Origin of the sequence: Pseudoalteromonas lipolytica, assembly GCF_003515105.1 — a bacterium.
Classification (GTDB): Bacteria; Pseudomonadota; Gammaproteobacteria; order Enterobacterales; family Alteromonadaceae; genus Pseudoalteromonas; species Pseudoalteromonas lipolytica.
On sequence record NZ_CP032090.1, the window covers coordinates 2,861,615 to 2,919,285 of the forward strand.

Sequence of the window (57,671 nt, forward strand, 5' to 3'; positions counted from 1 at the left end):
TAAACGTACTAACGGTCAACTTGTATTGCAATACGCGCCAACAGACCGTATTACAGCAACACTCGATTACACCTACTCAAAACTTGAATTTGAAAAAGACGGTCGTAGTTTCGGTGTGTGGTTCAATAATGGTGGTAACGTAAGTTCAGCGAACATCAACGAAAATGGCACTTACACAAAAGTTACTGAAATTGGTGGTGATTATTCGACAAACCTTAACCGTGGTGCCACAGAAAACGAAAACAAATCACTGGGTTTAAACATTGATTGGCAAGTAACTGATAACTTAAACATCGAGTTTGATGCTCACAACTCATCAGCAGAAAGTGCTGGGGTTGGTCTTGGCCATGATGCATTTATGATCATTGGTAATACATCGTGTTCATGGTGTGAAAACCCAACAGTGAATATTGATGAGAAAATGGCTGACTTCAGCCAAGGCGAAATCCCACTGATCGATATGACATTGACCAACGGTCAAGCAGAGCTATTACCAAGCGATATGGGAACCTTATTCGCCGGTGTTAATAAAGACACGAACACTAACGATCTAGACCAGTACCAGTTAAAAGGTACTTGGTACAATGAAAACACAGGCGCGCTTTCAAGCATTAACTTTGGTGTATCACATACAAAAGTTGATTTCCGTACTACCACGGCTTATTCAGGTCAGTTAGCGGCTGGTTGGTGGCTAAATTCTGCTGATTGGTATGATGACAGCATGTTTACGCGCGTTGACAGCTCTGGTTTACTTGACGGCTTCTCTGGTGGCGGTAGCGACAAGCTATTAAACTACTACTACGATGCTGACTTTGATGAAATCGTTGCAATCGCCGAAAGCATTGACTGTGACCACCCAGATGGCGGCATTGGTGCATGTAGTTGGCCAGCGGATGTAAACGGCAAGGTGCAAGCGGGTCCAATTGATGATGACCACCGTGTTAGCGAAGAAACGACGGCATTTTATGCACAAGCTAACTTCGAAACAGAATTCAACGGCATGCCAATTAACATTACCGCAGGCTTACGTTACGAATCAACAGATGTTACAGCAAACAGCCTAGAGCGCCCTGCTGTTGCAATGGAATGGGTAAACGGCAACGAATGGTCATACATTTATGCTGATGAGCGTACCTTCTCAAACGGTGAAGGCAGCACGAAAGAATTTTTACCAAATATCGATATGAACATCGAAGTGGTTGAAGATGTGATTGCTCGTTTCTCATATAGTCGTACCCTAGCTCGCCCACCTGTTGGCGCACTGCGCTCAACAACGTCTTTCTTGGGTAACCCCAAAGTGGGTCAACGTAAAGTTGCGGTAGGTAACCCGAACTTAAAACCTTATACAGCCGATAACATCGACTTATCACTTGAGTACTACTACGGTGAAGGCAGCTATGTTTCTGCTGGTTACTACCGTAAGCAAGTTGATAACTTCTTAGTGAACATCACCACAGAAGAAACAATTGATGGCATCACAGACCCATTCATTGGCGACCGTGCTGAGCAAGCGCGTGAAGACCTAGCTGCGGCAGGTGAGCAACCGTCTGACCAAGCAATTCACGATAAAATCAACGAAAACCAAGGCACTGAAGAAGGCACACCGATTGTGGGCAATAGCACTGACCCACTGGCAAACTTCTTTGTATCTCGCGATAACAACGTTGAGACCGCTAACCTTTGGGGTTGGGAGCTTGCTGCACAGCACATGTTTGGTGAAACTGGATTTGGTATCGCAGCCAACGCAACGTTTGTATTTGGTGATGTTGAAGCAGACAGAGATGCTATCGGTTATCAATTTGCCTTACCGGGCTTAAGTGATTCAGCAAACTTATCAGCTATTTATGATTTAAACGGCTTATCGGCGCGTATTTCATATAACTGGCGCGATGAATTCTTAACAGGCTTTGATCAACACTCATCACCTGTTTTTACTGAGTCTTATGGCCAGTGGGATATCAACGTGAACTACGCCGTGAACGAAAAGCTAACGGTGTTTGTTGAAGGTCTAAACCTGACAGATGAAACGCAACGTACCTACGTTCGTTACTCTGAGCAGCTGTTACGTGCAAACCAGTACGGTGCGCGCTACAACATCGGCTTCCGCTACTCGTTCTAGCATTTTGTTGTCAAAAAAGCCGCTCAACAGCGGCTTTTTTTTTCACAAATATGCTAGTTTGTCTTTATAGCGTTTAAGGTAGCTTTGAACATGCAACAGAATAATGTAAAAAAAGTGGTCATTTTAGGAGGGGGAACTGCCGGTTGGTTAACCGCGGGTTTAATTGCCGCACAGCCACATTTAACCCATAACGCACAGATCACCCTCATTGAATCCCCTGATATTGCCACCATTGGTGTTGGTGAAGGTACCTGGCCGACAATGCGCCAAACACTGAAAACCATCGGCATTAGTGAAAGTGACTTTATTCAAACCTGCGATGCTTCATTTAAACAAGGTTCACGCTTTGATGGCTGGTGCGAAGATGATGGCAGCACCCATTATTACCACCCGTTTAGTTTGCCTGTTGCCTATCAGCAGCTAAACATTGCTCCCTATTGGTTCGCCAATAAAGAGGCCGTAAGTTTTAGCCATGCCGTCGCAAGTCAAACCTACTTATGCGATCACCACAAAGCCCCAAAAAACCACCTACACAGCGCCTACCAAGGCGAAGCAAACTATGGTTATCATTTAGATGCTGGAAAGTTTGCGATGTTATTGCAAACTCACTGCACCACTCAACTTAATGTCGAGCATATTGTAAGCCATGTTGAAAGCATTAATAACGATGATGAAGGCTACATCAGCTCATTAGAAACACGCGATCATGGAATAATTACCGGCGACTTGTTTATTGACTGCTCGGGGACACACGCAAAGCTCTTACATCAACATTACGGCGTTGAATTAATCGAGCAACAAGATGTGCTATTTAACGACCGCGCAGTGGCAGTGCAAGTACCTTATGCAAGCCCACAACAAGACATTTTGTCTTATACCAAAGCCACCGCTCAAGATGCGGGCTGGATTTGGGATATTGGCCTACAAAGTCGTCGTGGGCTTGGTATGGTTTACTCAAGTCGTTTTGCCAACAGTGATGATGCCAAACAAGCGCTTGGCCGCTACATTGAAAGCACCCAGCCAGGCACAGACCAAAGCCAATTAACATTTCGCGAGATTCGTTTTACACCCGGCTACAGGCGCACTTTTTGGCATAAAAACTGTTTAGCAATCGGAATGTCAGCTGGCTTTATTGAACCGCTAGAAGCCTCTGCACTCGTGATGGTGGAGCTTGGTCTTAATAATTTACTGGCTAATTTCCCCACACACCGTGCAGCGATGCCTACGCTTGCCAAACGCTTTGATGACCAATGCCATTATCGCTGGCAGCGCATAATCGAATTTTTAAAACTGCATTACGTGTTATCAAAACGGACCAGTCTATACTGGCAAGCACATAAAGAAGCCGCAAGTGTACCGGCGCAACTGCAAGAGAATTTAGCGCTGTGGCAGTATCAAAGTCCATGGCTCAACGATTTTGATCGTGCCCAAGAGGTATTCTCTGCGGCCAGTTATCAGTATGTGCTCTATGGCATGAAACAGCTGCCTAAATTTCCAAGCATGGCAATGCCTGCTGCAATTGTTGAGCACTTTACTGCTAATCAACAACATGCCAAACATGCTTTACAGCAGCTACCAACAAATCGTGAGCTGCTAAACCATATTCAGCAATTTGGTATTCAACCTATTTAATATCAGCATTAGGAGGCCCAATGGCCAATCACGTTTTACTTGATAATATTAGCCATAAAGACCTGAAAGTGATCACCGCACGCGGTGCCGACTGGGGCGATAAAATTAGCTGCGCCACTATTTTCCCAAGCGAGTTTGCAAAAATACAAGCAAACCAACCTATCGTATTTCGTAAGCAACCACAAACAGGTCAGTTTGAAGCATTGGCATTATTTGGTTTTGAAAATGGTGAAAACCTACTGCTTGATGAAAAAGGCGAATTAAAACTAAGTTACTTACCGCTTAGCATGCTGCGCCAACCGTTTTTAATAGGCCAACAGACGCAATATAACAATGGAATTCCTGAGCAATCATTAGTGGTGCATATTGATTTAGACAGCCCTCGTGTTAGTACAAGTCAGGGGGAAGCCATTTTCCTTGAGCATGGCGGTAACAGTGATTACTTAAATCACATTGCTCAAGTACTGAATACCCTACATCAAGAGCATCAAACAATTAATGGTTTTTTTGAGCGCCTACTTGCCGCCAACCTACTGGAAGCATTCAGTATCGAATATGCCCAAAAGAATGGCGAAAAAGTCACAGTGACAGGTTTTTATACCATTAATCAACACGCACTAAATGATTTAACACCGCAACAGTTAAAGCAGTTGCAACAGCAAGGCGACTTACAAGCCATTTATATGGTACTTGCATCAATGGAACAGATCCCACACTTACTGAATAAGAAGTGGGCGCAGCAGTAATGTTTAGCGCAGCGCCAATTAATGAGTGCAATGCCTCAGAGATTACCAACCTCAAAGCGTTTTTAGCCGACTTAACTGAGCCTTTGGTGATAAGAGAGCTGTGTGCTCACTGGCCTCAGGTTGCAGCAGCCAAAAAAGGCGAAAAACAGGCATTGAGCTACCTTTTAGAGCTGGCCAATAATGCGCCTGTTCGCAGTTTTAGTGCCGATGCTATGCATCAAGGCCGCTATTTTTATAATGCTGATTTATCGGGACTTAATTTTTCACAACACGCCGACTCACTTAAAAGCGTGCTAGACAAGTTAGTCGATAAATTAGCGCACACACAGGCTGACTCGTTGTATATGGGGTCAACCGCTGTGGAATACTGCGCGCCGGGCTTTAGCCTCGACAACCCATTAGAGGTGACCGATTATAACTGCCTAACAAGTCTCTGGGTCGGAAATCACAGTCATATTGCGGCTCATTACGACAATGCCGATAACTTGGCGTGTGTTGCTGCGGGTAAGCGCACCTTTACCTTACTACCCACTGAGCAGGTAAATAATTTATATGTTGGGCCTCTTGAGTTTACACCCGCGGGTCAGGCTATTAGCTTAGTTGATTTTAATAACCCTGATTTCACGCGTTTTCCACGTTTCAAAGAAGCAGCAGAAAAGTCGCAAACAGCGACATTAACACCTGGGGATGCTATTTATATTCCTGCACTTTGGTGGCACCAAGTCAGTGCAACACAGCCATTTAATGTGTTAGTTAATTATTGGTGGCGACAAGCTCCGGAGTATTTGGCCAACCCCTTTGATGCTATGTTGCATAGCATGTTGGCGATAAAGGACTTACCAAAAGAGCATAAACAAAAATGGCAGCAATTGTTTAATCACTATGTATTTGCTGATGAGCTCGATTTAACCAGCCATATTGCACAGCCTGCACACGGTATTTTGGCTGATATTGATGAATTAACCGCAAGAAAAATAAGACAATTATTACTACAAAAGCTCAACCGATAGAATGAGCCAAAAGCCAGCAGATGCAACGAGTTCGGCGAAACACCTGCAGGCTCTTGGCTCATAATTCACTGACGTTTGCCTTTTATGTGCACTGCTGATGGCTGCACAGAAGCGCACCCCTTGCCCGTTTCACTGTTTTGACTACACTGAAAAACACGCACATAATCCACTAGCATTTGCTTTGGATAACCACTCATATCAACCCCTTTATCATTCACATTGGCGGGCCAATTACCCCCAACTGCAAAGTTGAGTAATAAATGAAAACGCTGATCAAAAGGGGCAAAACCGCTATTTTCTACAAATGAGCCATCGGCTTGCTGTGATGTTGAATACCACTGGTCATGGCGAAACGTTGCATAGTGCACATTATCAACATACCAACGAATTTCATCTTGCTGCCATTCAAGCGCATAAACATGAAAATTATCAGCGGGGTTATCTGCATCACTAAAACGATAAGGCGTGCCACTGTAAACATTTTCAGGAGCAGGTCCACCGTAATGCAAGGTGCCATGCACGCGTGTTTCTAAGCTACCAGCTGGGGCTGTTTTATCATCAGTTTGAGTGTTTAAATTAACCGCTTCCATAATGTCAATTTCGCCTGATGACGCCCAGCGACCATAGTGCCAATCCGTAGGCAGCATCCAAATAGCAGGCCACGCCCCTTGTCCTGCTGGCAATTTAGCGCGAACTTCAAAGCGTCCATAACGCCAATCACCTAAGTGCTTAGTACGAAGCCGTGCCGACGTAAAAGGCTGAGTAGCCACCAACGCCCTTTCAGCATCGCGAGTAACTTCATCTGCGTTATGTAAAGGCCCAGTGTATTGCTCTTTACGCGCAACAATATGCAACAAGCCAGATTCAACAAAGCTGTTTTCGCTTCTGGCGGTATAGCATTGCTGCTCATCATTACCACCACCACGGCAATTAACTTCGTGCTGCCACTTAGTTGGGTCAATGGTGTTTTGTTCAAACTCATCGTGCCAAACAAGCTGCCAGCCTTCACCTAGGCTGGCTTTAATGGGTTCTGCTGTTTGCTGACAGGCACTCAATGCGCCTGTTAGCAAAATAACAGCATAGGTTTTTACTGACATGAAATTGTTGAGTCCTGTGCGTGTGAACTGCTCACACTAAGTTTAGCAACAGATACATGCCACGCACCGTCAGTTGCAAGCTGCCACGGTGAGAATATTTGTCCAAGGTTAACGCCTTGCTCAACAAAACAGTTCAAATCAACCGTGAGTGTTTGCCACTCAGACGTGCGTGTTAGCTGTTTGCTAATATCAAATTGACCGTCACAATTTTCACCACACTGCATCCCTAACATCAATGGTGCATCTGCTGCTTGGTCTATCTTAATTAGCATTTCAAGCTGACCCGCTTTTTCAACATATGAACGCAAATCTGACGGGAACGCAGCCATTAAACGTACCGCAGCAGGCTCTTTACCATTAAAGGTAATCGCACGCGCGTCTTCTTGTACGTCTTTATCAAAGGTTTTTACGCTTACCGCATTGAGTGATGCACGGCTACTTGTCATTGTTTGTTGCTCATTACCACTTTGCAGTTGCAATGACCAAGGGGCTTTTACTGCGCGTTCAAATAACACTAAATCTTCTAATTTAGTGGCCACGTCAGATACCTCGTTTAGTTCATCAGTTAAGGTATTGGCATCTTGGTAGGTTAAGCCAAAGCCATACGGCAGCAGAGGTGCGTAGTTTTTATCGCCACGATTATAATTTTCTACCGGATTATTTGGCCAAGAGAACGATAATTTCCCTTTAAAATCATGATTAATTGAACCGTCAGCCTGTTTAAAGATGACATCGCTAATGGCATCACCTTCACTGCCTACAAGCCAAGTTGCTACAAACGCATCACTGGCATTAAGCTCAGCATTCACCCACATTGGGCGACCACTAATAAACAGAGATACCACTGGAATTCCGGCTTGTTTCAACTTTTTAAGTAAGGCTAAATCTGATTTATTACCACGCTGATATTCAAGGTTATCTAGGTCACCATTGCCTTCTGCATATGGTTGTTCACCAAACACTACAATGGCCACATCAGGTTTTGTTGTATATTCACCGTTTAAATCGTATTGAACCTGTCCACCGGCTTGCTCAACCGTGTGTTTAATACCATCGTAAATTGATGATCCACCCGGAAAATCACTGTTTTCATTACCAGTACCTTGCCACGTAATTGTCCAGCCACCCGACTGCATACCAATGTTGTCAGCACCCAGACCCGCGACAAGCACATTTGCTTTAGGCGATAATGGCAACAGCTGTTGCTTATTCTTTAATAACACTAACGATTCACGCACCGCTTGCTTGGCAATTGCACGATGCTCTGCACTGCCAATGATGTCTGTTTTGCCTGAAAGCGGACGGTTTGCCGGGCTTGGTTTATCGAATAAACCAGCACGCATTTTAACGCGCAGAATACGCGTTACTGCATCATCAATTCGGCTTTGGGCAATGTCGCCACTGTTAACTTGTTTGATTAAATTTTCATACAATGGCTTCCACGCATCTGTTGGTACCATGTAAACATCAAGACCCGCATTCGCAGCTTGCGCACAATTTCCATTTGTACAACCCGGAATTTGGCCGTGACCATTCCAGTCTCCAACAACAAAGCCATCAAAGCCCATTTTACCTTTTAACACATCGGTAAGTAGGTACTTACTGCCATGAATTTTCTCTCCATGCCAGCTATTAAACGACGCCATCACCGTTTGTGCGCCGGCACCTAGCCCACCGACATAGCCTTGGGCATGAATATCAAATAACTCTTGCTCAGATGCCGTGTTATTACCTTGATCGTCACCCCCTTCAGTCCCTCCATCACCTAAAAAGTGCTTAACGGTACTGATCACGCGCTTATCCGATAAAAAGTCTTCATCAACTGCGCCTTGTAATCCTTTTACAATTGCTGCTGAGTAAGCTTTAACGATTTCAGGGTCTTCAGAATAGCCTTCATATGTACGTCCCCAGCGATCATCACGAACCACTGCAACGGTCGGTGCAAACACCCAGTCGATACCCGTTACCATCACTTCTTGTGCGGTTGCCGCTGCAATTTTCTCAATTAAGGCGGGGTTGTTTGTCGCCCCTAAGCCAATGTTGTGTGGGAATAAGGTCGCCCCAATTACGTTATTGTGACCATGCACAGCATCGGTGCCCCACATAGTAGGGATTTTGCTGCCATCAAGTGAATCGTCAATTGATGCTTGATACATTTTTTCAGCCAAGTCTATCCAATCAGCGGCGCTGGCGTGTTTATCATTATTAGGGAATGCGCCTCCACCATTTAGGTAAGAACCAAACCCGTATTTACGCATATCTTCAACCGTAATATCTCGAATTTCAGGTTGAATCATCTGCGCCACTTTTTGCTCAAGCGTCATGTCTGCCAAAAGAGCAGCTATTTGCGCTTCCATTTCTGGGTCTGCGTTAATGCCCGTTTCGATACGAGGCCAGATTTCATTCTCAGCGTTCATTTTTGCCACCTTATCTTGCCCTGAACAGCCAAGAATGCTGATGCTGGCAATCATTATCGAACACAGCGTTAATGGTTTTTTTATTGTCATAGTCTGCACCTTTAAGAATGACGGTTCTGAGACACTACTTTTGAGCCAGAAAGCGCAAAGTAAGTAATATATAAATAACAAGTGATTGGCAGTAGTAACGCGAGCTGTACACCGATTGAATCAGCCAGCATACCTTGCATAAGCGGTATAATGGCGCCGCCAACAATCGCTAAACATAAAATACCTGACCCCTTTGAGGTGTATTTACCCAGACCATGTAGTGCCAAGCTAAAAATGGTTGGAAACATAATTGAATTACATAACCCAACCAGTAAAATCGCCCACATTGCAAGGCTGCCCTCGCCGGTCATTGCAACAATAATCAATACAACAGCCAGTAATCCATGACACGCAAGCACTTTACCTGCATTGAACTTTTGCATTACCAGCGCGCCGATAAAGCGGCCGATCATGGCGCCAGCAAAATAGTAGCTAATGTAATGAGCGGCTTCTTTATCAGTTAAGCCTGCAATGTTATCAAGAGTTAAAAAGCCAACTAAAAAGCTGCCAATGGCGACTTCAGCACCGACATAAACAAAAATACCCACAGCACCAAGAATCAAATGGCGATACTGCCAAACGCTGCCTAAATCAACAAAGTCTTCAAGGTCTTGATGCTCCGCTTCGTTATCAGCTTCTCTGCCTAACTTAGGTAATTTTAAGAATGCAAAAATGAGGGCAAGAACCAGCAAACTGGCAGATAACATTAAATAAGGAAACTTCACTTGTTCCGCAGTCGCATGACTCACTTCCGTTAAAATTAACCACCCACCAAAAATAGGTGCAACCGTGGTGCCTAGCGAGTTAAATGCCTGGGTCATTGTTAAACGTGAAGACGCGGTTTTTTGTGGTCCAAGTACACTGACATACGGATTAGCAGAGACTTGTAAAATAGTGATGCCTGATGCAAGCACAAACAAGGCAAGTAAAAACAACTCATACACATGTGCGACAGCCGCAGGGTAAAACAGTGCGCATCCAATTGCCGCTACAACCAGCCCTACAACAATACCAAACTGATAACCAATACGACTTACAAGCTTACCGGCGGGAATAGACATCACAAAGTACGCGCCAAAAAAGCAAAACTGAATCAGCATCGCTTGCGTGTAGTTAAGTGAAAACATGCCTTTTAGATACGGGATCAAAATGTCGTTTAAACACGTGATGAATCCCCACATAAAAAACAAAGTGGTTAATGATGCCAGTGCAAAAGTTTGCTTGGGCATCGCCACTTGACTTGATGTTGCCGCAACAGGCGTTGAAACATGAGCCATAATTTTATTCTCTAGTTATTTATATTTATCAGTTTGTTACAGCAAATATAGTGCTTTTTCATGGTTAAAGAAAAAACAAAAAAGTGTTGCAACATAAAATGTAAGCGCTTACATTTATAACATATAAATCATATTAAGCAATTTATTTGCAGAAAAACTGTAAGCGCTTACAACTGACTACTATGCTGTATGCCAGCCGCCTTACACAATCAATGCGAAGGAAGACTATCCACTGTGTTTAAAACTATTTCTCTTTTGCCCGACTCGTATTTACTCAAGCCCGAGTTTACCTTTGGTGTTGCTACTGCCTCATTTCAAATTGAAGGCGCACGGGATACACGCTTAGCGTGTATTTGGGACACTTTTTGCGAAAAACCTTCCGCCATTGCCGATAACAGTAACGGTGATATAGCGTGCGATCATGTTACACATTGGCGACACGATATTGAGATGATTGCTGATTTAGCCGTTGATGCCTATCGTTTATCTATTTCATGGCCTCGGGTAATCAACGAGGATGGCTCTGTAAACTCACAAGGCATGGCATTTTATACTGAGTTACTCAGCGCACTTAAAGCACGCAATATCAAAACATATGTCACCTTATACCACTGGGATTTACCCCAGCACCTTGAAGACAAAGGGGGCTGGCTGAATCGCGAAACAGCCTACAAGTTCCAAGACTATGCCGACAAAGTCAGTCGTCACTTAGGTGACTTGGTTGACTCTTTTGCCACGTTGAACGAACCGTTTTGTAGTGCGTATTTAGGCTACGAAATTGGTGTTCATGCTCCGGGCATAAAAAGCCAGCAAGCAGGTCGTCAAGCGGCTCATCATCTATTACTGGCTCATGGTTTGGCTATGCAAGTATTACGCAAAAACTGCCCTAATACCGAGGCAGGTATCGTATTAAACTTCAGTCCAACCTACCCACTGACAGAGAATGATTGCAACGCAGCAAAGCTTGCTGACCAATACCATAATCAGTGGTACATTAAAGCGGTTTTAGAGGGATGCTATCCCCCGCTTTTTGATGACTTAGCGGCGGATGTAAAACCCATTATCGAAGCCGATGATATGGCAATTATTAGTCAATCTGTCGACTTTATTGGCGTTAATTACTATACCCGCATACACTACAAAAACACGCCTGATGGCTGGTTTGAAGAAGCCCCGCTGACCGATGTGCGTGTCACCGATATGGGCTGGGAAGTATACCCAGAAGGCCTGACTGAGCTGCTTGTTTCATTACATCAGCACTATAATTTACCCAAAATGTATATCACCGAAAATGGTGCAGCTATGGCTGATAGTTTAGTAGATGGTGAAGTATACGATATTGAACGCGTTGATTATTATCACACTCATTTAAATGCTGTGTGTAATGCAATTCGCCAAGGCGTTAATATTCAAGGCTATTTTGCATGGAGCTTAATGGATAACTTTGAATGGGCGTATGGTTATGAAAAACGTTTTGGGTTAGTTTATATCGACTATCAAAGCCAACAACGCATTTTAAAAGAAAGTGCAAAGCAGTATCGCGCACTGTTAAAGCAGCGAAAAAAATAATAACAAACGAGAACACACATGCTGACAACAAAAGAAAAGATAGCTTATGGCTTAGGAGATACAGCGAGTAACATTATCTTTCAAACGGTAATGTTATTTTTAACTTTTTTCTATACCGATATTTTTGGTATCTCGCCAGCAGTTGTCGGCACCCTGTTCTTAGTGGTAAGAGTCGTTGATGCGATTACCGATCCACTTATGGGCGCATTAACCGACTCGACACGCACTAAATATGGCAGTTACCGGCCTTATTTGCTGTGGCTGGCTGTGCCATTTGGGGTGATTAGTATGATCACCTTCACAACCCCCGATTTACCCGAGTCGGGCAAGGTCATTTACGCCTTTATCACCTACACACTCCTTATGCTTGTGTATACCGCTATCAATATCCCTTACTCTGCTTTAGGGGGCGTATTAAGCCCAGACCCTAAGCAACGCGTATCTATACAGTCTTATCGCTTTGTATTCGGTATGTTAGGAGGATTGATTGTCAGTGCCTGTACTTTACCGCTGGTAAATTGGTTAGGTAAAGGTGATAACGCCCTAGGTTATCAGCTTACTATGGCACTGATGAGTGGCTTGGGTGTGGTGTTATTTTTAATCTGTTTTCGCTTTACCAAAGAGCGTGTTATAGCCGAGCATAACAGCTCTCTGAGCTGGAAAAGCCGCATGAGCACCTTATTGCAAAACGGCCCGTTTAAGGTACTTTGTTTTGCCGCCGTTATGCTTTTAACCAGTATGGTACTTCGCACCACCTTGGCAATTTATTACGTCAAGTATGTTCTTGGCGAAGCTGAACTGGTCACTTACTTTATTACAATAGGCATGATAGGTAATATTTTAGGCTGTGCCTGTGCGCAACCACTCAGTAAACGTGTCGATAAAAAAACGGCCTATATTCGCTTACAATACATCTCGGCCATCATTAGTTGCGTGGCATTTTGGTTACCGAGCGAACAGTTAGCACTTGCCTTTATTATTTACTTTTTATGGTGCTTTTTCACCCAAATGGCCACCCCGTTACTGTGGGCCAAAATGGCCGACACGATTGACTATGGTCAATGGAAAACCGGTGAGCGATTAACCGGCCTAGTGTATGCCAGTGTGGTGTTTTTCATTAAGCTTGGCCTTGCTTTGGGTGGGGCTATTGCTGGCTGGTTACTCGCATTTTACGGTTACGAAGCAAACACAACGCTGAGTAATCAAACACTGTCGGGAATTTTGATTTCATTTACGCTATACCCTGCAATTGGCAGCGTGCTTGTCGCCTTAATCATGAAAAGGTATATTCTCGATAATAAAACAGTTGAGCAGATCAGTGCTGACTTGTCACTGAAAAATCATCCATAATTTGGATTTTAAAAAGGAATAACATGGCCACCATTTACGAGGTGTCGAAACTAGCGGGTGTATCACTTGCGACTGTTTCAAGAGTAATGAATAACAACGCTAATGTTAGTGATGCCACTCGCAAAAAAGTTACCGCAGCGATGGATGAACTTGGTTATAGACCTAACTCAATCGCTCAATCATTAGCGTCGAATTGCTCAAACAGTGTTGGCCTTTTGGTATCTGAATTACATGGTCCCTTTTATGGACCGATGATGAGCGGTATAGAAAATACATTTCGCAATCAAAAAAAGCACTTAATTATCGCCGCAGGCCACAGTAATGAAGAGCGTGAAAAACAAGGCATTGAATTCCTTATTAGTCGTAATTGTGACGGGCTTATTTTACATGTTGAAGCCGTAAGTGATGACTACCTTATAAAACTCAGTAAAAGCCAAGTACCCTTTGTGCTAATCAATCGCTTTATTAGTGAATTAAGCGATCGGTGCATTATTTTAAACAATATTAAAGGTGGCTACCTTGCAACGAAACATGTGCTTGAACAAGGCCATAAACAGATTGCATATATTAGTGGTCCACTTTGGAAAAAAGACGCGCAAGACCGTCTTGAAGGCCATAAAAAAGCACTCGCAGAGTATGGGTTACCCTTTGATGAACAATTACTTTATCAAGGTGACTTTATGGAAGCCAGCGGGTTTACAGGCCTAAAAACGCTTTATCAACACGCTAAGCCGTTTAGTGCGGTTATTTGTGCCAACGACGAGATGGCAACCGGTGCTATGGCGAGCGCCAGAGAGCTCGGACTCACACTCCCTGATCAACTTTCTATAATGGGTTACGATAATGTGTTTTTTACACGCCATGTTTACCCCCCTCTCAGTACCATAAACTACCCTATTAACGAAATGGGCAAAATGGCGGCAGATTGGGTGTTGAGCCACGTTTATCAAAAGCAAACGGCTCCTTTGCAAACCGTATTTGAACCTGAGCTGGTTGTAAGGCAGTCGATAACCACTAACCCTCAATAAGCTGGGTTAACAAGCCTAAGTTAATCGGCTTTAACAGCACTTGATCAATATCTAACTGTTCAATTTTTTCTGGTTCTGGCTCAGCCCCACTGACAATAACTAACGTTAAGTTGGGGTAAAGCTGTTTAACTTCGCGTGCTAAATCAAGTCCTTCACCATCAGGCAGGTGCATATCAAGTAACACTTTATCGAAGTGTTGGTCCGTGTGTAAGGTTTGTAGGCACGCCTTATAACTGGCTGCAATCACCGTTTCGACACCCAAGCTTTCTAACAATAGCTGCGTAATTTGCGCGGCATCACTATCATCTTCCACCAGCAAGTAGCGTGTACTTTGTTGTGTTATGGCAGGGCAATCATCACGTGCCACGACGGGGTCGGTTTTTCCTTGGCAAATATAATGGTTAAGCACATGGTAAAGTAGACCTGAATCAAGGGGTTTCGCTATCATGTCATTAAAGCCAAGCGCGGTAAGTTCGCTTTTAACGCCTTTCATTGTGGCGGCCGTTAACGCAATAATAGGACCTTGGTAACCCATTTTCCTGAGCTCTATAGTTGCTTCTTTGCCGCCCATAACAGGCATGTGTAAATCGATAAAAACAATATCAAACGTCTTACCATTTTTTTCTGCAGCGGCCACTTTTTCAATCGCTTGTTTGCCGTTTTCAGCGTATTCAACATCAGCCCCTGTGCTGGCGATCATATGGCCCACTAAAATACGCAAATCTTTTAAATCATCTACAACTAACACACGGCCATGGGTGGTCAAGGTCGTTAACTTTTGTTGGTAATCTGGATTCGAATCAAAGCGAAGTCGTTGGCGTTCAACATCGCGAATATTGCCAGGGTAAATCGACAAGGTGAACTCAGACCCGACTCCCTGAGTTGACTCCAAACTGATTGACCCCTGCATACGCGTTAACAGCTCAGAACAAATAGCAAGGCCTAGGCCTGCTCCGCCCACATCGCGTGATTCAACATCGGCAATTTGTTCAAACGGTTTAAAGATAATAGCTTGCTTTTCTGGTGCAATACCCAGCCCTGTATCTTTAATACTAAAAAACAGCATTTCGCGCTCATTAACCCACGCAGTCCATGCGCGCACGACAATTTCACCGTGGTTCGTAAACTTAATCGCGTTATTAATAATATTAATTAAAATCTGTCGTAAGCGCGTGGCGTCTGAATTAATGATCAAAGGCAGGGCTTGCTGCGATTCAAATCGCAATGATAACCCCTTATCAATCGCAGATACCCGCATCAGCGTGTACACATCAGCCATCAAGCTATCAAGGTTTACATCACTGCAGTTCAACTCAAGTTTATCTGCAGCAATTTTAGACAAATCAAGTACATCGTTTAACAAACTCAAAAGATGCTTACCGTTTCTGTAAATCACCCCGAGCTCATTCTGCGCATGCTGGTTTTTTTCACTTTGCATTAATAGCTCAGTGTAGCCAAGAATTGACGACAAAGGGGTGCGTAACTCATGACTTAAGTGCGCTAAAAAACGGTCTTTCGAGCGGTTTTCAGCTTCGGCTTTTAAACGCTCAACACGCTCATCTTCGACTTCTCGTCGCGCTAGTGCGTAACGTATCGCGCGCGCAAAACGCCCTGAGCTCATTTCGCTTTTGACTAAGTAGTCAACAGCTCCCGCATCGAGCGCTGCGGAATCAAGCATTTCGTCAGACTGCCCCGTAAGCATAATTATCGGGCCGCGAAAACCATTCGCAACAGCCCGTTTTAGCACTTCTAATCCGTCCGATGCCCCTAAGCGATAATCTAACAAACAAATATCATGTTTGTTCTCACTCAGTACACCAATCGCCTGCTCAGGGCAGCTTAACCATTCAACATCAAATGTATGGGAACCCAGTTGCTCTAAGTAATCACAGGTCAGAATATAATCATCTTCATCGTCTTCTACTAACAGTAATCGGGTTACCTTATCTAACATTGCTTATCCTTTAATCATTATTTGATGGCGGTAGTTCAACAAACTCGACCCAGTATTTTCCTAAGGTTTTCATGAGCTCGACTAATCCATCAAAAGTAACCGGTTTGGTGATATAAGAGGCTGCACCTAAGTCGTAGCCTTTGATCATATCTTCCTCTTGCTTTGATGTAGTAAGAATAACAACCGGAATCCCTTTTAAATTAGGGTTAGACTTAATCGCTTGTAACGCTTCACGTCCATCCATGCGAGGCATATTTAAATCAAGCAATATTAGCCCTGGACGCGGCGAGTTTTCTTTCTCACTGAACTTGCCTTTTCGTTCAAGGTATTCAAGTAGCTCAACACCATCTTCAACAAAAAACAGCTCATTGAGTACGCGACTTTCAGCTAAAGCGTCTTGGGTTAATAAACGATCGTCTTCATCGTCATCTGCCATTAAAATGGTTATGGGTTTTACTTTATTAAGTGGCATCTAAGCCTCTCCTTGCAATGTGAAAAGTGATGTTTCCACAGGTAGTTTAATAGTGAAGCTTGCACCCTCACCCACTTGACTGGTTGCTGTAATTTCACCACCGTGGCGTTCTACGATTCGTCGGCATACAGACAAGCCAATTCCAGTGCCTTTGTATTGCGAACGACCATGAAGGCGCTGAAATGGAACAAATATTTTTTCTAAGTACTCTTCAGAGAAGCCAATACCGTTATCTGAAATAGTAATAATTTCCCACGCAACATCGCTGTTGTGTGCAGGGCTAAACTCTTCAGTCCGTTGATAGGAAATGGTAATGATAGGTGGCACATTTTCACGTCTAAATTTAACGGCATTAGAAAGAATATTTAAAAACAGTTGCAGCATCTGACTCGGATCAGCTTGAATATGCGGTAACGTATCTAAGTTTACCGTTGCCTCTGACTCTTTAATGGCAATCTCAAGGTCATCTAACACTTCATGAACGACCTCGTTAAGGTCTGTATCAATAAAGTCTTTGCCACGGGTTGTAACTCGCGAAAACTCTAATAAGTCATTAATCAAATTAGACATGCGCTGCGCCGCATTTTTCATACGATTAATATAATCGAGGCCTTTTTCACCCAAATCGTCTTTGAACATACTTTCGAGCCGATCACTAAACGCCTGAATTTTCCTCAGAGGCTCTTGTAAATCATGGCTGGCGACAAACGCAAACTCTTCTAGCTCTCGGTTCGAGCGACTTAATTCGTCTGAATAAATGGTTAACTCTTGGGTACGTTCTGACACTTTAGCGGCCAATGTTTCATTTTGCACTTCTAAATCTGCACGGTATTTTGCTGCATTAAGTGAGTTGATCCGCGTCAAAATAAACATGCCAATGATCAATAGCGTACTGGTCACCGCAGTGATCACAAAAGTCAGTTTTGCGTCGTTTTTGATTTGCGATAATTTAGCAAACTGTTCGACTTTAAAATTAAGTTCGCGCATATGAATTTCATCAACAGCAGCGCGAATGTCTTTGTAAAGTTCGCGCCCTTTATCTGTTAAAAGCAAACGCCGAGCTTTCACGTTTTTATCGGCCAAAGCAAGATCCGTAATTTGGCTCATTATTGCGATTTTGTCATTCACTAAAAAAATAAACCGCGCAATACGCTCAGCCTGACCGGGTATCTCTGAATGTAAACTTTTAACCAGCATAATTTGCGCTTGCATAGACGCAATCGCATCATTGTATGGCAGCAAATAATCTTCACGGTCTGTCAGTAAATAACCTCGTTGACCCGACTCAGCTTGCACCACCGATAAATGTAATCGTTCAATGGCAGTATTTAGCGAATTGGTGTTATCAAGACTATTTTGTGTCTCTGTCAGTGAGCGAATCGTGTTTACTGCCAAAATGGCATTGGCTATCACAATACACAGAACAATCGCTATAAAGCCTGCCCAATTTAATGTGATTTTTCCCTTTTGTTTATGCATTTTCTTCCCAATGGCTTATTCGTTAATCGCTGGTATGCGTGTCACTAATTTGCTGAAGTTGCTCACTACATTGCTGGCAATTGGCGATAATCTTATCAAGCGCGGCCAATGCTTTTTCTTTAGGCATATCGTTTTCTAATACGAGCTTAACTAACTCTGCATTCATTGAAATACGGTTAAGTGGTGCGCGAGCATCGTGTACCAACTGACGTAAAGACTCGTGATTATTCATTTTTTATCCTTTTTTTATTTGTATTCTCCGATGCCGCCATAAGCATTTAAACGGTTATAGAGTGTTTTAGTACTGATCCCCAGCATTTGTGCTGCGATGGTTTTATTACCTTGTACTTTATCCAAGGTTGCGTGGATCAGCTCTTTTTCGACTTCTTCTATGGTTTGTCCAGCCATAACCTGGCTGGTCTGTGTTTCTTTATTGACGCGAGAAAATGGTGATTCGAGCGATTCAGGTAAAGTAATAGCACTGCCTTTAGGGTCGCTCATTATAAAAGCACGGTGAATAGCATGGCGAAGCTCTCGCACATTACCGGGCCAATCATGACTTTCAAGTTCTTTTAGCTGACTTGCTTGCCATTTAAAGTCTGTGCCATTTTCTTCGTTTAGTTGCTCTAAAAATGCGTTCGCAAGTAGCGGGATATCTTCTTTACGCTCACGTAGCGCAGGAATATCAATCGGAAAAACAGCTAAGCGAAAATAGATATCTTCACGGATCACGTTGTTCTGCGCAAGGTCATCCAACGTTCTGTTGGTTGCTGAAATAACACGGCAGTTCACCGCTTGCTCTTTTGTCCCCCCGACACGGGTCACTCGTTTATTTTCGAGGACACGCAATAAATTTGGTTGCATATCAATGGGCATTTCGGTGACTTCGTCTAAAAATAACGTACCACCAGCAGCTTGCTCAAACACCCCTTCTTTGCGTGCAACAGCCCCTGTGAAAGCGCCTTTTTCGTGGCCAAATAATTCGCTGCCAATCAACTCTTTAGAAAATGCACCGCAGTTTGTGGCAACAAGTGGGCCATCGCAGGCTGTCGCATTGTGAATCGCTTGTGCGACGACTTCTTTACCGGCACCACTTTCCCCCATGAGCATGACATTGGCAGAGGTTGCTGCGACACGTTCAATCATGGTGTAAAGCTTATGCATAACATCAGATTCACCAATGAGCGTGCCAAAATGACGTTTAATACTCGGTGCTGACTTTTTCTTTGTATTTGCTTTTTTAGGGTTGAGAACCCTTTCGATGTCTTCGCGCTGAAGGGGTTTAACTAAGTGCCCTACATTCGCCTCACACATTTCTGCTAATTTCCCCTTCACCGAAGGGTGGCCAGAAATGAGTGTCACTCGCGGGGATTGACCAATTTTTTTAAGGTGTTCAAGTAGGTGCAGACCACTGCCATCTGGTAACATAAAATCTAAAAAGACGTGGTCGAATGTATTGTTTTCGAACCATTGCTCTGCTTCTGCAAGGTTTGCAGCTGTATTTATATTATGCCCGAGGAATTCTACAATGTGACACACGACATCACTAAACTCACTGTCATCATCAACTAAAAGCACATTTAACATATTCTTTCCCTAAGCCTTTTTTTACCATTCTACGCACAGTTTTTCCGAAAATAAAACAACGAGCGTTAGGTAGCTAAGTTGTTATTAATTACAACTATATTATCGCATTAAGTTTCAATTTGGGGTAATTATAATGAATTAAATATTCATAACACGTTATCATAACTCACCAAATATTAAGCTAAGCTGTACTTTAGCGAAGTTGCTACGTTGTAATTAAATGAAATTATTAAGAAAAGTTATTCATCCAAGCCTAAGTAATGATTATGGTTCGGTATTTATTCGCAACACCGCGCGTGCAATCGTGCTAAAAGGTGAACACATACTGCTTTTATACACCGCACGTTATGATGACTATAGTCTACCGGGTGGTGGAGTCGATAACGGTGAAAGTATTGAACAAGGCCTGTACAGAGAGCTTTCAGAAGAAACCGGTGCACAACAGATAAACATAACGCACCCACTAGGCTTATACGAAGAAATTAGGCCGTGGTATAAAGATGATTTTGATTGTGTGCATATTAAATCTTACTGCTACTTTTGCGAGATCAACGGTGAGCTAGCCGCGCCCAAAATGGAGCACTACGAAGTACAAAATGGCATGCAACCAAAGTGGATTAATATTTATGACGCCATCGCTCATAACGAGACAACCTTGGCTATGAGCGAAAAACAAGGTTTATCTATTCAACGAGAAACCTACTTACTCAAGCTGATTGCTAACACGCTTTGAGGGTTTTTCGATGGAAAAGCACGGTATGCTTATAATGCCGTGCTAATACCTTACTGATACTCATACAGCTTTAGGCGGCGCATAATAGCGCCATATTCCGACTAAATTACTCAATAAAAATACCGTTTCCATCACCACTGCGACTGGCGAAAACAAGAGCGCGTTATGTGTTATCCAACATAGCGTACCTACCACCATCATCAGCCGTAATGATAAGTCTTTACTTTGGAACGAAGCATAAGTCTGAATTAAGGTTGCGGCGAGGGCTATAACACTCACCCAGTTATACCAAGTCAGGCTTACAGCAGTGATACTCAGCAACATGAAAATAACCATCATCCTGGTTTTACGGGCAAAAATACAATATACGTAGCGCACTGCGGCTATGAGCATTAAGCTTGCGGCACTTAAGTTATCAAGTAGAAAAAAGTGCACAGAAGTGAGCAACACAGAACTAAACAAACAGGCTAAAATAAACTGCCTTTGCTTAAATTGAAATGACGCTAAATCGAGTAATGTGGCAATAGCGACCAAGCATTGCGATAAAATAAACATACCAACTCCTGAAAAATCAGCAGTGTAATGTTCCTTAAAATCGCGCACATTAACTTAAGTTAAGACGCCCTCGAATTCGCGATAATGAAATAGCTGAAATACCTAAATACATTGCGACCTCATTTAAACTCAATTGTGCGAGCCAATGCGGTTTGTTATCCAGCAAATATTTATACCTTTGCTCTGGCGTATTCAGTAATAAAAAGGCTTCTTTTGCCTCTTTAAATAATAGCTGTTGAGTGATTAATTTATGCTTCATTGCTTGCCAATCTGGGTTATCAAATAAAGTCAGTGGCACCTTGATAAGCTCAGCGTCCCGCATTACTTTAAGTTGGTAAAACGCATTAGTTTCGGTTAGCCAGTTGCCATAAAGCAGTGCAAACTCATCCTGAAAGTAAAACTCTTTGCACTTTTGAGCGCCCTGCTCTGATACATGTAATGCGCCAAGTACTCCAGATACAATTAAATACCCCGCTTGTTGTTGCTCACCTTGCTGTAGCAGCACATGCTCTTTAGCGTATCGCTTGAGTGCAATCATGCCCGCAAGCTTATTACGAAACTCATTAGCAAGGTGATGGTAACTATCACCCAAGGGCAGTAACTGAGTATCCGTCAAGATTGCCACCCTTGCATTAATAGCGCGGTTATTTGTTTGGCGTTAATGCCTTCTCTGGCTTTGAAACACTCACCACACCACAGCGGTGAAAAACCACTGCTTCCTTGTGCTTCTGCTCTCGAGCGCAGTGCTGTTAAGGCTATCGAGGCATAAGGAAAAGCAGGCGCTTGCGTTGGCATTGCGCCAAGCTCTTGCATAATTCTGTTTCGTATCCCGCGCGCAGGACGACCCGAGAAAAGAGTGGTGAGCTCAGTATTATTTGCCGCTGTCGTTTTTAATGCTTCACGGTGTAATGCGCTTGTCGTTGCTTCTTCACATAACAAGTAGGCACTGCCAACTTGTACTGCCGCCACGTTGAGCTCTTTAAACATTTTTACCTGTTCTGGCGTACTAATGCCCCCAGCCGCAATTATCGGTATATCCAAACATAAACAATCATGAACGAGCTGTTCTGTGCTGGGCTGTGACGATAAATCCATCGATAGAAAGCATCCTCGATGTCCACCCGCTTCTTTGCCCTGTGCAATGATTGCATCAACACCACGCTCTTTTAACCAACGAGCTTCGTCTAAAGTCGTTGCTGATGACAAAACCTTGCCACCCCATGCTTTGATTTGCGCGATAATTTCTTGATTAGGTAAGCCAAAATGAAAACTAACCACGGGAGGTTTATAAGTCGCAATTGTATCAATTACCTGCTGATCAACAGGCTGTCGTGAGGCTTTGCGACTGAATTGCGATGCATCTATTTCAAACTCAGCAAAATATGGGCTTAATAGTTCATGCCACTGCTGTTGCTCAGCTTCGCTGTACGGGCTGACTTGATGACAAAAGAAGTTTAAATTATATGGCTTATTAGTATGGTGTGTTAAATAGTCCAACTCGTTAATCAGTTGCTCTTTCGAGAGCATGGCACAAGGTAACGACCCCAAACCTCCCGCTTCACACACCGCAACCGCCAGTTGTGCATTTTGCACCCCTGCCATGGGCGCTTGGATAATCGCAAGCTCTGTATTAAACAATGTATTACTCATAGCCTATCCTTGTAAGTTTTGCAGCCTCTTGCAGTTTTTACATATTTCCACACACACAGAAACCAGATAAAAACAAATAAAAGCCAATAAAAACAAAAATCTAAAAAACATTTGAAAAGCTGGTGTTAGCTTTGCACAAGGTCATGTACATTTTGTAAGGAGATAATGATGACTGATACAGTAACTACAATCAATCCAACAAACGAGCAAACTTTAAATACCTACACTCTCTTGTCTTTACAAGAAGCTAAGGCTGAAATAGATAAATGCCATAAAACCTTTTTATCATGGCGCGAGACATCTTTATTAGAGCGAGCTAAATACCTTAATCAACTTGCAAAATTGATTGACGATAATAAACATGAATTAGCACAGTTAATGACTGACGAAATGGGCAAGCTTTATCAACAAGGCTTACAAGAAACGGAACTTTGTGCTGCTATATGTCGCTACACAGCCGACCAAGGCCCTGAGGTCCTCGCCGAAGAAAAACGCGATATGCAAGGTGGCCGCGCCATCATTAGCTACCAACCTATCGGTGTTATCTTAGGTATTCAACCTTGGAACTTCCCTCTTTATCAGGTTATTCGTTATGCCTGTGCTAATGTTATGGCTGGTAACACGACCGTGCTAAAACACGCCGGTAACGTATTTGGAATGGCTGAAAAAATTGAGCAGTTATTTAATGAAGCTGGTTTTCCAACCCATTGCTTTAAAAACTTATTAATCGACGGTAAAACAGCCAGCGAATTAATTGAGCATACCGCTATTCGCGGGGTCACATTTACTGGCAGTGACAGCACGGGTAAAAAAGTGGCAGAGCGTGCCGGTAAGCATGTCAAGAAAACCGTGCTTGAGCTTGGCAGTAATGATGCTTACGTTGTCCTTGATGATGCCGACCTTAATACCGCCATTGAGGCATGTACCCAAGGTCGTCTTATCAATAATGGCCAAACATGTGTCGCGGCGAAACGCTTTGTGGTGGTTGACGCAGTATATAATGACTTTAAAGCACGTATTAAAGAACAGTTTGAGCAAGTAAAACTGGGTGACCCTAATGATGAAAACACAGGGCTTGGGCCAATGGCACGTGAAGATTTACGCGCACAGCTTCACCAACAAGTAAGTGACTCTATTGATGCTGGAGCGAAGGCGATTGTCGGTGGCAGCATGCCAACAGGCACTGGTTTTTACTACCCAGCGACCTTACTTGAAAATGTAAAACCAGGAATGCCAGCCTACGATGATGAGCTATTTGGCCCCGTGGCCTCTCTGATCCGCGCCAAAGATAATGACGACGCGATGCGTATAGCCAACGACTCGCGTTATGGATTAGGAGGAGGTATTTTTTCTAGCAACGAGAAACAGGCTGTTGAACTGGCTAGGCTGCATTTTGATACAGGAATGGTAAATATAAATGGCTATGGACTCGCTCAGCCAAACTTGCCGTTTGGTGGAGTGAAAGACAGCGGCTATGGCCGAGAGCATGGTGGTTTTGGCTTACGCGAATTTGTAAATATTAAAACCATTATGATCAACCAATAATACTCACTGAAAGGGCTCATTGAGCCCTTTCTCATTCATCAAAGGTCGGAACTTGCTGCTTAGATGTCATAGGCATTTTTAACTCTTTAATCGCTTTATCTTTATCAATATCCTCATGTTGTTTTTGATTTGAAGCAGCGGGGTCATAAGTCAATTCGGTTAATAGTGCAAAATGATCAGAGCCATACTTAGCAAGGCGTTCAATTCGTTTTACACTGAATTCATCACTGTGGAATAAATGATCAAGCGGCCAACGCATAAAAAAGTAACCCGCATGAAATGTATTAAAAAAGCCGCGTCCTTTACGCGGGTCTAACAACTTAGAAACTCGCATAAACAAACGCGTGCTCCGTGACCAAGCAACATCATTCAGATCGCCTGCAACGATGCAAGGGCGCGTTCTATTTTTAAGGGCTTTGGCCAGAATAATAAGCTCGGTATCACGAGGACGCGAGGTGTCTTTTTCGGTGGGACTTGGAGGAGCTGGGTGAATAAAGTGCGCCTCAACTTCTGTATTATTGGCATCTTCAAATACGATATGAATCGAAGGAATATCCGCTTCGATTAATTCACATACCTGTTGGTGTTTAATTTCAAACTTACTGTATAAATGCATACCGTAACGATTATCTTTAGGGCAATAGATACGATATGGGTAATCTGCTTCTAGACAACTGAGCTGCTGTTGCCACGTTTCATTAGATTCAAGCGTGATGAGTAAATCTGGTTGGTGGTTTTTTACCAGTTTAATAAGTTTGCCGTAGTGCGTATTCGACATCAGCACATTCGCAGACATTATGCGAATACTGTGAGCATCATCTTTACTACTTGAGACAACTTCTTTCTTAGCGAACCATGTGTAGGGGTAAATCCAGTTCGCTTGCAGTAGCAAAACCACAAAGCTTATAACAATACAACCGAGTAAATAATAGCTGTTGGAGAGGTAAAATAACACGCTTGCTCCCAGCAAACATGCTCCTGCAAGATACGCTACTTGCAGCCGCACAAAATCACAACTTCGAATTAAATAATGCTGGGAGTACGAAAATGGCAATAGTGAGACAATAAGCAAAAGTACAGACAGTACACTCAATGCATGGCTCATATAACTCATTGGCACAATTTATCGGCTCAGAATCGAGACTATTTCGCGGGTATCTTCTACCAAACGAACAATGGTGCCATCAACCTGAATTGAAATTAATCCGTCGTTATTACGCGATTTAATCACCTTACCTCGACGATAAATATCGCGGTCAAGTATGTCACCTTTTCGGTATTTCTTTTGCCAACCAGGCGGAAGATCTCCACCGTTTTCAAGTTTTTTCTCTAGACCAGGCGGTAAGCTTTTTCCTTTGTCTTTGTCCTTATCTTTGTCCTTTGCTAAAGCGCCTGTCGCAACAATACTAAGCCCTAAAACAGCCACTGTTAAAAATGTTTTCATACGAACTTTCCTTTTTATGTATTCTACTAAGCGTAGCAACTATTTCTGAACTGGGAATGAAAGAGTATAAAAAAGCCGCAAAGCGGCTTTAAACAGGATTAACGATGACGCGACACGATGGATAAAATTTCTCGTGTGTCATGTACTAAGTGTATTAAGCGATCATCAATTTCAATGGCAATAATGCCATTTCTATCGCGACGCTTTATTACTCGGCCGTGGCGATAAATATCTCTGTCGAGAATATCACCATGATGATACCGTTTGTACCAACCTGGCGGTAATCCACCGCCATAACCTACTTTTTTGTATAAACCGGGTGGTAAATCACGGTAGCTATAGCGGTCATACCTATCGTGATGACAATCACGGTCATGGCGATGATGCTTATGATGCTTTTTATGTTTATGGTGCTTTTTACGTTCGTGTTTGTACTCGTATCTGTCATGGTCACGATCATGTTTAGCACTCGCTTCTATAGGCACCAAACTCAAACCTAGCACGGCTAACGAGATAGTAATTATTTTATTCATAATAGAGACCCTCTGCATTTGCTCTTGTTGAAAAGCCTATCAAGCAAGCCTGAATCATAGATGAAGGGTTACAATTAAAAATAACAAGATCATAAATAACAATACGTTATAAAAACAATCTTTACATTTCTTTAATCTTCTTTGGCACTTTTCATGACTTTCTTTGTCTGAATGAAAGCTTCAATTAGGAACAATGACTGTGATTAAAAAACCAAAATTACACCCATTGTTTTCGAACACGTTATAAAAAAGGATCGTTTATGAATTCATTAAAGTGGTGTTTGATCATTGTGATATTTACGCTAACTGGCTGCAGTACCATGTTGAGTCAACACGGTAATCAACAAACTCAATCTAGCTCATTGGTTGACTATTTATACCCAGATCAACAACAACGAGCAGCCGAACAAATCAGTGTGCCCACTCTAAACTTACCCGCCACAGTGGGTATTGCCTTTATTCCTAACAAATACAACAACGGCCTCCATCATAGTGACGAAATAGCACTACTCAACAAAGTAAAAAAACAATTTATGCAGTATGACTATATTGACCGTATCGAAGTCATCCCAAGTACCTACTTAAAGGGAGGCGAGGGGTTTACTACTTTAGAGCAGGTATCACGTTTATACGATGTGGACATTATGGCGCTGGTGTCGTATGACCAAGTGTCACAAAGTTTAGAAAATAATGCAGCCTTCTTATACCTCACCATTGTTGGTCTCTATGTCATTCCGGGTAATGAAAACACGGTGCAAACATTCGTCGATACCGCGGTATTTGATATTAAAAGCCGAAAAATGTTGTTCCGTGCGCCAGGTATCCATAAAGCAGAGAAACGAAGTACAGCAATTGGTATCGATGAGGTCGCGAAACAGCAATCGCTAGCAAGTTTTAATGCTGCTGTTGACGACATGATAGGAAATCTAGATACCGAATTAGGTCAATTTAAAATTCGCGTTAAAGACGAGAAAATTGCCAATGTCAGCCATAAAAAGGGGCACAGTGGCAGTAGCCTATTTTGGCTTATCGCTTTACTTTTGGGGGCTGTGTGTCTGCGACGAAAAGCAATTCATTAATCGCGAAAGCTTTTACACACCGTTAAAAGCAGTTACCCTTTGATTCTCGTTGTCGTTGTTTAATCAAAGGGTTTTCATGAAGTTGTCATTAATCTCAGCGCTTATTGGCTCTCTTTCAATTAGCTGCCATACATTTGCCGCAACAAATGAACTTGAGCATATCACCACCACCGCCTCTCGTACCGAAGTGCTTGCTGATCCACTTCCTGTGGTTGTAAGCAGTATTTCTAAACAACAATTATCACTCATTGCGCCCACGCATATTCAACAAGCCCTTAAACAGGTTGCAGGTGCAAACTTACAACATGGTAATGGACAAGAGTACTTACCCGCCCTTCGCTCGCCAGTGCTATCGGGCGCTGGGGCCTGCGGTGGGATACTCACAGCAGAAGATGGTATTCCCCTGCGTGCCGCTGGTTTTTGTAATATCAACGAATTATTTGAAGCGCACACAGAAATGGCTGAGCGCATTGAGGTATTAAAAGGCCCAGGCTCAGCTCTTTATGGTTCCAATGCAGTCCATGGGGTTATTAACGTTATTACGCCCGATACAACCTATGATCACACCACACTTGGTTTAGACTACGGTTCTTTTGGCTATAGCCGCTATAAATTGGGGCAAGGTCACGACTTTGGCAAACAAGGCCTTGGTATTAATGTGAGTATCACTCGCGACACAGGCTACCGTGATGATGAAGGGGTTGACCAAGAAAAAGTGACCATGCGCCATCGTTATGATGCTGACAATTTCACGCTCAATAGCGGCCTTACTTATACGCATTTAGATCAACAAACCGCAGGCTATATTGAAGGCTTTGAAAGCTACAAAGATGAAGACATTGCACAGTCAAATCCAAACCCCGATGCCTTTAGAAAAGCACAATCGATGCGTGTGTGGTCCAAGTTAAATTGGACAAAAGACGACAACAATAGTTTCACGCTAACCCCTTACCTGCGCGACCAAAGCATGACCTTTTTTAAACACTTTTTACCCGGCACACCTTTGGAAGAAAACGCGCAACAAGGCGTAGGTATACAATCAATGTGGCAGCACCAATTTGCAAACGCAAGTACGCTTACCGTGGGCTTTGATGGTGAGCTTACCGATGCCGATTTTTTACAATACCAAGATAAGCCAACAGAGGGTTCTGCTTTTTTGGTCGCAACAGTCCCTCAGGGTAAACATTATGACTATCAGGTTACGAGTCGCTTACTGGCACCATTTATAAACCTAGACTGGCAATATGATGAACTATTAGTCACTGTAGGGGGCCGATACGAACACATGCGTTATGATTACACGAACCATATGCTCGCAGGGCGCACGAAAGAAGATGGCACCCCGTGCGGAATGGGTGGCTGTCGCTATTCTCGCCCAGAAAGCGGTATTAATAGCTTTGCTAATTTCTCACCTAAACTTGGCATAAGCTACCAATTTACCAATAATCACTTTATTTATGCCAATGCGTCTGAAGGCTTTCGAGCGCCGCAAGCGGCTGAGCTTTATCAGCTTCAGCGTGAACAAAGCGTTGCTGAGTTAAAATCAGAAATTGCAAAAAATTTGGAATTTGGCTTCAAAGGTCAGCAAGCACAACTTCATTACGTGATAAGTGCTTATGCTATGAATAAAGAAAATACGATTTTCCGCGACAGTGACTTTTTCTATGTCAATGACGGGCAAACCCAGCATCGCGGCATTGAGCTTGAACTCGCCTACGCCATTACGCCCACTATCTCAATGCAATTAGCTGCAACGCACGCTAAGCATACCTACAGCTATGACCAACTATTAGGTGAGGTTAATATCAATGGCAATGAGGTCGATACCGCCCCGCGTAATATCGCTAACTTACAATTACTTTGGCAGGCTAATGATATGACTCGGGTAGCGCTTGAGCTCTACAACACCAGCGGCTATTTTACCGACCCTGAAAATCTTCATCGTTACGAAGGCCACTCGCTGGTTAATTTAACAGCAGCTTGGCAGCTTACCCCTACGTTTGCTGTCACTCTGCGCGTGAACAACTTAACCGATGAGCACTATGCTGAACGAGCAGACTACACGAGCTTTAACGGCGATCGCTATTTTCCAGGAAGACCCCGTAACGCAATGTTATCAGCACGTTATCAGTTTTAAGTGACCGCATTATTTGGTGAGCTATCTCATAGTTCACCCACGCTGTTTAGTATTTAGGTATGATAGTTTTATCTCTTACTTAAGTTTCTAAACAGCGTGCCATCTTCTCAAAACGCAATTCGCACCCTTTTATTAGTGCTTGGCATTTTTCTTATTGCAGCCAGCTTACGCGCGCCCATCACAGGCATTGCGCCAGTACTAGAACAGATTATTGAGCAATTTAAGCTCACAGCATCGCAAGCCGGTATGTTGACCACTTTACCCCTGATAGCCTTTGCCATTGCCTCCCCCATGGCAGCAAGCTTGGCTAAAAAATATGGTCTGGAACTGTCGTTGTTTATCGCTCTGCTCCTGATTGGCGTGGGTGTTTTGTCTCGCCTGATTGATTCTGCAAGTGTTTTATTTATTGGCACCGCTGTGATTGGCGTTGGTATTGCGATTGGTAATGTATTATTGCCAAGTCTTATTAAGCGTGATTTTTCGCATAAAGTGGCGGTAATGACGTCAAGCTACGTACTTGCAATGGGCATATTTGGCGGGAGTTATTCAGCACTGATCACTCCCCTTGCAGAATACAAAGAAATAGGCTGGCAAGTGGCTTTAGCCAGTTATTCATTACTGGTGTTACTGGCCATTGTTGTTTGGCTTCCTCAGTTAAAACAGCATACGATGCCTAGCAAAGCACAGGTATCACACACCACTCAGGCGAAAGTTTGGCATTCACCATTAGCGTGGCAAATAACACTATTACTCGGTTTTAACTCATTTTTTACTTACATTATGCTTGGTTGGCTGCCGAGTATTTTGATTGAGTTTGGTCATACAGCTGAACACGCTGGAGCCTTGCAAGGTGCGTTTCAAGTTGCCTCAGCATTACCCGGTATCGTGCTTATTCCCTTATTAGCAAAACTAAATGATCAGCGAATACTCACTTTTAGCTTGGCCTTATTAGGTGCGCTATGTTCATTTGGATTATTGTACGCCCCAAGCTTCGCTATGATTTGGTCTGTCACCTTAGGGTTTTGCTCAGGTGCTTGTTTTATTTTAGGTTTATCGTTTGTGAGTTTACGTACTCATAATGCGCAGCAAGCTGCTGCTTTATCAGGTATGGCGCAATGTATCGGCTATTTACTGGCCGCAACAGGGCCAATCTTGGCCGGTACATTACATAGCTTTTTTAATAATTGGGCTGGCGCGCTCTGGCTATGTATTGTATCAAGCCTATTATGCGCGCTATTTGGTTACTTGAGTGGCCGAAACGTAACTATCAACAATGACGTAACTATCAACAATAAATAGTACAGCCCCTTATTGACTGGCTGCCGTGATTTCAAATGTGCTCATATCCGCTAAGTTATCAAGCCATGGTTTATGAGAACGATACCAAATATGTGTGTTTGGAATAAGCTCAGCGGCTTGCTCAACAGCCCCTAAACGTAAGCCATAAATGCGCTCGCCTTCGCCGACTGAGGTCGCGTACAAAGCAGTACCACAATTAGCACAAAACCCCTGCGCTCTTTGATTACCGCTTTCAGCGATTTTTATATATTCTTTTGGTATAGCACCCGTGAATGTAACAGCATCGGGCATTGACATAACAACGGTACGAAATGGTGCCCCTGAAATTATTTGACAGTCGGTACAATGACAGTTAAATACTTTATTTTCATCAACTTGTGCTTGGTAAGTTACCTCACCACAGTGACAACGACCCGTGATTTGCATATTAAACTCCCTCTTGTTTAGTTTCGTATAGATTCGCACGCTTGATACTGCGTAAGTCATTAAATCTTACCCCGTGCTGCGCCATAATAGGCAGTATTTTTTGACTAATAAGTTGGCGAATATAAAACGGCTGATTTGGCACAAAATGATGAATAGTATGGGTACGACCAAAGTCAAAACAAAATAATTGAAAAGGTATAAACCAGCGACTATTAATCACGTGAGTTTGCTCAATCACATTGTTTACACCACCGTAGTAATGCATCGATGAAGTAATAAAATTGAGCGATGATGAACGAATAATATTTGGTATTATTAACACCACCATCAAAAACTCAGCAACCGCCAGCACATCTACCCCCCAACTAGGTAACATAGATTCTAACGGCATAAATAACTGCAGTAAGTAGTACGCGATTACCCCATATAAAATAACGAAATAGGCGGTCGCAATTGGAAACCCCGCGTTAAATACGGTCAAAAACTTAAAGCCTTTAATTTCTTTATTAAAGCGCTTACTGCTGATTACTAATCCCAACAAACCATCAACAATCACCACAGCCCTAACAAGCGGGTTTTTTATGCCATTACCGACCAAACGTTCTTCTAAGTCTTGATTGGTTCCTGAGACCTTATGATGGTGCAAATGAATTTTACGTCGATACCACGGGTTCACCGTATTTGGTCGCATTAACCACACAACCAGCATCATAAAATTATGAAGCCAAGGACGTTTACTAAAATATTGCTTATGAATAAGGTCATGTTCAAGTTCGTGAGAAATAGACGTAATCACAGCCGCTAAAATAATACACAACCACGCGGGAATGAGGCTCATATAATAAAGTGACGCGACACCAATTAATGACAATAGTGACAACAACAAAATAACCAAAGCAATACTATTTTGTTGATTAAGAACAGGGTATTTCGCTCTCAGTGCTTGTTCTTCTGTTTTAATAGCACTGACAATCGCCTGAATATTTTGCTTAGCGGTTAATTTTGGCATAGTTACGTTTGCTCGTTTGTGTATACCAAAATCATACCGCGAATACTCAGCGGTCTCTAGCAAATTGCTCTAAAAAAGGAAGTATCTGACTGGGTGGCAAAGGTTTTGAAAAGTAATAACCTTGAATATAGTCACAACCAGCATCCGTTAACACTTCAAGTTGAGCGTATTCTTCAACCCCTTCAGCAACCACTTTAATACCCAGTACACGACTCATTTGAATGATTGATCTAACTAAGGCTTCGTCAGCTAAATCAACATGTATTTCATCAATAAACGACTTGTCGAGCTTGAGCACATCAACCGGAAAACGACGCAGGTAACTTAACGATGAGTAACCAGTACCAAAGTCGTCTAACGAAATTAAACACCCTGCTGCTTTAAGTTGAGTAAGCACGTCGAGGTGATTGGTATTTTCGGGGGCAAGTACACTTTCAGTTAATTCAAACGATATTTGCGAAGGCTTAACACCTTGACTCTTTATGATGTCAATCCACACATTGCGTTCAGGGTTGTACTCTGCAAACTCAAATAATGAACGGTTAACATTAAATACCAGTTGATCATACCCTTGTGCTTCAAGTGCCTTAATTTGCTGACACGTTTTTATTAACACCAATTCACCGAGTGGAATTATGACACGCGACTCTTCCGCTAATGGTATAAACTCTACAGGCGACACCCACTGCCCTTGGTTTTGCCACCTGACTAAGCTCTCGAATTTAGCAACTGTGTTATTTTCAATATCAATAATTGGTTGAAAATAAACCTCTATCTCGTTGTTCTTAACAGCCTGTGTCAGTTGCTCTACCAGTAAATTGTGTTTTTTAACCTTGTCGTCCATTTCAGTACAAAAGTGTAAATATGGATCCGCTGTTTGTTTTGCGTTTAAGCTAGCCAGCTCAGCTTGCCTAATAAGACGACGGGCTATTTTTTCAATTTTAACCTGCGATGTCAGTACATTATTATATTCATAATGACTGATACCCAGTGTCACTGTTACATGCTGACGAATACCGCCAATAGAAAAAGGCTCAATTAATAAAGCATTAATTTGTTTACAGACAAGTTCAAGCTCATGGCTATCCTGATAGGTCTGTAATATTGCAAAGCTGTCACCATCGATGCGTGAAAATGCACACTCTTTAAAGGTATATGCCAGCCGATTTGCTATTTCACATAGCAGTTTATCCCCGAAGGTTAAGCCATATACGGTGTTAATATCTTGAAATCGATCAACATCAAAATAAATCACTGCCAAGTGCGTATTAACATCATTTTGATGCGACGGTGCCGAAATTAAATCACAAATACGTTCTTTAAAATAAAAGCGATTTGTGAGGCCCGTCAGTTGGTCATGATTTGCATGAAAATAAATTTTCCGCTCAGCTTCTTTTTTCTCTGTGATATCGAGAATGAAGGCGACGTAACACACCTCACCATTGTTAACCATTTTAGTAATTGATAAAAACTGGGTGTATAAGTCCCCTTGCTTGTTCTTATTCATGATCTCACCAGACCATTTACCTTCGGTATCAATGTGATGCCACATGGCACGATAAAAATGCGATGCATGCTTATTCGAACTCAATATTTTAGGATTTTTTCCTATAATCTCGTCGAACGAATAGCCAGTCATATTCGTAAATGCAGTATTTGCGTATATGATCTCGACATTTTCATTGCAGATAAAAATAGCTTCGTGACTTTGTTCTATCAATTGATTGGCAAAATCTAACTTGGCAATAAAGCGATCTTTTTCAATCTCTCGTTGAATAAGGCCTGTAAATAAGGAAAAGAAAGACTCAATTTGCATGGCATCACTGATTGCATGCTGAAAAAGTGCAACGAGAATGGTATCTGTTTTACCAGACATACTCTGCAAGGGCACCCCGACATACGCTTCAATACCCATATCAACGAGTAATTTATCGTCTGGAAATAATTGCTGTACGCCTGAGCTATAGCTCGAGATACCGCCGCAACTTACATCGTTGCAAGGCGTGCAGCGAATATCATAACTAATGTTTTCAACGATTTCGTCATTGGCCACCAACGTTAGCGTTGTTGCCTGCATGGTGTCTTCATCAACATGAGCTAAAAAAACGTGTGACGCACCCACCACTTCTGACAAAGAGAGGCATATAGCATTATAAAAGTTTTCACTTTTAAGATTAGATATACTTTCAACAATACGTTTTAGGTCGAATGTACCCACGCTTCCCGCCTTATCTTATATGCACTAAGTGTTTGACTTAACTTAAAGTTAAGGTTTCAAATTGTATTACATGAAGCCTATAAATACCATGCTACTCTAGTCCATTATGATTAATTTTCAATCAAGTAGACACACAAAATCAGGGGTTATTTAATTACTCAACATTGTTTGAACACCTGTGATTAATAATAGAACAAAAAGGATTTTATAGGGGCAATCAGAGCATGCCAGAAGAAAATGAATGAAAGGTTAGCCATGGCATTATACTGAAAGCTGTCTTTATGCCCCCTCTTGCAAAAGGCACGAATGTTTAAAGTTACGTTGGTTAAAAGATGCAGTGGTTAAAAGGTACGCAGGCAAAAAGACACGATGCGCAGACTTTACTTGCCTAATTGCCACGCCCCGTGTGTTACTCAAAAACGCGAACACACAACATAAGACACATAACTGATTTATTTCAGGCATAAAAAAACCCCAGCAAAAGGTGCTGAGGTTAAAAAGTGGTACCAGTGGGCGGACTTGAACCGCCACGCCCGAAGGCAACGGATTTTGAATCCGTCATGTCTACCAATTCCATCACACTGGCTTCATTTTTCTTTAACCTTCTAAACACGAGAAGATAAAGAAAAACCACTTTAGAGCAATAAGCTTTTTAACTGCTTTTGTCTCTATGCCAAGCATTATACAAAGAATGGGTGAGGCAGCAAGCGTTTTATGCGGCCTGATGAATCAACCGCACAATTATTAAACAAGTTGTTAACCAGTGTGCTTTGGCATCATTCGAGAAACAATGGCCTGACAGTCTATTTCATGGCTTAAACAACCATACTGCGAAAAGTGAGGACCTTTCAAACGGCTTGTTACAAATGCGTGTGCGATAATGGGTTCACCAAACTGCAAGAGCGTTGCGGCTTGCCAAAGCTGTGCTAAGCGCTCAATGATCCGCCGAGCCTGTATTTCTAAATGTGACGTATCGGTTAGTAATGCCTGCAATTCATCAAGCTTATCGGCGTAATCACTGTTTAGTGCACGTGCTTTTTCAAGCTCCTTCATAAGCGCCGTTAACGATTCTGGCTCGCGGTTAAACACGCGCATTAAATCTAAGCATTGCACGTTACCTGACCCTTCCCAAATTGAATTAACAGGGGCTTCTTTATAAAGGCGACTGGCAATATTGTCTTGCACATAACCTACTCCACCAATGCATTCCATCGCCTCGAAGGTGTGCTGAACTGCACGCTTGCAAATCCAGTACTTTCCAATCGCAGTCGCACTGCGAACGAGTGCAGCTTCGCTATCATCGTCTTGTTTATCAAGTGCGTGGGCAATCCGCATCGAGATTGCCAACGCGGCCTCTGCTTCCAATGCTAAATCAGCTAAGACATTCAGCATTAATGGCTGTTGATGCAGTTTTTTTCCAAAAACAGCGCGCTCTGATGTGTGCCATACCGCTTCTTTTACTGCTTGCATCATCAATGAACTTGAGCCGAGCATACAGTCATACCGTGTGAGTGCGACCATTTGAATAATCGTCTTAATACCACTGCCTGGTTCGCCCAACATCCAGCCATGCGCTGATCTAAACTCGATTTCAGAACTGGCATTTGACTGATTTCCTAATTTATTTTTTAAACGCTGAATATAGACGGCATTTTTTTCACCACTTTCAAGCCAGCGCGGCACTAAAAAGCACGACAATTGTGAATTAGGGGCATAGGCGAGCACTAAAAAAGCATCGCTCATGGGGGCTGAACAAAACCATTTGTGTCCTTCAAGCACGTAAAGCTGCCCTGCACCGCCTTCATTTAGTGGTGTTGCTTTGGTGGTATTTGCTCGTACATCGGTGCCTCCTTGCTTTTCGGTCATGGCCATACCAATCGTAACACCTTGTTTTTCAAACCACGGCTTGTTGTCGCCATCATAATGATTGGCCAGTATTTTTGGCAGCCAAACTTCAGCGATATTGGCTTGACTGGCAATAGCGGGCACACTCGCAAAGGTCATCGTTAGCGGGCAACCTGACCCTGGGTCAGCATGATTATGTAGTACAGCCATCACCGCGCGTACAACATGACTGCCTTGCTTTTTTTGCTGCCAAGGTAAGGCACAGTGTCCTTGCGCTATGGCATGCTGCATAAGCTGATGATAACTTGGATGGTAATCAACATGGTCAATACGCTCACCAAAGCGGTTATGTGTATTAAGTTCAGGCAAATGCTTATTTGCCAAGAACCCAGCTTGTAACAGTTCCCCTCCCACCTGTTGCCCAAAAGCAGAAAGATGCGCTGTTCCCCATTGTCCCGCAAAACAATTTTGCCAATACTGCAACACGTCGTCAGCCTCGTACGCGTTATAGTTTTCAAGCGGTTTGGGTTGATTAAATACCACGTGGGTTTCACTCGAAGAAACAGACATAGAAGGGCTCTCTTTTTTATTATTTTTTCAACTATAGCAGGTCAGACCTGTTTGTCGACAAGCGAAACCCTCGCTAAGTATTTCTTGTTTGCTAAGGACTTTGCTAAACTACAGCGCAATTTAATAGGATGAGAGTGTTTATGTCAGCTGAGTTTCCTCGTGCCGGTTTTTGGCGCCGTTTTGCCTCGTTAATTTACGACACCTTGGTTGTGATTGCCTTTGCAATGCTCACAACTGTGCTATACCTACTGGCTGTTCAGGGACTTATTTCACTTGATGTGTTGAGTATTGGCAATGCTGAGGATGTCTCAGCGTATATTCAAAACTCCCCTTTGCTTTATGGCATCCGTAGTGGATTACTGGTGTTAGTGAGCGTGGCATTTTTTAGTTACTTTTGGGCTAAAAGCGGGCAAACCATAGGCATGCGCGCATGGCGCTTAAAAGTACAAACCCTCGATGGTAAGCTGATTAGCTGGCAACAAGGTGCGCTAAGAGCAATATGTGCTTTATTAGGTTTGGGTAATTTAGTGGTGCTGATTGATTTTAAAAACAAACGTGCACTGCAAGATTACATAGCTAAAACAGAAGTAATTACGCTCACAAAAGAAGAAAATAAACGCATTTATCGCTCATTGGATTAGGCGCAGTTCGCTTAATTAAGCTTATTGGTGTAATCACTGATTGGTAAAGCGATACAGTAGATACAAAAAAGCGTGACTAAATGGTCACGCTTTTTTTGTAATTAAGTACGTTTACTACACACGCTTATTTAGCAAGTAGGTCGCAAAACCAATAAATAGAATGCTTGGCAACACCGCACCGACAACCGCTGGAATTTGATATACCATCACCACAGGGCCAAATATTTCATTGGTTAAGTGGAAGGTAATGCCGGTTATAACCCCCATAATGATTCGAGCGCCCATTGTAACGGTTCGCAGTGGGCCAAATATAAACGACAACGCCACTAATAACATCACCGCGATAGACACAGGCTGCATTACTTTGCGCCACAGTGCTAACTCATAGGTGCTGGTATCTTGTTCATTTTGTTTTAGGTAACTCAAATATGACCAAAGCCCAGTAAACGATAACGCTTCTGGTTTTACCGATACAACCCCTAATTTTTCTGCTGTTAACTGTGAATCGTAAAACTCTTCAGTTTGCTGTTCAGTGCTAATCTGTTCTGGCGTGATTTTAACTTTATTAACGCCACGCAACAGCCAACCATCTTTTCGGTTTATGGCTTCTTTTGCTTTCGTTATTTGAGTTAATTGCAATGACTTATCAAAATGATACATATGTACACCACGCAATACGCCTTGCTGATCAACATCTTCTATATTTATAAAGTTGCTGCCATCTTTTGCCCATACACCTTGTTTGGCATTAAAGACATCACCCCCGTTAATAGCGTGGTTGCGTATTTCTTTCGCTTTAAGCTGTGCTTCGGGCGCTCCCCACTCACCAAGCGCCATCATACAGATAGCCATAAACATGGCAGTTTTCATTACCGAGGCAATAATCTGTAAACGCGACATGCCCGCGGCCTGCATCACCACCAACTCACTGTTTGATGCTAAAGCACCGAGTCCCGTTAAGCCACCAATGAGCGCTGCCATTGGAAAGAAAATAACCAAGTCTCCCGGCATGCTGTACACAGTGTAAATAAGTGCTGTCGCAATATCATAACTGCCACGCCCTACCGATTTTAACTGTTCAATAAATTTAATAAGGGTACTGATACCAACCAGCACCATTAATGCAAATCCTGTAGTTTGAATAATGCTGCGGCCTAAATACCAGTCGAGTGTTTTCATCATGCGCTTAACTCCCGCTTAGTCACCACTGCTTTTAACCATGCGCCGAGCGGGCGGCCTTTAATAATCAATAAACCACCAATAAACAAGGCAGATAAATGAATCCACCACAGCCCAATTGAAGGTGGTATTTTACCATCTTCAACGGCAAATTTAGCGGCATTTAGAAGGATGAAATACCCTAAATACAAGCTGATTGCAGGCACTAATTTAGCAAATTTACCTTGTCGTGGGTTAACCACACTAAGCGGAACGGCCAGTAAAGTAAGCAGTGGAATCGAAAGCGGTATTGCAATACGCCACTGCCACTGAGCAACCGCTTCTACACTTTTCATTTTAAATAAATCAAACGTTGGTACGGCTTCTAATTTACGGCGTTGATGTTCAATTTCTTGGTCTTGGATTTGTACGCTATAACCATCAAACTCTGTCAGGTTAAGCGCCGCAGATTCACCGTCTGTTTCATAACGCTTACCATCATTCAAAATAAGTTGTTGCTCACCGTTATCTTGTTCAATCACGACACCACGCTCTGCGTAGACTAACCGTGCCAAATCACCTTTCTCACGGTCAGGTAACTGGGCAACAAAAACTTTGTGAAGTTCTTTACCACTGTTTTCAATATTATGAATAAAGACAACGGCTTTTTCGTTGCCTGTTTGCTGAAAACGACCCGCTCGAAGTGCAGACAAACCAGCATCGGCTTTTGCTTGTTCTTTTAATTGATACTCTTGCTCACTCGCCCATGGTGCAATGTACAGTGTTAAGGCACCCGCAAGAATGGCCATCGCTGTACTTGAAATAAGCGTGACGCGCACAACATACCATTCACTGACGCCACAGGCTCTAAACACCGTCATTTCGCTATCGGCATAAATACGACTATAGGCCAAAATAATGCCTAAAAAGATACTCAAAGGGAGAATAAGCGACGCAAGCTGCGGTAGTTTTAACGCGATCATCGAAAGCACAAGCTTTGCAGGAAGTCCTCCATCTGAGGCATCACCTAAAATCACCACAAACTTTTGCGACACAAAAATGGTCATTAAAGTTAAAAATACGGCGACCTGCGACTTTAAGACTTCAGTGGTCAAATAACGGAAAATTAGCAATGCTCGCCCCTGTTAAACATCGTGTTTCACTGGAATAGTAAGAAATTTTGAGTAAACTAGTTATTTTACTCACTTTATTATATGCCATCACAATTAAATATCATACCTAGCAAGAACATATAATCTTGCATTTATAGTACAGATGGCATCTATTATGTGATATTGATATTCACAATAAGATAAAGTTCAAAAACACGTAAATAGAGTCATAGTTTATGAGCTAATATTAGTGTTAATAAACTAAAAAATGTAAGAAAGGACTCGAAAATGAATTTCTTACCCTTATTTACTAAGGTTATACGACTCAAAATCAGGAGTGACAATGGAATTTAGCGTAAAAAGTGGTAGTCCAGAAAAACAACGTAGCGCATGTATTGTAGTTGGCGTTTATGAGCCACGTCGTTTATCGCCCATTGGTGAACAGCTAGATAAAATCAGCGATGGTTATATTTCAAATTTACTGCGCCGTGGCGACCTTGAAGGTAAGCCTGGTCAAGTATTGTTGTTGCATCATGTACCCAATGTACTGAGCGAACGCGTTTTACTTGTAGGCTGTGGTAAAGAGCGAGAGTTGGACGACAAACAATATAAACAAATCATCTCTAAAACCATTAACACGCTGAACGAGACAGGCTCTATGGAAGCGGTATGCTTTTTAACAGAGCAGCACGTTAAAAGCCGTGATACTTATTGGAAAGTACGTCAAGCCGTTGAAACGACACAAGATTGTTTATACACATTTAATCAGCTTAAAAGTAAAAAAAGCGATCCTCGTCGACCATTACGCAAAATTGTCTTCAATGTACCGACACGCCGTGAACTCACGATTGGCGAAAGTGCAATTGAGCATGGTTTAGCTATCGCAGCCGGTAGTAAATTATGTAAAGACGTTGCCAATATGCCACCTAATATCTGTAACCCAGCGTATTTAGGTGAGCAAGCACAAGAGCTTGCCGACAACTTTGACAATGTCACGGTTGAAATTATTGGTGAAGAAAAAATGGCTGAGCTTGGCATGAATTCATACCTTGCTGTCGGCCGTGGTAGTGCGAACGAGTCTGTGATGTCGGTGATTAAATACCAAGGTGCCGACAAAGACCAAGCCCCTATCGTACTCGTTGGTAAAGGTTTAACCTTTGACTCTGGCGGTATTTCAATCAAACCAGGCGAAGCCATGGATGAAATGAAATACGACATGGGCGGTGCAGCTGGGGTTATTGGCACAATGCGCGCATTGGCTCAAATGCAGTTACCTATTAATGTGGTTGGTGTGCTTGCTGGTTGTGAAAACATGCCTGGTTCAAATGCTTATCGTCCGGGTGATATTTTAACGACAATGTCAGGTCAAACTGTTGAAGTATTAAATACGGATGCAGAAGGCCGTTTAGTGCTGTGTGATGCACTCTCCTATGTTGAGCGCTTTGAACCCGATACCGTGGTCGATGTAGCCACCTTAACGGGTGCCTGTATTATTGCGCTTGGTTCGCATGCAACGGGGTTACTTTCAAATCATAACCCGCTTGCCCATGACTTACTTAAAGCATCTGAGCAAAGTGGCGACCGCGCATGGCAGTTGCCACTGTGGGATGATTATCAAGAACAACTTGAAAGCCCATTTGCTGATTTCACCAACTTAGGTGGCCGTGCAGCTGGGACAATTACTGCTGCGTGTTTCTTGTCTAAATTCACCAAAAAATACAATTGGGCGCATTTAGATATCGCTGGTACAGCATGGCGCAGTGGTGGTAAAAACAAAGGTGCAACGGGTCGTCCGGTGCCAATGTTGACACAGTATTTACTAAACCGTGCTGGCATTAGCGAAGCAAGCCACGACTAAGCACGTTATTTACAGAGTAAGTAACGCTAAATAAGGCGCCAAATGGCGCCTTATTAATTGAAGCAATACGCGTTCTATGTCAAAATCTCTGCTTTGATCTGTGTATCTGTGGGGACGCCCGTCACAATGAGCATGAACGCACAATTTTACGTTCTAAAACAAGATGATAACAGCCAGCAAGCTGATAAAGCGTGTTTTGATCTTGCCGCTAAAATCGCTGCGGATCAGTATCGTCTTGGTCATCGCGTATTTATTTACGCCGATAACATCGACACGGCCCACACAATCGACGACATCATTTGGTCATTTGAACCAGATAGTTTCATACCACACAACCTACAAGGTGAAGGCCCTAAAGGCGGCGCTCCAGTAGAAATTGGTATGACGCCACCTGTCGGCAACAGAAAGATATTAATCAACTTAGCTGAACACCTGCCGGATTTTATTCGCCGTTTTCAGCAAGTTTTTGACTTTGTTCCCGTTGAGCCAACCGCTAAACAAGCTGCCCGTGAGCGGTTTAAAAAGCTTCGCCAACTGGGCGCCCATATTGCAACGCAAGAAATTGACATTTAAGCATTTATTTAAGGTTCTGTGTAATGGATAAAACCTACAATCCGCAAGATATTGAACAGTCTTTATATCAAGACTGGGAAGAAAAAGGCTACTTTAAACCATCTGGCCAAGGTGACGCATACTCAATCATGATCCCGCCACCAAACGTCACGGGTAGCTTACACATGGGCCACGCATTCCAAGACACTATCATGGATACGCTAACACGTTTAAAGCGTATGCAAGGCAACAACACATTATGGCAAGTAGGTACCGACCACGCAGGTATCGCAACACAAATGCTGGTTGAGCGTAAGCTTGCTGCCGAAGAAGGTAAAACACGCCATGACTTAGGTCGTGATGCATTTATCGACAAAATTTGGGAGTGGAAAAATCACTCTGGCGGCACAATTACCAAACAATTACGTCGCTTAGGTGCGTCAGTCGATTGGGACCGTGAACGTTTCACTATGGACGAAGGTCTGTCTGAAGCCGTAAAAGAAGTGTTCGTACGTCTTCATAAAGACGATTTAATCTACCGTGGTAAGCGTCTAGTAAACTGGGATCCTAAGTTACACACAGCCATCTCAGATCTTGAAGTTGAAAATAAAGACAAGCAAGGCCATATGTGGAACCTTCGCTATCCACTCGCTGATGGCGTAAAAACACAAGACGGTAAAGACTACATCATCGTAGCAACAACGCGTCCAGAAACCATGTTAGGTGATACTGGCGTGGCTGTTAACCCTGATGATGAGCGTTACCAAGACCTGATCGGCAAAGAAATTTTACTGCCTATCGTCAATCGTCGTATTCCTATTGTTGCCGATGAACATGCCGACATGGAAAAAGGCACGGGGTGTGTGAAAATCACGCCAGCGCACGACTTTAACGATAACGAAGTAGGCAAACGTCATCAACTGCCTATGATCAACATCTTCAACAAAGATGCGGCAGTATTAAGCCAAGGCGAAAGCTATACTTTCGACGGTAAAGAGCTGGCGCTTGATGCACCTATTCCTGAACGCTTGCACGGTCTTGACCGTTTTGATGCGCGCAAGGCAATTGTGAGCGAATTTGAAGAACTGGGTTTATTAGAAAAAATTGAAGACCACAGCCTAACGGTTCCTTACGGTGACCGCTCTGGTGTGGTAATTGAGCCTCTACTAACAGACCAATGGTACGTGCGTGTAGCACCGCTTGCAGAACCAGCCAAAGAAGCCGTTAAAAACGGCGACATTAAATTTGTACCACAACAATATGAGAACATGTACTTCTCGTGGATGAACGACGTACAAGATTGGTGTATTTCACGTCAACTTTGGTGGGGTCATCGTATTCCAGCTTGGTACGACAACGAAGGTAACGTGTATGTTGGCCGTGACGAAGCAGAAGTTCGCCGCGACAATAACATTGCTGATAACGTGGCGCTTAAACAAGACGAAGACGTACTTGATACATGGTTTTCATCAGCACTGTGGACCTTCTCAACACAGGGTTGGCCTGCAAACACAGATGATTTAAAAACCTTCCACCCTTCAGATGTATTGGTAACCGGTTTCGACATTATCTTCTTCTGGGTTGCACGTATGATCATGATGACCATGCACTTCATCAAAGATGAAGACGGCAAGCCACAAGTTCCATTTAAAACCGTTTATGTCACCGGTCTTATCCGTGATGAAAACGGCGACAAAATGTCTAAATCAAAAGGTAACGTACTTGACCCAATCGATATGATTGACGGTATCGACCTTGAAAGTCTCGTTGAAAAGCGCACTGGCAACATGATGCAGCCACAGCTTGCGAAGAAGATTGAAAAGAATACCCGTAAAACATTCGAAAATGGTATTGAAGCACACGGTACAGATGCCCTACGTTTCACATTAGCGGCAATGGCTTCAACAGGCCGTGACATAAACTGGGATATGAACCGCCTTGAAGGTTATCGTAACTTCTGTAATAAACTATGGAATGCGAGCCGTTACGTATTAATGAATACGGAAGAGCAAGATTGTGGTTTTAATACTGAGGCTGAAAAGCAGTATTCACTAGCTGACCGTTGGATTTTAGGTCAATTTGAAGCCACGGTTAAAACCTACACAGAGCACCTAGAAAACTACCGTTTTGACCTTGCTGCAAACACTATCTACGAGTTCACATGGAACCAGTTCTGTGATTGGTACTTAGAGCTTACTAAGCCGGTATTATTCAAAGGCAACGAAGCACAACAACGTGGTACGCGTCATACTCTTATCACGGTATTAGAAAGCTTACTGCGCTTAATGCACCCAATGATGCCTTATATCACAGAAACAATCTGGCAACGTGTTGCACCGCTGGCGGGTATTGAAACTGAAAACACCAGTATTATGGTGCAAGCTTTCCCTGTATACACAGCTGCAAACGTCGACAGCCAAGCAATGGACGACCTAGAGTGGGTTAAACAGTTCATTCTAGCTATCCGTAATATCCGTGGTGAAATGGATATTAGCCCAAGTAAACCATTGTCGGTTTTACTGGCTAATGCATCAGATGAAGACACGCGCCGTTTAGCTGATAACGAAGCATTCTTAGCATCACTTGCTAAGCTTGAAGCGTTCACGCTGCTTGAAAATAAAGACGATGCACCAGCGTGTGCAACATCGTATGTTGGCAACTTGGAAATCATGATCCCAATGGCTGGCTTAATTGATGTTGAAGCTGAGCTTGGTCGTATTGCTAAGCAGCTAGAAAAAGCTGAAAAAGGCTTAGCGCAAGTACAAAATAAACTTGCCAACGAAAAGTTTGTGAACAACGCACCTGAAGCAGTTCTTGCTAAAGAGCACGCTAAACTTGCTGAGTTTACAGATGCAAAAGACAAACTATTAGCGCAAAAGGCGAAAATAGAAAGCCTATAACGCCATACACTAAGCGCGATTAATTCGCGCTTACAAAAAAGCCGCATCATGGTATTTCATGATGCGGCTTTTTTAATTTCTAATAAGTATCAGCGATTTTTACACAGTATAAAAATCGCCTTAAATATTAAAATGTGTAGTTATACTGAGCACCTAATAGTACAGCATGACCTTTTGATTCATATTCCCATGAAACATTTTGGCCAAGTGACGCTGCTAAACTATCTTTTTCAGTGAAGTTTTGTGTTTTACCACGAAGAATACTCACACCTAAGTCGATATTTGAGTTTTCGCTGAATGCGTAATTACCACCGAACGAGAACCAGAAACGGTCTGTATCAGGAATAGAGATTGAAAGGTGTGATTGATCAGCTGGCGATTCATCGTAGGCAATACCTGCACGAAGTAATAACGCATCGCTGTACTGATAGTCAGTACCAATTGAGTAACGCATTGAATCAGAGAAATTCTCTTCTTTAGAGAAAACAGGCGTTTCACGGCTTGGTGTATACGCTTCTAATTTCTGGAAGCTATCCCAACCAGTCCATAAAATGCTGTAGTGTACGCCTAGCTTTTTGTCTAATTGATGTGAACCAGAGAACTCAGCAATCGCTGGTAATGTTAATTTTAGCTCGCCAGGTACAGTCATGCCCGCTAAACCACCCACAGCTGCAGGTAATTGGTTTGAGTACTCACCTTCAAAATCGATATCTGTTTCGCTGCGGTAGCTAAAGCCAAAGCGATTATTTTCATCAAGTTGGTACATTGCACCCACGTTCCAACCAAAACCGTAATCGTCACCTTCAAGGTGAGCAATTTGCGTATTCGCAGGGATACCAAATGGGTTAGCACCGGCATTACGAACTACTTTTGCATCAGCGTAAACATAGTTTAAGCCAAGACCTACGCTGAACTGCTCGTTGATTTTGTACGATGCACTGGCATTCATGTTAACAGTTACGATTTCAGTTTCACCCGCAATCGAGCCTGCCGCATAGTCGTCATTAAACTCAGTTGAAAGACCAAAGTTAGAAAAAGCACCAAAACCTAACGACACTTTGTCATTTAATGGCATGGTGAAGTAACCCGCAGGAATAAATGCAGATGGAGCGATGCTATCATCATCAATTGAGTTTGCATCTAAACCATATGCAGCGCTCTGGCCTTTTAAGCTTACGTCTGGAATAACAGCAATGCCTGCCACTGAAATTTGCTTGTCTTTGAATAAAGACATAAGTGCAGGGTTACGAGCTACAACTGAAGCATCATCAGCAACGGCTGCTTCACCTGCGTATGCACGGCCTAAACCTGATACATTTTGCTCTGCTAATTGGAAAGCTGCAGCAAAGCTGTCAGCAGAAACAACAGCAAGTGATGCTGCAATCAATGTTTTAGTGAACTTCATAAATCTGTGTCCTCTTGCAATCTAATGCGTTAGCGATACCAATTTATAGTGCAACCAGCTAGTTAGCTTTTAAAGTTAGCGCTAGATGTTGGTATTAGATGTTTTATTCTAATAATTACAAACTTTCGAACATTACCTTAATTAAGATCAAAAAACTGTAATTTTTCGTTAGAAATAGGTAAAAAACCCACATTTTAACAACAAGATAACAACTTATTAAAACTCATCAGATCTCTGGTAACAAACAGCAATTGATATCAATTATCATTTGCATTGACATCTTTTTAGCATCGCTTTAGACTAAAATCAGTGTGTTAATGGATTAGGCGTGGTTATGGAAATCGCTTTTATTTTTACTGCATTGCTCTTGTGTGGAGTCAGTGTTTACTACTTCTGTAAAGCAAATTACTGTGCTTGCACCAAAGCCGGTGAGTGCGATAACCCCGTTAATCAGTATTGGTTAGGTGCGATGTGCAGCGCGGTTCTGTCGTTATTGTTGTGTTGTGTTGCTTTGCATGTCGAAAAAGGCACATTATTGTGGTTGGTATTAATGGTAAGTTGTTTTAGTGGTGCATTTATTTCAGCTAAACGTAATGCCAAAAAGCGCTGCACTAAAGCTAAACAAGCAAATGCTCTTTTAACAAACGAGCCAAATTAAGCTGATAATCAAGCGGTTTGATACTAGCAACAATCTTTAATTCATGGTTTTCGCTTAAATTAACATCTTTAGCGGTAATATGGTGCTTGTGTTTAGCATTATAAAAAATTTTTACTTTAGGCTTTATAGGGTTCTCATGATTCCCTTCCATCACTAACGCAAGGCGTTCATTGTTAAGCTTAACAATTGTGCCAACTGGATGTACTCCCAAGCACTTAATAAACCGCTGTACAAGTTCTGAGTCAAACAGGTGCTTATTAGCCAACAAGTAACGTAATGCCGAGATAGGCTCTTCGCCTAATTGATGAGGGCGGTCTGCTGTCATTGCATCATACACATCGACTATAGCCATCATTCGCGCTGGCCGACTCAGCTTTTCAGCGCCAATGCCACGCGGGTAGCCACTGCCATCTAAGCGTTCATGATGATTAACGACCATATCAAGCATTAACGGGCTAATTCCCTTTTCACCTTTAATCACACCTAAGCTTTGTGCGACATGTTTTCTAACAACCTGCATTTCTGTGTCATTCAATGCACTGGGCTTTGATAGCACTCCTTGCGGCATTTTTGCTTGCCCTATATCATGCAAAAGCGCTCCCATAGCAAGTTCTTTTATCGTTTTTTCTTTGTAGCCTAGATACTTAGCAAACACACTGACTAAAATTGCGGTATTAATCATATGACGCCAATTATAGATATGCTTGTCTTTAAGACGCGTTAATATCGTCAGCGCATTGTGATTCCGAAACACAGAGCCGACAATATCAACCGCAATATCATCTAATAAACTCATATTCATTTTCAGACCCGCGGTGATGTCTGAGTAAAGTGCTTGTAATTTACGGCTGTACTGTTCGTAGTGAACACTCGCCTTAAGAAACTCCTGCTCAACCGTTACAGCGTGCGACTTAGTATTAAGGGCGTCAGTTTGCTCTACAATGGGTTTGCTTGGTTCTGCAACTGGTTGGTATTTTTTAGGAAGCGCAACATCACTCTGAGCAAAATCGATAAGGAGTTCTTCAACGCCCTCAGAAATTAAACGCTTAATAATGGTTTTATCACGCACTAAACCACGCGTTTTTATTTTAATGCTGTTTATGTGTTCTTGTTGCTTACTGACACTGTCAACAAACATCCCTGGTACAAGTTCGGCAATCGGTAAGGTGATTAACATAAAAAGGTTAGTGCATAAAAAATCGAGTTTTCATTATCGCCCAACCGAAAAAAATGTCTATAGATCAAGTCTCGAATACGAAATAGGTATGAGTTAATTTTAGAAGTTAGAAGTTAGAAGTTAGAAGTTAGAAGTTAGAAGTTAGAAGTTAGAAGTTAGAGGTTAGAGGTTAGAGGTTAGAGGTTAGGAAATTATAAGCGCGATTGTATATCGCGCCATAATTCAAACAGTAACGCGGGGTAAACCCGCTGCTACATTTTATTCCTGAAAGTATGTGCCCCAACCGTCATACTCAACGTCACATTGCTGTGCAAGGGCTTCTAATTTATCAACATCTTCCATTATGACTTCAACGTCAAGCTCAGCTTCAACAACGACGTCAAAGCTCCATACTTTTTGGCCATCTTCTAGCTCAAGTTCTGCAGGTTCTTCAACATCGTAGCCAAGTTTAAATGCGGCTAGCGCAGCTTGCTCTAATTTTTCGAAGTTTTCACTTACGAAGTGATGTTCAACTTCATACAGTACTTCAGGATCTGAGCCATCTTCAAGGAGTGAAGTAACAATGTCTTCACTAATTTCGCGCCAATTTTCCATTATTTATTTCTCACTTGAGCATCTAATTCAGTTATTTTAGCAGCCATAATATTATGAACATGCGACGCATGCTCACGTGCAGTTACGTCTTTATCAAGATAAATCGGCGCTAACATTTCAAGGTAAATTGTACCATTGTCTAAGCGGTTTAGCTTAATAGTTTTATGCGTGGTACTCATACAAACAGGCACAATGGGGACATCTGCACTCATTGCGGTATGAAATGCCCCCGTTTTAAAAGGCAGTAAACCGCGACCATAACTCCGAGTTCCCTCTGGGAACATCCACACAGACAGACCTTTTTGCTTTATTTTTTCGGCTGATTTAGAAATGGTACCCGCTGCTTTTGAGCGGTTTGCACGGTCAATTAAAATATTACCTGAAAGCCAGTATAGCTGACCAAAAAACGGAATCCACTTTAAGCTTTTCTTACCAAGGCTGACACAATTTTCTGGCACCATCGCGGGTAAGGTGAATATGTCGTAGTTGTTTTGATGATTTGCTACATACACTGCTGGACCCACATTTTTAGCGTCAGGGTGATAAGTCAGCTCAAGCTTAACGCCTAGCAACACCGCCATTTTACTAAACCAACCTGAAACAATGTGCACATTATTATTGTGAAATGGTTTAAAAATGCATAAAAGCAAACCAAACACACAGCTTAAAACAATAAATAACGCCATGATAATAATACGAAAAACAGCTAACAAACGGATTCTCCTCGAGTAAATCAGCGCGCATTATAACGTGAAATATGTCATTACCATAGCTTTTGGCGTACATGTGTGCGCTAAGATATTAATCTCTTTTCGTTGCAATAAAAAAGGCCTGCTTAGCAGGCCTTCTTAATTTATTCACTCAAATCTGTTGAGGATTCGTCTGGTTCATCGGTGTGTGTTATTTCTACCACCGCTTCATCTACACGCTGTAACCCTCGTGGTAGCTTATTACCTCGACGACCGCGCTCACCATGATAATGCTCAAGATCACTTGGTTTTAAGGTTAATTTACGCTTGCCTGCATGAAGTGTCACACTGCTGCCCTCAGGCACCACCGCAAGTACTTTTACAAACTCTTCACGGGCTTGTACTTTTGCACTAGGAATAGAAATAATCTTGTTTCCCTTGCCTTTGCTTAGCTTAGGTAAATCACGTAATGGGAATAACAGCATACGGCCTTCATTTGAAATCGCCATACAGTAATCTGTCGCAACATCACTCACACGGATAGGAGCAAGTAGCTCTCCGCCTTTAGGCACGCTAACCAGCGCTTTACCATTCTTGTTCTTACTAACAAGATCTTTAAAGTCGCTAATAAAGCCATAACCTGCATCTGAAGCCATCAATAATACTTGATTGTCTTCTGCCATCACCACATGTTCAAAGTTAGCCCCAGAGCTTAAATTAAAGCGCCCTGTCATTGGCTCACCTTGGCTTCGCGCTGACGGTAAGCTGTGCGCATCCGTGGCAAATGCTCGACCACTTGAGTCAAGGAACACCGCAGGCTGGTTGCTCTTACCACGCGCCGATGCTTTATAGTTATCGCCTGATTTATAACTGAGTCCTTCCACATCTAAATCATGGCCTTTACCGACACGTGCCCAGCCTTTTTCAGACAGCACAACAGTGACTGATTCTGATGGAATAAGATCTTTCTCGCTCAATGCTTTTGCTTCAACACGCTCAACAACAGGTGAACGACGATCGTCTCCGTACATTTCAGCAGCTTCTTGAATTTCTTTCTTCATTAACGTCGACATACGACGATCTGAGCCTAGCGTTTGCTCTAATTTATCACGCTCTTTGGCAAGCTCATCCTGCTCGCCTTTAATTTTAAACTCTTCAAGTTTCGCTAAGTGACGTAGTTTTAATTCTAAAATCGCTTCGGCTTGCGTGTCTGTTATTGCGAAACGCTCCATCAGCACTGGCTTTGGCTTATCTTCAGTACGGATGATTTCAATCACTTCATCAATATTTAAGAAAGCAGTTAATAAACCTTCTAAAATATGTAAGCGCGCAAGTACTTTATCTAAACGGTACTGTAAACGACGACGTACTGTTTCACGGCGGAACGTTAACCATTCAGTTAAAATGCTGAGTAAATCTTTTACTTGTGGGCGTCCATCTAAACCCAGCATATTTAAGTTTACGCGGTAGTTCTTTTCTAAATCGGTTGTCGCAAATAAGTGGGCCATTAATGGCTCTGCTTTAATGCGATTTGAGCGCGGTACAATAACGATACGCGTTGGGTTTTCGTGATCAGATTCATCACGTAAATCTGCCACCATTGGCAGCTTTTTCGCATTCATTTGCGCCGCTATTTGTTCAAGTACCTTAGCACCTGAACATTGATGCGGTAGCGCCGTAATAACAATATCACCGTGTTCTTCGGTGTAGATTGCCCGCATTTTAATTGAACCACGACCAGTTTGATAAATTTTACGAATATCGTCTTTTGGTGTGATGATCTCAGCTTCTGTTGGGTAATCAGGCGCATGCACTAATTCCAGCAGTTCTTCGATTTCAGTTTTTGGTTTATCGAGTAATAAACAACATGCACTCGCCACTTCACGCACATTGTGTGGTGGAATATCGGTTGCCATCCCCACCGCAATACCCGTCACACCATTAAGTAAAATATGCGGTAAACGAGCAGGCAGCACCATCGGCTCATCTAATGTGCCATCAAAGTTAGCCGTCCAATCAACAGTTCCCTGCCCAAGCTCTTTAAGTAAAACTTCTGAGAACTTTGATAAACGTGCTTCGGTATAACGCATTGCAGCAAATGACTTAGGATCATCCGCGGCCCCCCAGTTACCTTGCCCATCCACCAGCGGATAACGGTAAGAAAACGGCTGCGCCATTAAGACCATGGCTTCGTAACATGCGCTGTCACCATGTGGATGGTATTTACCTAAAACATCACCCACGGTACGCGCTGATTTTTTATATTTTGCTTGTGCCGATAAGCCCAGCTCACTCATCGCATAAATAATACGGCGCTGTACAGGTTTTAGACCATCGCCTACATGCGGTAAGGCGCGGTCCATAATGACGTACATCGAATAATTTAAATAGGCGTCTTCAGTAAAGCGCCCCATTGTTTGTTGTTCTATGCCCTGCATCAGCAAGGTATCTGTATCACTCATTAACGCTTACCTATTTTTTCTTAGCGCTAACGCGGTAAATCGCATTAGCGTAATCGTCTGAGATCAATAAGCTGCCATCTGCAAGTTCTGCAAATGCAACTGGGCGACCAAATGTTTCTTCATTTTGCATAAAGCCAGTAATGAATGGGGTGTACTTTGTAATACGGCCTTGTTCAACATTGGCTAGCATGACTCTATAACCCGACTTTTTCGAACGATTCCACGAACCATGCTCAGCAACAAATAACTGTTCTTTGTAGTTGGCCGGAAATTGCTTACCGTTGTAGAAATGAATACCGAGTGGTGCAACATGCGCCCCCAGCGCCAGTGCAGGTGATTTGTAATCAGCAATACGCTTACCTTTGCCAAATTCAGGGTCTAAAATAGCCCCTGCATGCACATAAGGGAAACCGTAATGAGCGCCTTCTTCTCCTTCACCTACTCGGTTAATCTCGCATGGAGGCATGTCATCGCCCATCATGTCACGGCCATTGTCACTGAACCAAAAAGCATGGGTAGTTGGGTGATAATCAAAGCCCACTGAATTACGTACACCTTTGGCAATCGTTTTAATTTCTTTGGTATCAACATCCAAAGAGAAAATACGGCCGTACTTGTCATCTTCTGCACAAATATTACACGGTACACCAACAGGAACAATTAACTCCCCCGTTGGCGCAAAGCTAATAAACTTCCAGCCATGGTGACGATCGGTTGGGAACTTATCGTAAACCACCTCAAATTTGGGTGCTTTTAAATGTTTATCAATTTCTTTAAAACGAATAATACGTGACACTTCAGCAACGTATAAATCGCCGTCTTTTATTGCTAAACCCGACGGCATTTCGAGCCCTTTGGCTATCACAATTTTCTTATCTGCTACACCATCACTGTTATGATCGATAAGCGCATAAACATTGCCCGCTTTTCGCGAGCCGACATACACAATGCCTTTTTTAGAAACGGCAATTTGACGCGCATTCTCAACATCATCTGCAAATAAACTAACGTTGAAGCCATCTGCAACCGTTAGTTTATCTAAAATATCTTTTGCCATCACTGGCGCTGACAACAAGCTCAGTGATAATAATGAAGTCAGTATTTTTTTCATTTTTCTTGCCTTTTAATTCATTTTCAGCAACTAAGTTGCAGCTCTATATTTAAACTTGTGCACGATTACCGTGATCTTCTAGCCACTGACGACGGTCTGAAGAACGCTTTTTAGCAAGCAACATGTCCATCATTTCCATGGTTTGCTCTTCTTCATCAAGTGTTAGCTGCACTAAGCGACGTGTATTAGGATCCATGGTGGTTTCGCGTAATTGCAGCGGATTCATCTCACCAAGACCTTTGAAGCGTTGTACATTAACTTTACCGCGTTTTTTCTCTGCTTCTATCCGGGCTAAAATGCCATTTTTTTCGTCTTCATCAAGGGCGTAATACACATCCTTACCAATGTCGATTCGAAATAAGGGGGGCATTGCCACGTACACATGGCCTTTTTTGATAAGCGCAGGAAAGTGACGCACAAACAATGCACACAACAAGGTGGCAATGTGTAATCCATCCGAGTCAGCATCCGCTAAGATACAGATTTTATTGTAGCGCAGACCTGATAGGTCACTTGAATCAGGGTCAATGCCGAGTGCCACCGAAATATCATGCACTTCTTGCGATGCCAAAATTTGCCCAGACTCAACTTCCCACGTATTTAAGATTTTACCTCGCAGCGGCATAATCGCTTGGAACTCGCGATCACGTGCTTGTTTAGCCGAACCACCCGCCGAGTCACCCTCAACTAAAAATAGTTCAGTGCGGTCATTATCTTGCGCGCTGCAATCGGTTAATTTACCAGGTAATGCGGGGCCAGAGGTAATGCGTTTACGCACTACTTTTTTGGCTGCACGTAAACGACGTTGCGCATTAGAGATACATAAATCGGCAAGTAACTCGGCAGTTTCGGTGTGCTCGTTTAACCATAAACTAAATGAGTCTTTCACCACACCAGACACAAATGCAGCACATGAACGCGAAGACAGCTTTTCTTTTGTTTGACCTGCAAATTGCGGGTCTTGCATTTTAACTGACAGCACATAACTACAACGCTCCCAAATATCATCTGGGGTCAGTTTTACACCACGTGGCAGTAAGTTTCTAAACTCACAAAACTCACGCATCGCCTCTAAAAGCCCTTGGCGCAAGCCGTTTACATGGGTTCCGCCCTGTGCGGTTGGAATTAAGTTTACATAGCTCTCGGCAATCGATTCACCACCATCAGGTAACCACACAACTGCCCAATCAGCGCCTTCTGTTGAGCTGGCAAACTCACCTATAAACGGCTCTTTAGGCAAGACATCAAAGCCTTTTACAGCCTCATTTAAATAGTCTTTTAGGCCTGTTTCGTAGTACCACTCGAGTGTTTCTTTAGTTTGCTTATTGGTAAACTTGATGCGCAAACCTGGGCATAATACGGCTTTGGCTTTTAATAAGTGATTAAGCTTGGTGATCGAAAAGTTCGCTGAGTCAAAATAGCTGGCATCAGGCCAAAAACGAACCGTTGTCCCGGTGTTACGCTTACCAACCGTGCCAATTACGTTTAAGTCTTCGACTTTATCGCCGTGTTCAAAGGCCATTCTAAATTGCTGCGCATCGCGGCGAACAGTCACTTCAACACGAGTAGATAGCGCATTCACAACCGAAATACCTACGCCGTGCAAACCACCTGAGAATTGATAGTTCTTATTTGAGAACTTACCACCTGCATGTAGCTTGGTAAAAATAAGCTCTACCCCGGGAATTCCTTCTTCAGGGTGAATATCGATTGGCATCCCTCGGCCATCATCAATGACTTCTAATGAGTTATCTTCATGAAGAATGACATCTATTTTTGTTGCATGGCCTGCCATTGCTTCATCGACACTGTTATCGATAACCTCTTGGCCTAAGTGATTAGGACGCACCGTGTCGGTATACATACCAGGGCGGCGTTTAACAGGTTCTAACCCGTTTAAGACTTCAATTGCTTCGGCGTTATAATTTTGCTGACTCATAGTTTTTATATCTTTTATGCGCTTAGCTATGTTTTACGTGATTTTAAGAAAATCTACAATACTTGCAAAGGTTTGTTCGAAGCCGATAAAACTATGATCGCCTCCAAATTCAACGCGTTGCTTACACTGAGAATAATATTTAACCGCCTCTTGATAAGGCAGTACTTCGTCGCCTGTTTGCTGTAACAAATAGAGTAATGACGGCGTTTTTATTTGCGCTAAATACAAGCTGCGCAATGCATCCATATGCCGCTTATCAAGCTCATAATGAACATTTTGATACGGGTTATAGTTTGGTCCCAAGAGATTATCAAGCAGCTCAAAAGGACGAACCGCGGGATTAATGACAACAGCAGGGAGGCCATAACGCTGCGACAAATACGTCGCATAAAACCCACCAAGCGAACTGCCTAACAACACGGTATCTGCCGTGATGAGCTGCTCTAGCTGTAGCATGGCATGCAATGGCTCATGGGTTAAACGAGGCACTTGATAGTCAACATCAAATTGCGCCATATGCTCACCAAAACGCACCGCTTTATAAGACTTTTCAGAGCTGTTAAAGCCATGAATATAAATTACCCGTTTAGCCATACTACATCCGTTGTTAACTGCACGCTATGCGTATCATCAAAGTTTAGGGTAATTAAACGAAAAGCAGGCCCTAAATCCTCTTGCTGCCACTGTGTAGTTTGCTTGGTAAACTGGATGGAGCTTGCGGGTGTTGCGTATATATTCAAGCCGCGAAATGCATACTTATAATCATGATGAACGTGACCATGAAACAACGCGATGCAGTGATGAGTGTTCACCAACGCATTTAACAATTGCGGGCCATTTTCAAGGAGGTGTTTATCGAGATAACCGTTTATAGGTAATGGGTTATGATGACAAAACACCACACTAGGTGTGTCATCCACTCCCTTACTAAGCTCCTCTAAATGCGCCTGCTTTACCCACCCCGCAGGTGTTGCACCTTTCGAGTTAGCCAACAATAATTGCCCACCCTGAAAAGTAATTCGCTTATGGCTTAAAATGTGAGAACCCGCAATCGCATGGTATTCCTGTAACTCATCGTGATTACCCGGCAACCAAAATACGGGACACAACAACGGTGAATCCGCAATTAGTTTAGCGAATAACTGGTATGAATCGCTGCTATGATCTTGCGTTAAGTCACCACCAAATACAACGCAGTCGACTTGATGTTCTGCAATTGCGGCTAAACAACGTGCAAAATACTCTGCGGTATTAACCCCAAAGTACTCGCCACTTTGATCTTTAAATAAGTGACAATCTGTAATATGGGCAACCGTTAACTGCGATTTTTCAAAATGGTAAGCGTCGCTAAACCAAGCCATTGTTAACATCCCAATTTAATACTGCGCGACCATTTTCAACACAAGCCACTAACCAGTCATATAAAAAAGCATTCAGCTGATATTTCTCGTCTTTTTGATGCATATTTGGATTAGGATAAGCATACGAAGGTTTAATGCGCTGATGAAAATCATGATGAATTATTTCGGCGACTTTCGCATCATGGTACATACGAACGGTTAAATACAGCGGTTTAACCGAATGTACGTGTCCCGCTTCCTGACTAATCGAGATATCCATGGTGTACTTTGCTGTATTGTCAATTTTGACCACAAAGGTACTACTTCCCAACTGAACTTTGCGTTCTTGGTCAACTTGACGCTCTTGAGGAAGTAACTTTAATGCACGCACATAATTGTGCTCACACAAAGTTAAGTACTTAGGTAAGCTCTGAATGTAACGTTGTTCAGCCGTGACGTACGTCAAAATGCCCCCTACTCGTTAGTCGTTTTGCAAATCAGACACTATACGTTGCCTGTTCAGTGCTAACCATTGAAGCGAAATAACCGTTGCAGCATTGTCTATTTCACCTTGCTCCAATCGCAGCATGGCTTCATCATATGACATTATATGTGTTTTGATGTCTTCATCTTCGTTATCAAGACCAAAAATACCACCTTGGTATTGAGATAGGTCAGTATAGGCTAAATACAAGAACAAACGCTCTGTTGTTCCACCCGGACTTGAAAGATACGACATCATGAATTCAAGTTTATCAAGCTCAATCCCCGCCTCTTCAAACGCTTCGCGTTTGGCGACTTCTTCATAGTCAGTACTGCCATCAGCCATACCCGCTATGCATTCAAGTAACCAAGGAGAGTGTTTTGAGGCCAATGCCCCAATGCGTATTTGCTCAATTAACAGCACCTGATCAGTCACCGGATCATATGGAAGTACGGCAACCGCATGGCCTCGTTCTAATATTTCACGCTTTACTTCGACAGACTGTCCACCGGCAAACAGTGCATGACGAAAGCAATATAAATTGATCTTAAAAAAACCATCATAAACACGTTCAATAGGCTTTAACTCTATGTCGTCATGGCTAAATTGTGAGATTGCGGTTATTTTCATTCTCTATTTCCTATACATTATGCGTAAAAAATACGGCCAATTATATTCTGTTACACTTGGACATGCAGATTTACGTATTTTTTTTTTGGTT

Annotated in this window: 48 protein-coding genes and 1 tRNA gene (1 of these 49 cut by a window edge); 17 read left to right on the top strand and 32 right to left on the bottom strand. The window is 42.8% G+C overall.

Going from position 1 to position 57,671, the window contains the following annotated elements; all coding sequences use genetic code 11:
• The 4 genes from D0907_RS12860 to D0907_RS12875 all read left to right on the top strand — a co-directional run.
• A protein-coding gene (locus tag D0907_RS12860) for a TonB-dependent receptor (RefSeq protein ID WP_244223130.1) crosses the window boundary here: on the top strand, nt 1-2,119 show its 3' portion. Its footprint begins 830 nt before the window's first position; 2,119 of the gene's 2,949 nt are visible here — the last part of the coding sequence; the start codon falls outside the window, past its left edge; it ends in the stop codon at nt 2,117-2,119.
• A gap of 90 nt (nt 2,120-2,209) precedes the next feature.
• A complete protein-coding gene (locus D0907_RS12865; RefSeq protein WP_118844591.1) occupies nt 2,210-3,751 on the top strand; it encodes a tryptophan halogenase family protein in 1,542 nt (513 codons plus the stop codon).
• 20 nt (nt 3,752-3,771) lie between these two features.
• Nucleotides 3,772-4,497: a SapC family protein gene (locus D0907_RS12870; RefSeq protein ID WP_074988912.1), complete on the top strand. Its 726-nt coding sequence runs from the start codon at nt 3,772-3,774 to the stop codon at nt 4,495-4,497.
• Nucleotides 4,497-5,507, top strand: coding sequence for a cupin-like domain-containing protein (locus D0907_RS12875; RefSeq protein WP_118844592.1), 1,011 nt, complete (start codon nt 4,497-4,499; stop codon nt 5,505-5,507). Before D0907_RS12870 ends, D0907_RS12875 begins: the two co-directional genes overlap by 1 nt.
• Before the next feature lie 65 nt (nt 5,508-5,572).
• Here the strand turns inward: D0907_RS12875 and D0907_RS12880 are convergent, their stop codons facing one another.
• Genes D0907_RS12880 through D0907_RS12890 form a run of 3 tightly spaced genes read right to left on the bottom strand, consistent with a single transcriptional unit; the run spans nt 5,573 to nt 10,388 of the window.
• On the bottom strand, nt 5,573-6,604 hold the full coding sequence (locus D0907_RS12880) for a glycoside hydrolase family 16 protein (RefSeq protein ID WP_075594049.1): 1,032 nt from the start codon (nt 6,602-6,604) through the stop codon (nt 5,573-5,575).
• The gene (locus tag D0907_RS12885) at nt 6,595-9,111 is read right to left on the bottom strand and encodes a glycoside hydrolase family 3 protein (RefSeq protein WP_118844593.1); all 2,517 of its coding nucleotides are present in this window, start codon (nt 9,109-9,111) and stop codon (nt 6,595-6,597) included. The genes D0907_RS12880 and D0907_RS12885 overlap by 10 nt, the downstream gene beginning before the upstream one ends.
• 11 nt (nt 9,112-9,122) lie before the next feature.
• Nucleotides 9,123-10,388, bottom strand: coding sequence for a sugar MFS transporter (locus tag D0907_RS12890; RefSeq protein ID WP_065979716.1), 1,266 nt, complete (start codon nt 10,386-10,388; stop codon nt 9,123-9,125).
• A gap of 234 nt (nt 10,389-10,622) precedes the next feature.
• Here D0907_RS12890 and D0907_RS12895 point away from each other — a divergent pair, with 234 nt between their 5' ends.
• From D0907_RS12895 to D0907_RS12905, 3 genes are read left to right on the top strand one after another with little or no spacing between them, the layout of a single operon-like run.
• The gene (locus tag D0907_RS12895) at nt 10,623-11,957 is read left to right on the top strand and encodes a GH1 family beta-glucosidase (RefSeq protein WP_118844594.1); all 1,335 of its coding nucleotides are present in this window, start codon (nt 10,623-10,625) and stop codon (nt 11,955-11,957) included.
• Nucleotides 11,958-11,975: 18 nt separating this feature from the next.
• On the top strand, nt 11,976-13,307 hold the full coding sequence (locus D0907_RS12900) for a glycoside-pentoside-hexuronide (GPH):cation symporter (RefSeq protein ID WP_036966243.1): 1,332 nt from the start codon (nt 11,976-11,978) through the stop codon (nt 13,305-13,307).
• Nucleotides 13,308-13,330: 23 nt separating this feature from the next.
• Nucleotides 13,331-14,335 carry a LacI family DNA-binding transcriptional regulator gene (locus D0907_RS12905; protein ID WP_036966238.1) on the top strand — a complete coding sequence of 335 codons (1,005 nt, stop codon included), beginning with the start codon at nt 13,331-13,333 and terminating at the stop codon, nt 14,333-14,335.
• Here the strand turns inward: D0907_RS12905 and D0907_RS12910 are convergent.
• The 5 genes from D0907_RS12910 to D0907_RS12930 are packed head-to-tail and all read right to left on the bottom strand — an operon-like array spanning nt 14,322 to nt 19,827.
• Nucleotides 14,322-16,289, bottom strand: coding sequence for a response regulator (locus D0907_RS12910; protein WP_065979714.1), 1,968 nt, complete (start codon nt 16,287-16,289; stop codon nt 14,322-14,324). The genes D0907_RS12905 and D0907_RS12910 overlap by 14 nt on opposite strands.
• Nucleotides 16,290-16,299: 10 nt before the next feature.
• Nucleotides 16,300-16,761, bottom strand: a complete 462-nt coding sequence (locus tag D0907_RS12915; protein ID WP_036966232.1) for a response regulator — start codon at nt 16,759-16,761, stop codon at nt 16,300-16,302.
• Nucleotides 16,762-18,240 (bottom strand): sensor histidine kinase, encoded by a 1,479-nt coding sequence (locus D0907_RS12920; RefSeq protein WP_036966226.1) that lies wholly within the window; start codon nt 18,238-18,240, stop codon nt 16,762-16,764.
• A 22-nt stretch (nt 18,241-18,262) separates the two neighbouring features.
• A complete protein-coding gene (locus D0907_RS12925) occupies nt 18,263-18,472 on the bottom strand; it encodes a histidine kinase (protein WP_036966223.1) in 210 nt (69 codons plus the stop codon).
• Nucleotides 18,473-18,486: 14 nt separating this feature from the next.
• A complete protein-coding gene (locus tag D0907_RS12930; protein ID WP_036966220.1) occupies nt 18,487-19,827 on the bottom strand; it encodes a sigma-54-dependent transcriptional regulator in 1,341 nt (446 codons plus the stop codon).
• A 220-nt stretch (nt 19,828-20,047) separates the two neighbouring features.
• Here D0907_RS12930 and D0907_RS12935 point away from each other — a divergent pair, with 220 nt between their 5' ends.
• Nucleotides 20,048-20,560: an NUDIX hydrolase gene (locus D0907_RS12935; RefSeq protein WP_036966217.1), complete on the top strand. Its 513-nt coding sequence runs from the start codon at nt 20,048-20,050 to the stop codon at nt 20,558-20,560.
• Nucleotides 20,561-20,620: 60 nt separating this feature from the next.
• Here D0907_RS12935 and D0907_RS12940 read toward each other — a convergent pair whose 3' ends face one another.
• The 3 genes from D0907_RS12940 to D0907_RS12950 are packed head-to-tail and all read right to left on the bottom strand — an operon-like array spanning nt 20,621 to nt 22,765.
• Entirely contained in the window at nt 20,621-21,115 is a 495-nt protein-coding gene (locus tag D0907_RS12940) for a YgjV family protein (RefSeq protein ID WP_118844595.1), read from the bottom strand.
• A gap of 49 nt (nt 21,116-21,164) precedes the next feature.
• Entirely contained in the window at nt 21,165-21,731 is a 567-nt protein-coding gene (locus D0907_RS12945) for a Crp/Fnr family transcriptional regulator (RefSeq protein WP_118844596.1), read from the bottom strand.
• Nucleotides 21,728-22,765 carry an NAD(P)H-dependent flavin oxidoreductase gene (locus tag D0907_RS12950; protein WP_118844597.1) on the bottom strand — a complete coding sequence of 346 codons (1,038 nt, stop codon included), beginning with the start codon at nt 22,763-22,765 and terminating at the stop codon, nt 21,728-21,730. The genes D0907_RS12945 and D0907_RS12950 overlap by 4 nt, the downstream gene beginning before the upstream one ends.
• 168 nt (nt 22,766-22,933) lie before the next feature.
• Here D0907_RS12950 and D0907_RS12955 point away from each other — a divergent pair, with 168 nt between their 5' ends.
• Complete coding sequence (locus tag D0907_RS12955) at nt 22,934-24,310, top strand: NAD-dependent succinate-semialdehyde dehydrogenase (protein ID WP_118844598.1); 1,377 nt, start codon at nt 22,934-22,936, stop codon at nt 24,308-24,310.
• A gap of 31 nt (nt 24,311-24,341) precedes the next feature.
• Here D0907_RS12955 and D0907_RS12960 read toward each other — a convergent pair whose 3' ends face one another.
• From D0907_RS12960 to D0907_RS12970, 3 genes are all read right to left on the bottom strand, one after another.
• Entirely contained in the window at nt 24,342-25,415 is a 1,074-nt protein-coding gene (locus D0907_RS12960) for an endonuclease/exonuclease/phosphatase family protein (RefSeq protein WP_074988920.1), read from the bottom strand.
• 18 nt (nt 25,416-25,433) lie between these two features.
• Nucleotides 25,434-25,754, bottom strand: coding sequence for a hypothetical protein (locus D0907_RS12965; RefSeq protein ID WP_036966198.1), 321 nt, complete (start codon nt 25,752-25,754; stop codon nt 25,434-25,436).
• 98 nt (nt 25,755-25,852) lie between these two features.
• Nucleotides 25,853-26,287 carry a hypothetical protein gene (locus D0907_RS12970; RefSeq protein WP_036966195.1) on the bottom strand — a complete coding sequence of 145 codons (435 nt, stop codon included), beginning with the start codon at nt 26,285-26,287 and terminating at the stop codon, nt 25,853-25,855.
• Between the two features lie 260 nt (nt 26,288-26,547).
• Here D0907_RS12970 and rhlP point away from each other — a divergent pair, with 260 nt between their 5' ends.
• The 3 genes from rhlP (at nt 26,548) to D0907_RS12985 (ending at nt 30,802) form a co-directional block, all read left to right on the top strand.
• Nucleotides 26,548-27,366: a rhombotarget lipoprotein gene (gene rhlP, locus D0907_RS12975; RefSeq protein WP_118844599.1), complete on the top strand. Its 819-nt coding sequence runs from the start codon at nt 26,548-26,550 to the stop codon at nt 27,364-27,366.
• A gap of 76 nt (nt 27,367-27,442) precedes the next feature.
• A complete protein-coding gene (locus D0907_RS12980; protein WP_118844600.1) occupies nt 27,443-29,503 on the top strand; it encodes a TonB-dependent receptor in 2,061 nt (686 codons plus the stop codon).
• A gap of 96 nt (nt 29,504-29,599) precedes the next feature.
• Complete coding sequence (locus D0907_RS12985) at nt 29,600-30,802, top strand: MFS transporter (protein WP_074988922.1); 1,203 nt, start codon at nt 29,600-29,602, stop codon at nt 30,800-30,802.
• 9 nt (nt 30,803-30,811) lie between these two features.
• On the opposite strand, the gene D0907_RS12990 is transcribed toward D0907_RS12985, so the two are convergent.
• The 5 genes from D0907_RS12990 to D0907_RS13010 form a co-directional block, all read right to left on the bottom strand.
• A complete protein-coding gene (locus D0907_RS12990) occupies nt 30,812-31,228 on the bottom strand; it encodes a GFA family protein (RefSeq protein WP_074988923.1) in 417 nt (138 codons plus the stop codon).
• A 1-nt stretch (nt 31,229) separates the two neighbouring features.
• Nucleotides 31,230-32,237 carry a fatty acid desaturase gene (locus tag D0907_RS12995; RefSeq protein ID WP_074988924.1) on the bottom strand — a complete coding sequence of 336 codons (1,008 nt, stop codon included), beginning with the start codon at nt 32,235-32,237 and terminating at the stop codon, nt 31,230-31,232.
• A gap of 46 nt (nt 32,238-32,283) precedes the next feature.
• Nucleotides 32,284-34,455 (bottom strand): putative bifunctional diguanylate cyclase/phosphodiesterase, encoded by a 2,172-nt coding sequence (locus D0907_RS13000; RefSeq protein WP_074988925.1) that lies wholly within the window; start codon nt 34,453-34,455, stop codon nt 32,284-32,286.
• Nucleotides 34,456-34,956: 501 nt separating this feature from the next.
• Nucleotides 34,957-35,041 (bottom strand) — tRNA-Leu (locus D0907_RS13005).
• A 170-nt stretch (nt 35,042-35,211) separates the two neighbouring features.
• Nucleotides 35,212-36,870: an acyl-CoA dehydrogenase family protein gene (locus D0907_RS13010; protein ID WP_065979701.1), complete on the bottom strand. Its 1,659-nt coding sequence runs from the start codon at nt 36,868-36,870 to the stop codon at nt 35,212-35,214.
• Nucleotides 36,871-37,010: 140 nt separating this feature from the next.
• On the opposite strand from D0907_RS13010, the gene D0907_RS13015 reads away from it, so the two are divergent.
• A complete protein-coding gene (locus D0907_RS13015) occupies nt 37,011-37,511 on the top strand; it encodes an RDD family protein (protein WP_036966174.1) in 501 nt (166 codons plus the stop codon).
• Nucleotides 37,512-37,625: 114 nt separating this feature from the next.
• Here D0907_RS13015 and lptG read toward each other — a convergent pair whose 3' ends face one another.
• Nucleotides 37,626-38,693, bottom strand: coding sequence for an LPS export ABC transporter permease LptG (gene lptG / locus D0907_RS13020; protein WP_074988926.1), 1,068 nt, complete (start codon nt 38,691-38,693; stop codon nt 37,626-37,628).
• Nucleotides 38,690-39,802, bottom strand: coding sequence for an LPS export ABC transporter permease LptF (lptF, locus tag D0907_RS13025; protein WP_118844601.1), 1,113 nt, complete (start codon nt 39,800-39,802; stop codon nt 38,690-38,692). Before lptF ends, lptG begins: the two co-directional genes overlap by 4 nt.
• A gap of 322 nt (nt 39,803-40,124) precedes the next feature.
• On the opposite strand from lptF, the gene pepA reads away from it, so the two are divergent.
• From pepA to D0907_RS13040, 3 genes are all read left to right on the top strand, one after another.
• Entirely contained in the window at nt 40,125-41,639 is a 1,515-nt protein-coding gene (gene pepA, locus D0907_RS13030) for a leucyl aminopeptidase (RefSeq protein WP_118844602.1), read from the top strand.
• 126 nt (nt 41,640-41,765) lie between these two features.
• Nucleotides 41,766-42,212 (top strand): DNA polymerase III subunit chi, encoded by a 447-nt coding sequence (locus D0907_RS13035; protein ID WP_036966161.1) that lies wholly within the window; start codon nt 41,766-41,768, stop codon nt 42,210-42,212.
• 23 nt (nt 42,213-42,235) lie between these two features.
• Nucleotides 42,236-45,091: a valine--tRNA ligase gene (locus D0907_RS13040; RefSeq protein ID WP_118844603.1), complete on the top strand. Its 2,856-nt coding sequence runs from the start codon at nt 42,236-42,238 to the stop codon at nt 45,089-45,091.
• A gap of 127 nt (nt 45,092-45,218) precedes the next feature.
• On the opposite strand, the gene D0907_RS13045 is transcribed toward D0907_RS13040, so the two are convergent.
• Nucleotides 45,219-46,496, bottom strand: a complete 1,278-nt coding sequence (locus tag D0907_RS13045; protein WP_036966153.1) for an outer membrane protein transport protein — start codon at nt 46,494-46,496, stop codon at nt 45,219-45,221.
• Between the two features lie 334 nt (nt 46,497-46,830).
• On the opposite strand from D0907_RS13045, the gene D0907_RS13050 reads away from it, so the two are divergent.
• Complete coding sequence (locus tag D0907_RS13050; protein ID WP_036966150.1) at nt 46,831-47,154, top strand: hypothetical protein; 324 nt, start codon at nt 46,831-46,833, stop codon at nt 47,152-47,154.
• Here the strand turns inward: D0907_RS13050 and D0907_RS13055 are convergent.
• The 10 genes from D0907_RS13055 to D0907_RS13100 form a co-directional block, all read right to left on the bottom strand.
• Entirely contained in the window at nt 47,114-48,331 is a 1,218-nt protein-coding gene (locus tag D0907_RS13055; RefSeq protein WP_074988927.1) for an HD-GYP domain-containing protein, read from the bottom strand. The genes D0907_RS13050 and D0907_RS13055 overlap by 41 nt on opposite strands.
• A 258-nt stretch (nt 48,332-48,589) precedes the next feature.
• Nucleotides 48,590-48,925 (bottom strand): ribonuclease E inhibitor RraB, encoded by a 336-nt coding sequence (gene rraB, locus D0907_RS13060; protein ID WP_036966145.1) that lies wholly within the window; start codon nt 48,923-48,925, stop codon nt 48,590-48,592.
• Nucleotides 48,925-49,638 (bottom strand): 1-acylglycerol-3-phosphate O-acyltransferase, encoded by a 714-nt coding sequence (locus D0907_RS13065; RefSeq protein ID WP_036966142.1) that lies wholly within the window; start codon nt 49,636-49,638, stop codon nt 48,925-48,927. Before D0907_RS13065 ends, rraB begins: the two co-directional genes overlap by 1 nt.
• A gap of 140 nt (nt 49,639-49,778) precedes the next feature.
• On the bottom strand, nt 49,779-52,076 hold the full coding sequence (gene parC / locus D0907_RS13070) for a DNA topoisomerase IV subunit A (protein WP_036966139.1): 2,298 nt from the start codon (nt 52,074-52,076) through the stop codon (nt 49,779-49,781).
• Nucleotides 52,077-52,086: 10 nt separating this feature from the next.
• Nucleotides 52,087-53,187 (bottom strand): PQQ-dependent sugar dehydrogenase, encoded by a 1,101-nt coding sequence (locus D0907_RS13075; RefSeq protein WP_036966136.1) that lies wholly within the window; start codon nt 53,185-53,187, stop codon nt 52,087-52,089.
• 49 nt (nt 53,188-53,236) lie between these two features.
• Nucleotides 53,237-55,126: a DNA topoisomerase IV subunit B gene (parE, locus tag D0907_RS13080; RefSeq protein WP_036966132.1), complete on the bottom strand. Its 1,890-nt coding sequence runs from the start codon at nt 55,124-55,126 to the stop codon at nt 53,237-53,239.
• Nucleotides 55,127-55,159: 33 nt separating this feature from the next.
• A complete protein-coding gene (locus tag D0907_RS13085; RefSeq protein WP_036966129.1) occupies nt 55,160-55,720 on the bottom strand; it encodes a YqiA/YcfP family alpha/beta fold hydrolase in 561 nt (186 codons plus the stop codon).
• Nucleotides 55,705-56,487 carry a metallophosphoesterase gene (locus D0907_RS13090; RefSeq protein ID WP_036966125.1) on the bottom strand — a complete coding sequence of 261 codons (783 nt, stop codon included), beginning with the start codon at nt 56,485-56,487 and terminating at the stop codon, nt 55,705-55,707. The genes D0907_RS13085 and D0907_RS13090 overlap by 16 nt, the downstream gene beginning before the upstream one ends.
• A complete protein-coding gene (locus D0907_RS13095) occupies nt 56,474-56,932 on the bottom strand; it encodes a DUF1249 domain-containing protein (RefSeq protein ID WP_036966122.1) in 459 nt (152 codons plus the stop codon). The genes D0907_RS13090 and D0907_RS13095 overlap by 14 nt, the downstream gene beginning before the upstream one ends.
• A 15-nt stretch (nt 56,933-56,947) precedes the next feature.
• Nucleotides 56,948-57,580, bottom strand: coding sequence for an NUDIX domain-containing protein (locus D0907_RS13100; protein ID WP_036966119.1), 633 nt, complete (start codon nt 57,578-57,580; stop codon nt 56,948-56,950).
• Nucleotides 57,581-57,671 lie beyond the last annotated feature (91 nt).

Bases quoted from the DNA above. Each gene is read 5' to 3' on its own strand.
- lptG (WP_074988926.1), bottom strand. From the start codon at position 38,693: ATGATGAAAACACTCGACTGGTATTTAGGCCGCAGCATTATTCAAACT.
- D0907_RS12995 (WP_074988924.1), bottom strand. From the start codon at position 32,237: ATGCCAAAATTAACCGCTAAGCAAAATATTCAGGCGATTGTCAGTGCT.
- D0907_RS13045 (WP_036966153.1), bottom strand. From the start codon at position 46,496: ATGAAGTTCACTAAAACATTGATTGCAGCATCACTTGCTGTTGTTTCT.
- D0907_RS12955 (WP_118844598.1), top strand. From the start codon at position 22,934: ATGACTGATACAGTAACTACAATCAATCCAACAAACGAGCAAACTTTA.
- D0907_RS12935 (WP_036966217.1), top strand. From the start codon at position 20,048: ATGAAATTATTAAGAAAAGTTATTCATCCAAGCCTAAGTAATGATTAT.
- D0907_RS12870 (WP_074988912.1), top strand. From the start codon at position 3,772: ATGGCCAATCACGTTTTACTTGATAATATTAGCCATAAAGACCTGAAA.
- D0907_RS13040 (WP_118844603.1), top strand. From the start codon at position 42,236: ATGGATAAAACCTACAATCCGCAAGATATTGAACAGTCTTTATATCAA.
- D0907_RS13075 (WP_036966136.1), bottom strand. From the start codon at position 53,187: ATGAAAAAAATACTGACTTCATTATTATCACTGAGCTTGTTGTCAGCG.
- D0907_RS12965 (WP_036966198.1), bottom strand. From the start codon at position 25,754: ATGAAAACATTTTTAACAGTGGCTGTTTTAGGGCTTAGTATTGTTGCG.
- D0907_RS12865 (WP_118844591.1), top strand. From the start codon at position 2,210: ATGCAACAGAATAATGTAAAAAAAGTGGTCATTTTAGGAGGGGGAACT.
- D0907_RS12990 (WP_074988923.1), bottom strand. From the start codon at position 31,228: ATGCAAATCACGGGTCGTTGTCACTGTGGTGAGGTAACTTACCAAGCA.
- D0907_RS12890 (WP_065979716.1), bottom strand. From the start codon at position 10,388: ATGGCTCATGTTTCAACGCCTGTTGCGGCAACATCAAGTCAAGTGGCG.
- pepA (WP_118844602.1), top strand. From the start codon at position 40,125: ATGGAATTTAGCGTAAAAAGTGGTAGTCCAGAAAAACAACGTAGCGCA.
- D0907_RS12980 (WP_118844600.1), top strand. From the start codon at position 27,443: ATGAAGTTGTCATTAATCTCAGCGCTTATTGGCTCTCTTTCAATTAGC.
- D0907_RS13055 (WP_074988927.1), bottom strand. From the start codon at position 48,331: ATGTTAATCACCTTACCGATTGCCGAACTTGTACCAGGGATGTTTGTT.
- rhlP (WP_118844599.1), top strand. From the start codon at position 26,548: ATGAATTCATTAAAGTGGTGTTTGATCATTGTGATATTTACGCTAACT.
- D0907_RS12940 (WP_118844595.1), bottom strand. From the start codon at position 21,115: ATGTTTATTTTATCGCAATGCTTGGTCGCTATTGCCACATTACTCGAT.
- D0907_RS13015 (WP_036966174.1), top strand. From the start codon at position 37,011: ATGTCAGCTGAGTTTCCTCGTGCCGGTTTTTGGCGCCGTTTTGCCTCG.
- D0907_RS12950 (WP_118844597.1), bottom strand. From the start codon at position 22,765: ATGAGTAATACATTGTTTAATACAGAGCTTGCGATTATCCAAGCGCCC.
- D0907_RS13010 (WP_065979701.1), bottom strand. From the start codon at position 36,870: ATGTCTGTTTCTTCGAGTGAAACCCACGTGGTATTTAATCAACCCAAA.
- D0907_RS12905 (WP_036966238.1), top strand. From the start codon at position 13,331: ATGGCCACCATTTACGAGGTGTCGAAACTAGCGGGTGTATCACTTGCG.
- rraB (WP_036966145.1), bottom strand. From the start codon at position 48,925: ATGGAAAATTGGCGCGAAATTAGTGAAGACATTGTTACTTCACTCCTT.
- parC (WP_036966139.1), bottom strand. From the start codon at position 52,076: ATGAGTGATACAGATACCTTGCTGATGCAGGGCATAGAACAACAAACA.
- D0907_RS12920 (WP_036966226.1), bottom strand. From the start codon at position 18,240: ATGCATAAACAAAAGGGAAAAATCACATTAAATTGGGCAGGCTTTATA.
- D0907_RS13100 (WP_036966119.1), bottom strand. From the start codon at position 57,580: ATGAAAATAACCGCAATCTCACAATTTAGCCATGACGACATAGAGTTA.
- D0907_RS12960 (WP_074988920.1), bottom strand. From the start codon at position 25,415: ATGAGCCATGCATTGAGTGTACTGTCTGTACTTTTGCTTATTGTCTCA.
- D0907_RS12930 (WP_036966220.1), bottom strand. From the start codon at position 19,827: ATGTTAAATGTGCTTTTAGTTGATGATGACAGTGAGTTTAGTGATGTC.
- D0907_RS13085 (WP_036966129.1), bottom strand. From the start codon at position 55,720: ATGGCTAAACGGGTAATTTATATTCATGGCTTTAACAGCTCTGAAAAG.
- D0907_RS12925 (WP_036966223.1), bottom strand. From the start codon at position 18,472: ATGAATAATCACGAGTCTTTACGTCAGTTGGTACACGATGCTCGCGCA.
- D0907_RS12900 (WP_036966243.1), top strand. From the start codon at position 11,976: ATGCTGACAACAAAAGAAAAGATAGCTTATGGCTTAGGAGATACAGCG.
- D0907_RS12885 (WP_118844593.1), bottom strand. From the start codon at position 9,111: ATGACAATAAAAAAACCATTAACGCTGTGTTCGATAATGATTGCCAGC.
- D0907_RS13090 (WP_036966125.1), bottom strand. From the start codon at position 56,487: ATGGCTTGGTTTAGCGACGCTTACCATTTTGAAAAATCGCAGTTAACG.
- D0907_RS12910 (WP_065979714.1), bottom strand. From the start codon at position 16,289: ATGTTAGATAAGGTAACCCGATTACTGTTAGTAGAAGACGATGAAGAT.
- parE (WP_036966132.1), bottom strand. From the start codon at position 55,126: ATGAGTCAGCAAAATTATAACGCCGAAGCAATTGAAGTCTTAAACGGG.
- D0907_RS13050 (WP_036966150.1), top strand. From the start codon at position 46,831: ATGGAAATCGCTTTTATTTTTACTGCATTGCTCTTGTGTGGAGTCAGT.
- D0907_RS12880 (WP_075594049.1), bottom strand. From the start codon at position 6,604: ATGTCAGTAAAAACCTATGCTGTTATTTTGCTAACAGGCGCATTGAGT.
- D0907_RS12915 (WP_036966232.1), bottom strand. From the start codon at position 16,761: ATGCCACTTAATAAAGTAAAACCCATAACCATTTTAATGGCAGATGAC.
- D0907_RS13035 (WP_036966161.1), top strand. From the start codon at position 41,766: ATGAGCATGAACGCACAATTTTACGTTCTAAAACAAGATGATAACAGC.
- D0907_RS12970 (WP_036966195.1), bottom strand. From the start codon at position 26,287: ATGAATAAAATAATTACTATCTCGTTAGCCGTGCTAGGTTTGAGTTTG.
- D0907_RS12875 (WP_118844592.1), top strand. From the start codon at position 4,497: ATGTTTAGCGCAGCGCCAATTAATGAGTGCAATGCCTCAGAGATTACC.